Annotated in this window: 57 protein-coding genes (1 of these 57 running past the window's edge); 28 read left to right on the top strand and 29 right to left on the bottom strand. The window is 34.4% G+C overall.

What is annotated here, in order from left to right:
• The 3 genes in view from H3T54_RS08595 to H3T54_RS08585 are tightly spaced (at most 16 nt apart) and all read left to right on the top strand, a layout consistent with a single transcriptional unit that may run on beyond the window.
• Window positions 1-1,051 carry the 3' portion of an ABC transporter ATP-binding protein gene (locus H3T54_RS08595; protein WP_198222097.1) on the top strand. The gene continues 590 nt to the left of window position 1, outside the view, so the window shows 1,051 of its 1,641 coding nt (coding positions 591-1,641); its start codon lies beyond the left edge, outside the window; it ends in the stop codon at window positions 1,049-1,051.
• Window positions 1,052-1,063: 12 nt separating this feature from the next.
• Complete coding sequence (locus tag H3T54_RS08590; RefSeq protein ID WP_198201431.1) at window positions 1,064-1,915, top strand: VOC family protein; 852 nt, start codon at window positions 1,064-1,066, stop codon at window positions 1,913-1,915.
• 16 nt (window positions 1,916-1,931) lie between these two features.
• Complete coding sequence (locus tag H3T54_RS08585) at window positions 1,932-2,732, top strand: pyrroline-5-carboxylate reductase (RefSeq protein ID WP_198222095.1); 801 nt, start codon at window positions 1,932-1,934, stop codon at window positions 2,730-2,732.
• 71 nt (window positions 2,733-2,803) lie between these two features.
• Here H3T54_RS08585 and H3T54_RS08580 read toward each other — a convergent pair whose 3' ends face one another.
• The gene (locus H3T54_RS08580; protein WP_198222093.1) at window positions 2,804-4,123 is read right to left on the bottom strand and encodes an MFS transporter; all 1,320 of its coding nucleotides are present in this window, start codon (window positions 4,121-4,123) and stop codon (window positions 2,804-2,806) included.
• A gap of 184 nt (window positions 4,124-4,307) precedes the next feature.
• Between H3T54_RS08580 and H3T54_RS08575 the strand changes: the two genes are divergently transcribed.
• Window positions 4,308-5,348 (top strand): tagatose 1,6-diphosphate aldolase, encoded by a 1,041-nt coding sequence (locus H3T54_RS08575; protein WP_198222091.1) that lies wholly within the window; start codon window positions 4,308-4,310, stop codon window positions 5,346-5,348.
• Window positions 5,349-5,494: 146 nt separating this feature from the next.
• Here the strand turns inward: H3T54_RS08575 and grxB are convergent, their stop codons facing one another.
• Window positions 5,495-6,145, bottom strand: a complete 651-nt coding sequence (grxB, locus tag H3T54_RS08570; protein ID WP_198201435.1) for a glutaredoxin 2 — start codon at window positions 6,143-6,145, stop codon at window positions 5,495-5,497.
• On the bottom strand, window positions 6,142-6,768 hold the full coding sequence (locus H3T54_RS08565; protein ID WP_198201436.1) for a Pr6Pr family membrane protein: 627 nt from the start codon (window positions 6,766-6,768) through the stop codon (window positions 6,142-6,144). Before H3T54_RS08565 ends, grxB begins: the two co-directional genes overlap by 4 nt.
• Window positions 6,769-6,977: 209 nt before the next feature.
• Here H3T54_RS08565 and xerD point away from each other — a divergent pair, with 209 nt between their 5' ends.
• The 6 genes from xerD (at window position 6,978) to H3T54_RS08535 (ending at window position 13,507) form a co-directional block, all read left to right on the top strand.
• Window positions 6,978-7,892, top strand: a complete 915-nt coding sequence (gene xerD / locus H3T54_RS08560; protein WP_198201437.1) for a site-specific tyrosine recombinase XerD — start codon at window positions 6,978-6,980, stop codon at window positions 7,890-7,892.
• Between the two features lie 26 nt (window positions 7,893-7,918).
• Window positions 7,919-8,623 carry a bifunctional protein-disulfide isomerase/oxidoreductase DsbC gene (gene dsbC / locus H3T54_RS08555; RefSeq protein WP_110448686.1) on the top strand — a complete coding sequence of 235 codons (705 nt, stop codon included), beginning with the start codon at window positions 7,919-7,921 and terminating at the stop codon, window positions 8,621-8,623.
• A gap of 80 nt (window positions 8,624-8,703) precedes the next feature.
• Window positions 8,704-10,437 carry a single-stranded-DNA-specific exonuclease RecJ gene (recJ, locus tag H3T54_RS08550; RefSeq protein ID WP_198222089.1) on the top strand — a complete coding sequence of 578 codons (1,734 nt, stop codon included), beginning with the start codon at window positions 8,704-8,706 and terminating at the stop codon, window positions 10,435-10,437.
• Window positions 10,438-10,558: 121 nt separating this feature from the next.
• Window positions 10,559-11,953, top strand: coding sequence for a UDP-N-acetylmuramate:L-alanyl-gamma-D-glutamyl-meso-diaminopimelate ligase (gene mpl, locus H3T54_RS08545; RefSeq protein ID WP_198222087.1), 1,395 nt, complete (start codon window positions 10,559-10,561; stop codon window positions 11,951-11,953).
• 70 nt (window positions 11,954-12,023) lie between these two features.
• Complete coding sequence (locus tag H3T54_RS08540) at window positions 12,024-12,749, top strand: NAD(P)H-hydrate epimerase (protein WP_198222085.1); 726 nt, start codon at window positions 12,024-12,026, stop codon at window positions 12,747-12,749.
• Window positions 12,695-13,507 (top strand): NAD(P)H-hydrate dehydratase, encoded by an 813-nt coding sequence (locus tag H3T54_RS08535; protein ID WP_198222279.1) that lies wholly within the window; start codon window positions 12,695-12,697, stop codon window positions 13,505-13,507. The genes H3T54_RS08540 and H3T54_RS08535 overlap by 55 nt, the downstream gene beginning before the upstream one ends.
• A 117-nt stretch (window positions 13,508-13,624) precedes the next feature.
• Here the strand turns inward: H3T54_RS08535 and H3T54_RS08530 are convergent, their stop codons facing one another.
• Window positions 13,625-14,983, bottom strand: a complete 1,359-nt coding sequence (locus H3T54_RS08530) for an L-serine ammonia-lyase (protein WP_198222083.1) — start codon at window positions 14,981-14,983, stop codon at window positions 13,625-13,627.
• Window positions 14,984-15,170: 187 nt separating this feature from the next.
• Window positions 15,171-15,611, bottom strand: a complete 441-nt coding sequence (locus tag H3T54_RS08525; protein ID WP_198222081.1) for a hypothetical protein — start codon at window positions 15,609-15,611, stop codon at window positions 15,171-15,173.
• Between the two features lie 108 nt (window positions 15,612-15,719).
• Between H3T54_RS08525 and proS the strand changes: the two genes are divergently transcribed.
• The 3 genes from proS to H3T54_RS08510 all read left to right on the top strand — a co-directional run bounded on the left by proS (window position 15,720) and on the right by H3T54_RS08510 (window position 19,634).
• Entirely contained in the window at window positions 15,720-17,435 is a 1,716-nt protein-coding gene (gene proS, locus H3T54_RS08520) for a proline--tRNA ligase (RefSeq protein ID WP_198222079.1), read from the top strand.
• 105 nt (window positions 17,436-17,540) lie between these two features.
• Complete coding sequence (locus H3T54_RS08515; RefSeq protein WP_198222077.1) at window positions 17,541-18,041, top strand: tyrosine-protein phosphatase; 501 nt, start codon at window positions 17,541-17,543, stop codon at window positions 18,039-18,041.
• Window positions 18,042-18,182: 141 nt separating this feature from the next.
• Window positions 18,183-19,634: a M48 family metalloprotease gene (locus tag H3T54_RS08510; RefSeq protein WP_198222075.1), complete on the top strand. Its 1,452-nt coding sequence runs from the start codon at window positions 18,183-18,185 to the stop codon at window positions 19,632-19,634.
• A 63-nt stretch (window positions 19,635-19,697) separates the two neighbouring features.
• Here H3T54_RS08510 and H3T54_RS08505 read toward each other — a convergent pair whose 3' ends face one another.
• Together H3T54_RS08505 and rluC are read right to left on the bottom strand one after the other, a co-directional pair.
• Entirely contained in the window at window positions 19,698-20,357 is a 660-nt protein-coding gene (locus H3T54_RS08505; RefSeq protein WP_198222073.1) for a histidine phosphatase family protein, read from the bottom strand.
• A gap of 26 nt (window positions 20,358-20,383) precedes the next feature.
• Window positions 20,384-21,364, bottom strand: coding sequence for a 23S rRNA pseudouridine(955/2504/2580) synthase RluC (gene rluC / locus H3T54_RS08500; protein WP_110448676.1), 981 nt, complete (start codon window positions 21,362-21,364; stop codon window positions 20,384-20,386).
• Window positions 21,365-21,514: 150 nt separating this feature from the next.
• Between rluC and dsbB the strand changes: the two genes are divergently transcribed.
• The 4 genes from dsbB to rapZ all read left to right on the top strand — a co-directional run bounded on the left by dsbB (window position 21,515) and on the right by rapZ (window position 24,403).
• Entirely contained in the window at window positions 21,515-22,048 is a 534-nt protein-coding gene (gene dsbB / locus H3T54_RS08495; RefSeq protein WP_110448675.1) for a disulfide bond formation protein DsbB, read from the top strand.
• A 74-nt stretch (window positions 22,049-22,122) separates the two neighbouring features.
• On the top strand, window positions 22,123-22,779 hold the full coding sequence (rluA, locus tag H3T54_RS08490) for a bifunctional tRNA pseudouridine(32) synthase/23S rRNA pseudouridine(746) synthase RluA (protein ID WP_110448674.1): 657 nt from the start codon (window positions 22,123-22,125) through the stop codon (window positions 22,777-22,779).
• A 77-nt stretch (window positions 22,780-22,856) separates the two neighbouring features.
• Complete coding sequence (locus tag H3T54_RS08485; RefSeq protein ID WP_198222071.1) at window positions 22,857-23,453, top strand: XTP/dITP diphosphatase; 597 nt, start codon at window positions 22,857-22,859, stop codon at window positions 23,451-23,453.
• 101 nt (window positions 23,454-23,554) lie between these two features.
• Window positions 23,555-24,403, top strand: coding sequence for an RNase adapter RapZ (rapZ, locus tag H3T54_RS08480; protein WP_110448672.1), 849 nt, complete (start codon window positions 23,555-23,557; stop codon window positions 24,401-24,403).
• 6 nt (window positions 24,404-24,409) lie between these two features.
• Here rapZ and H3T54_RS08475 read toward each other — a convergent pair whose 3' ends face one another.
• On the bottom strand, window positions 24,410-25,225 hold the full coding sequence (locus H3T54_RS08475) for a divergent polysaccharide deacetylase family protein (RefSeq protein WP_198222069.1): 816 nt from the start codon (window positions 25,223-25,225) through the stop codon (window positions 24,410-24,412).
• Window positions 25,222-26,433: a murein hydrolase activator EnvC gene (gene envC / locus H3T54_RS08470; protein ID WP_110448670.1), complete on the bottom strand. Its 1,212-nt coding sequence runs from the start codon at window positions 26,431-26,433 to the stop codon at window positions 25,222-25,224. Before envC ends, H3T54_RS08475 begins: the two co-directional genes overlap by 4 nt.
• Window positions 26,434-26,636: 203 nt before the next feature.
• Here envC and glyQ point away from each other — a divergent pair, with 203 nt between their 5' ends.
• The 4 genes from glyQ (at window position 26,637) to ybaK (ending at window position 31,099) form a co-directional block, all read left to right on the top strand.
• Window positions 26,637-27,569: a glycine--tRNA ligase subunit alpha gene (gene glyQ / locus H3T54_RS08465; RefSeq protein WP_110448669.1), complete on the top strand. Its 933-nt coding sequence runs from the start codon at window positions 26,637-26,639 to the stop codon at window positions 27,567-27,569.
• 10 nt (window positions 27,570-27,579) lie between these two features.
• Window positions 27,580-29,652, top strand: coding sequence for a glycine--tRNA ligase subunit beta (gene glyS, locus H3T54_RS08460; protein ID WP_370527375.1), 2,073 nt, complete (start codon window positions 27,580-27,582; stop codon window positions 29,650-29,652).
• 57 nt (window positions 29,653-29,709) lie between these two features.
• Complete coding sequence (locus H3T54_RS08455; RefSeq protein WP_198223317.1) at window positions 29,710-30,528, top strand: hypothetical protein; 819 nt, start codon at window positions 29,710-29,712, stop codon at window positions 30,526-30,528.
• Between the two features lie 85 nt (window positions 30,529-30,613).
• A complete protein-coding gene (gene ybaK / locus H3T54_RS08450; RefSeq protein WP_198222065.1) occupies window positions 30,614-31,099 on the top strand; it encodes a Cys-tRNA(Pro) deacylase in 486 nt (161 codons plus the stop codon).
• Between the two features lie 166 nt (window positions 31,100-31,265).
• Here ybaK and H3T54_RS08445 read toward each other — a convergent pair whose 3' ends face one another.
• The 4 genes from H3T54_RS08445 to H3T54_RS08430 all read right to left on the bottom strand — a co-directional run bounded on the left by H3T54_RS08445 (window position 31,266) and on the right by H3T54_RS08430 (window position 34,365).
• Complete coding sequence (locus H3T54_RS08445; RefSeq protein ID WP_065558407.1) at window positions 31,266-31,538, bottom strand: HU family DNA-binding protein; 273 nt, start codon at window positions 31,536-31,538, stop codon at window positions 31,266-31,268.
• 177 nt (window positions 31,539-31,715) lie between these two features.
• A complete protein-coding gene (locus H3T54_RS08440) occupies window positions 31,716-32,309 on the bottom strand; it encodes a YjaG family protein (RefSeq protein WP_110448665.1) in 594 nt (197 codons plus the stop codon).
• Window positions 32,306-33,376, bottom strand: a complete 1,071-nt coding sequence (gene hemE, locus H3T54_RS08435) for a uroporphyrinogen decarboxylase (RefSeq protein WP_198222063.1) — start codon at window positions 33,374-33,376, stop codon at window positions 32,306-32,308. Before hemE ends, H3T54_RS08440 begins: the two co-directional genes overlap by 4 nt.
• Window positions 33,377-33,459: 83 nt before the next feature.
• A complete protein-coding gene (locus H3T54_RS08430) occupies window positions 33,460-34,365 on the bottom strand; it encodes a LysR family transcriptional regulator ArgP (RefSeq protein ID WP_065578265.1) in 906 nt (301 codons plus the stop codon).
• 211 nt (window positions 34,366-34,576) lie between these two features.
• On the opposite strand from H3T54_RS08430, the gene rpiA reads away from it, so the two are divergent.
• From rpiA to mutH, 5 genes are all read left to right on the top strand, one after another.
• Window positions 34,577-35,236, top strand: a complete 660-nt coding sequence (gene rpiA / locus H3T54_RS08425; protein ID WP_198222061.1) for a ribose-5-phosphate isomerase RpiA — start codon at window positions 34,577-34,579, stop codon at window positions 35,234-35,236.
• Between the two features lie 69 nt (window positions 35,237-35,305).
• Window positions 35,306-36,547 carry a phosphoglycerate dehydrogenase gene (gene serA / locus H3T54_RS08420; RefSeq protein ID WP_110448662.1) on the top strand — a complete coding sequence of 414 codons (1,242 nt, stop codon included), beginning with the start codon at window positions 35,306-35,308 and terminating at the stop codon, window positions 36,545-36,547.
• A 594-nt stretch (window positions 36,548-37,141) separates the two neighbouring features.
• Window positions 37,142-37,678 (top strand): Dps family protein, encoded by a 537-nt coding sequence (locus tag H3T54_RS08415; RefSeq protein WP_065578262.1) that lies wholly within the window; start codon window positions 37,142-37,144, stop codon window positions 37,676-37,678.
• An 81-nt stretch (window positions 37,679-37,759) separates the two neighbouring features.
• Window positions 37,760-38,308 (top strand): NADPH-dependent FMN reductase, encoded by a 549-nt coding sequence (locus H3T54_RS08410; protein ID WP_198222059.1) that lies wholly within the window; start codon window positions 37,760-37,762, stop codon window positions 38,306-38,308.
• A gap of 74 nt (window positions 38,309-38,382) precedes the next feature.
• Entirely contained in the window at window positions 38,383-39,057 is a 675-nt protein-coding gene (gene mutH, locus H3T54_RS08405; protein ID WP_198222056.1) for a DNA mismatch repair endonuclease MutH, read from the top strand.
• 227 nt (window positions 39,058-39,284) lie between these two features.
• Here mutH and argA read toward each other — a convergent pair whose 3' ends face one another.
• The 5 genes from argA to aroE form a co-directional block, all read right to left on the bottom strand.
• Complete coding sequence (gene argA / locus H3T54_RS08400) at window positions 39,285-40,613, bottom strand: amino-acid N-acetyltransferase (RefSeq protein WP_110448659.1); 1,329 nt, start codon at window positions 40,611-40,613, stop codon at window positions 39,285-39,287.
• A gap of 237 nt (window positions 40,614-40,850) precedes the next feature.
• Window positions 40,851-42,053: an MFS transporter gene (locus tag H3T54_RS08395; RefSeq protein ID WP_198222054.1), complete on the bottom strand. Its 1,203-nt coding sequence runs from the start codon at window positions 42,051-42,053 to the stop codon at window positions 40,851-40,853.
• Window positions 42,054-42,310: 257 nt separating this feature from the next.
• Entirely contained in the window at window positions 42,311-42,826 is a 516-nt protein-coding gene (gene aroL / locus H3T54_RS08390) for a shikimate kinase AroL (RefSeq protein ID WP_198222052.1), read from the bottom strand.
• A gap of 198 nt (window positions 42,827-43,024) precedes the next feature.
• Complete coding sequence (locus H3T54_RS08385; RefSeq protein WP_110448656.1) at window positions 43,025-43,378, bottom strand: DUF1870 family protein; 354 nt, start codon at window positions 43,376-43,378, stop codon at window positions 43,025-43,027.
• Between the two features lie 138 nt (window positions 43,379-43,516).
• On the bottom strand, window positions 43,517-44,347 hold the full coding sequence (aroE, locus tag H3T54_RS08380; RefSeq protein WP_110448655.1) for a shikimate dehydrogenase: 831 nt from the start codon (window positions 44,345-44,347) through the stop codon (window positions 43,517-43,519).
• 381 nt (window positions 44,348-44,728) lie between these two features.
• Here aroE and rpmB point away from each other — a divergent pair, with 381 nt between their 5' ends.
• Together rpmB and rpmG are read left to right on the top strand one after the other, a co-directional pair.
• Window positions 44,729-44,965 carry a 50S ribosomal protein L28 gene (rpmB, locus tag H3T54_RS08375; RefSeq protein WP_034884345.1) on the top strand — a complete coding sequence of 79 codons (237 nt, stop codon included), beginning with the start codon at window positions 44,729-44,731 and terminating at the stop codon, window positions 44,963-44,965.
• 15 nt (window positions 44,966-44,980) lie between these two features.
• A complete protein-coding gene (gene rpmG, locus H3T54_RS08370; protein ID WP_034884348.1) occupies window positions 44,981-45,148 on the top strand; it encodes a 50S ribosomal protein L33 in 168 nt (55 codons plus the stop codon).
• Between the two features lie 129 nt (window positions 45,149-45,277).
• On the opposite strand, the gene gltP is transcribed toward rpmG, so the two are convergent.
• The 11 genes from gltP to H3T54_RS08315 all read right to left on the bottom strand — a co-directional run bounded on the left by gltP (window position 45,278) and on the right by H3T54_RS08315 (window position 57,489).
• A complete protein-coding gene (gene gltP / locus H3T54_RS08365; RefSeq protein WP_181414705.1) occupies window positions 45,278-46,588 on the bottom strand; it encodes a glutamate/aspartate:proton symporter GltP in 1,311 nt (436 codons plus the stop codon).
• A 90-nt stretch (window positions 46,589-46,678) separates the two neighbouring features.
• Window positions 46,679-49,372: a DNA topoisomerase (ATP-hydrolyzing) subunit A gene (gene gyrA, locus H3T54_RS08360; RefSeq protein WP_198222050.1), complete on the bottom strand. Its 2,694-nt coding sequence runs from the start codon at window positions 49,370-49,372 to the stop codon at window positions 46,679-46,681.
• A gap of 97 nt (window positions 49,373-49,469) precedes the next feature.
• A complete protein-coding gene (locus tag H3T54_RS08355) occupies window positions 49,470-50,048 on the bottom strand; it encodes an SIS domain-containing protein (RefSeq protein WP_086359253.1) in 579 nt (192 codons plus the stop codon).
• Window positions 50,049-50,064: 16 nt separating this feature from the next.
• Window positions 50,065-50,445, bottom strand: coding sequence for a YraN family protein (locus H3T54_RS08350; protein WP_198222048.1), 381 nt, complete (start codon window positions 50,443-50,445; stop codon window positions 50,065-50,067).
• Window positions 50,399-52,267, bottom strand: coding sequence for a penicillin-binding protein activator (locus tag H3T54_RS08345; RefSeq protein WP_198222046.1), 1,869 nt, complete (start codon window positions 52,265-52,267; stop codon window positions 50,399-50,401). The genes H3T54_RS08350 and H3T54_RS08345 overlap by 47 nt, the downstream gene beginning before the upstream one ends.
• A gap of 20 nt (window positions 52,268-52,287) precedes the next feature.
• A complete protein-coding gene (gene rlmM / locus H3T54_RS08340) occupies window positions 52,288-53,361 on the bottom strand; it encodes a 23S rRNA (cytidine(2498)-2'-O)-methyltransferase RlmM (protein ID WP_198222277.1) in 1,074 nt (357 codons plus the stop codon).
• A 52-nt stretch (window positions 53,362-53,413) separates the two neighbouring features.
• Window positions 53,414-54,364: a Kdo(2)-lipid IV(A) acyltransferase gene (locus tag H3T54_RS08335; protein WP_198222044.1), complete on the bottom strand. Its 951-nt coding sequence runs from the start codon at window positions 54,362-54,364 to the stop codon at window positions 53,414-53,416.
• A gap of 237 nt (window positions 54,365-54,601) precedes the next feature.
• On the bottom strand, window positions 54,602-55,396 hold the full coding sequence (gene thyA, locus H3T54_RS08330; RefSeq protein WP_198222042.1) for a thymidylate synthase: 795 nt from the start codon (window positions 55,394-55,396) through the stop codon (window positions 54,602-54,604).
• On the bottom strand, window positions 55,393-56,262 hold the full coding sequence (gene lgt, locus H3T54_RS08325; protein ID WP_198201462.1) for a prolipoprotein diacylglyceryl transferase: 870 nt from the start codon (window positions 56,260-56,262) through the stop codon (window positions 55,393-55,395). The genes thyA and lgt overlap by 4 nt, the downstream gene beginning before the upstream one ends.
• Window positions 56,259-56,831, bottom strand: coding sequence for an RNA pyrophosphohydrolase (gene rppH / locus H3T54_RS08320; RefSeq protein ID WP_198201463.1), 573 nt, complete (start codon window positions 56,829-56,831; stop codon window positions 56,259-56,261). The genes lgt and rppH overlap by 4 nt, the downstream gene beginning before the upstream one ends.
• A gap of 97 nt (window positions 56,832-56,928) precedes the next feature.
• Window positions 56,929-57,489: a YgjV family protein gene (locus H3T54_RS08315; protein ID WP_198222040.1), complete on the bottom strand. Its 561-nt coding sequence runs from the start codon at window positions 57,487-57,489 to the stop codon at window positions 56,929-56,931.
• Between the last annotated feature and the right edge of the window lie 182 nt (window positions 57,490-57,671).

Below are 57,671 nucleotides of genomic sequence, written 5' to 3'. Positions count from 1 at the left end.
GATTAGCGAATTACAATCACGTAAAGGAACAGCGGTCTTATTTATTACTCATGATTTTGGTGTAGTCGCCGATATTGCAACTCGCGTTGCGGTTATGCAACAAGGACAGATTGTTGAGCAAGGCGTTGCGGAGGAACTATTAAATCATCCCAACCATCATTATACACAAGGATTAATTGCTGCAGTTCCACCACTTACGCCAGGAGATGTTCGTCTTATTAACAAGGAAATTATTCTAGAAGTAAATAATCTTTCAAAGGTTTATCACAAAAGTAGTTTTTTCAAAAAAAATCGGCGCACAACCTATGCTGTGAATGATGTGAGTTTTAAGTTACATAAAGGTAGTACGTTGGGAATTGTTGGCGAGAGTGGTTCAGGTAAATCAACATTAGCCAGATGTATCATTAAATTATTGGAAATAGATAGTGGTCAAATCCACTTTGAAAAAGAAGATATTAGTAACTTAAAAGGTAATAAACTTAAACACTATGCACGTCATATCCAGATGGTATTTCAAGATCCTTATGCATCATTAAATCCTCGTCGAAAAGTCGGTGACCAAGTTACTATTGGGCCAATACTGCACGGAATAACCAAACAAGACGCAATAAAGAAAGCAAAAGAGTTATTCAACATGGTTGGCTTAGAAAGTGAAGCGTTAAACCGTTACCCTCATGAGTTTTCAGGAGGACAACGACAACGAATAGGACTTGCTCGAGCACTCGCATTGGAACCTAAAATATTGATTGCCGATGAACCTGTGTCAGCACTTGATGTTTCAGTACAAGCACAAGTACTGGAACTATTAAGCGAATTACGTAAAAAACTTGGCTTAACAGTGCTATTTATTACCCATGATCTGCGAGTTGCTGCACAAATTTGTGATCATATTCTGGTAATGAAATCAGGCAAAATTGTTGAGCAAGGTATCGCATCACAAGTCTTTTTAAATCCATCGCAACCTTACACCAAAAATTTATTGGCTGCGGTACCAGGAAAAGGTTGGAATCCACCTCGACTAATTGATATGTCCCCTGCTATTCATATTTAAGGAGTGAATATAATGACAACACTTACCCCACAAATTGATCATGTTGTAATCACCGTATCAGATCAGCTTAATAAAGCAAATTTTCAATATCAAAAGCTGGGTTTTACCATCACCCCACGAGGACACCATTCGTTAGGCACCAGTAACAATTTAGCCATTTTTTCGACTACCTATCTTGAACTTTTAGGTTTTGAACCGCAAAATGCCAATAAAGTTGATAAAAGTTGGCGGTTTGCTAATGGACTAACTGGCTTGGTCTTTAAAACCTCAAATGCCGATGAGCTTTATCAACAACTCGTTAATAATGGTATAAAAGTTGAGGGTGAAGAACCGCGATCCTTTTATAGACCAGTCGAATTAAATGATGGCACATTAGCTGATGCTTGTTTCAAAACTGTCAGACTTGATCCTACTTATACACCAAATGGACAAATCTTTTTTTGTGACCAATTAACACCAGAATTAGTGTGGCGTAAAGAATGGCAAAACCATCCAAATGGGGTAATCAATATTAATCAAGTTATCATTGAAGCTCAAAATCCCCTTTCCTCAATTAAGTTACTTGAAAAAACATTTCCGTCGGCAAAAATTATCGATGTCGACGGAGGCGTTCGGCTAAAAGCGGATGACAAATATATCGATTACCTTACACCAAGCGCAACACAGCGTCTTTTTGGCTCATCCTTAAGCAAAGCGAACAATGACCAAGATCGTAAAGTTGCTTTAGGTTTTACAACCAAATCATTATCACAAACTCAACAAGCCCTTGAGAGTGGGAAAATAAAATTTGATTTACAAAATAATACTATTGTCGTACCAGCTAGTGAAACATATGGTGTTGTTATGATTTTTAGCCAATTATAAACAGGAACCGATAAATATGAGTAAAATTTTATTTATAGGCAGTGGCCATATGTCGGAAGCGATTATTAGAGCATTAATAAAAAATAAAGCGTATGAGCCAGAAAATATCTTAGTGAACGATATTGTTAAATCTCGTTTAGACTATTTACAATTAACTTATGGAGTTACACCTACTAGCAAAATAGTCAATACAGATATTATTGTGTTAGGGGTGCGACCTCAAGATTCGTGGAGTGACATTGTTCAACAATTTGGCACTAATAACAGAAATACCATTATCATTTCAATTATTGCTGGAGTCACAATTGCGCAAATAAAAGCATCATTAAAAGTCGATATCCCTGTTATTAGAACGATTCCCAACACACTCACCGATAGCGGTTTTGGTTATTCAGGTATTGCTACCGATGTTAATGAGCAGGAAGTTGCAAAACAGAAATCTGTTACTCAATTTTTCAATAGCTTTGGGAAACTAGAATATATTGATGAATCACTACTAGATATTTTTACTGGTTATGCGGTTGCAGGACCTAATTATATATATTATTTTTACGAATCTCTTGTTGATGCAGGTGTTTTAGTGGGCTTACCCCGAGACATGGCCAAACGAATTGCTCTTGAAAATTTGCACGGTGCAGCCTCAATGCTGCAATTGAGTCAAAAACATCCAAGACAATTACTCGATATAAATAATTCACCTGCTGGGGTGGGTATACACAGTTTGTATGAACTTAATAACAGTGACTTCGCAGCAGGATTACAGCGCAGTGTTAAAGCTGGTGTAATACGAACAGTTGAGCTTGGCAAAAATCAGTGAAATAGTCTAAATATGATTTTTGAGGAACATAAAAAAACTGTTCCTCAAAATTTTTCTTTACCTATCAGAAGTTAAGCAATATCTTTTGCCACATATTTTTGGCTATTGTTATTAACTAATAAGAACAGTCCGATTAATGCGCCTAATACAAATAATCCAACCACATAAATGGCCGGTGCCATTTTACTAACAAAATCACTAAAAAATGAGATCAGTAATGGGGTTAAACCACCAGCAATAGCGTAAGCCATATTAAATGAAAAAGATACACCACTATAGCGAACCTGAGTTGGGAATACCTTAACCATAAAATAAGCAAAAGAGCCAACAATTCCGACACTAAAACCGGCTAAGAAATAAGTAATAAAGAGAAGATTTGCGTTTTCTAATGATAAATAAAATATAGCAATCATGATAGCAGCAATACTACAACCAATAACCAGCACTTTGCCCATTGCAAATTTATCCATCATCATGCCATAAAACGTACAACTAATGATAAGTCCAATGATAGCTAATATATTACCTTGTAAAGCGTCAATTGCCGAAAAACCAAATTGCTTTTGTAATAAAATTGGAGTCATTAACATTATCACCATAATACCGGCAGATAACACCCAAGTTAGTAACATTGATAAAATAGTTTGTGGTAAATACTGAGTTAAAACGGTTATCACAGGTAATTTTTTAGATAATTCTTCATTCTTACGTTTTTGAATTTCTAGAAAAATAGGTGTCTCTTTTAACCAACGGCGAAGATACATGGCAATTAAACCAAAGATACCACCAATAATGAATGGAATTCGCCAGCCCCAATCATTCATTTGTTCTATTGATACACTTTTACTCATTATGGTTGATACTAATGAACCCAGCAAAATACCTAAACTTAAACCACTAGTTAAAATACCACAGGCTAGGCCAATTTTGTTTTTAGGTACATGTTCAGCAACAAATGTCCACGCCCCAGGCACTTCACCACCTACTGCGAGCCCCTGGCATAATCGCATCATTAAGAGTAATAATGGTGCAAAAATACCGATATTGGCATAAGTAGGCAAACAACCAATAAATAATGTTGGTAACGCCATTAATAGAATACTAAGTGTAAACATTCTTTTGCGACCAAACATATCACCAAAGTGAGCCATCACAATACCACCAAAAGGACGAATCAAATAACCAGCAGCAAATATGCCAAAAGTTTGAACTTGACTTAACCATGCAGGCATATCATCCGGAAAAAATAGATGGCTTATCGTAATTGAAAAAAAGACAAATATAATAAAATCATAAAATTCTAATGCACCACCTAATGCTGATAGGGCTAACGTTTTATAATCTTGATTATTTAATGTTCGCATATTTGTAACTATTGCTGAATCTGGCATAATCATCCCTGTAAATATTTTTTTACACACAGTCTATTAATCTGTACCAATATACCGTAACAAATTGCCATTTAAAAGAAAATATCAAAAAGTTCACACAAAATTAAAACTAGCACTAAATGATTAATAATTGGCCAAATAAAAACCTACAATGAAAAAATCTTATTAAATGGAGAGTTTTAAAATGGCAACAAAACGCATTTCTCGTGGAAAATTCAACCGTATGCAACAATTATCTAACCAGGATGGCGTAATTGCAGCATTAGCAATCGATCAACGTGGTTCAATGGTAAAAATGATGCAAAATGCTGTAGGTCAAGAACGTTATAATATTGATATGGTGTATGAATTTAAAGAGCTTGTTTCTCAGGAATTAACCAAATATGTTAGTGCCATTTTACTGGATGAAGAACTCGGTTTTAAAGGCATGGCAGCAAAAAATAAAAATGCTGGTTTAATTATGTCTTATGAAAAAACTGGATACGATGCCAATACACCAGGACGTTTACCAGATATTTTACCGGAAGATTCACTTCAACGCCTAATTCAAAAAGGTGCTGATGCAGCGAAAGTACTGGTCTATTATAATCCTGACGATCCGCAAGATATTTTAGATAAAAAACACGCCTTTTTAGAACGTTTAGGCAATGAAGCGAGGGCGGCCGATATTCCGGTATTTGTTGAACCTATTGTTTATGATAACGTGGTAACTGATGATAAAAGCCCTGAATTCGCAAAAATAAAACCACAAAAAGTTATCAAGACAATTGAAGAATTTACTAAAGATCACTATTACATTGATATACTTAAAGTTGAAGTGCCAGTATTATTCAAAAACGTTGCAGGATTTAACGATAGTAATCCAGTAGTTTATTCACAACAAGAAGCTGCCGATTATTTCAAACAAGCAAGTGATGTTGCTACTCGTCCTTTCATCTATTTAAGTGCAGGCGTACCAACCAAAACTTTCCATGAAGAACTCATTTTTGCCGGTGAACATGGTGCCAAATATAGCGGTATTCTGGGTGGTCGAGCCACTTGGTTTGAAGGGATTGAGGCATATGCAAAAAATGGTAAAGACGGTTTAAAACATTGGCTTGATACCATCGGACGTGAAAATGTTGAACAACTTAATAAGATTTTAAAACAATATGCAACCCCTTGGTACGATGTATATGGTGGAAAAAACAAGCTTGAAATTATTGATCTTAAATTAAGTAATTAATCGTTTTTGTAGAGATTTATATAAATAACTTTAATAACAGATAAGAGTACAAGTTTTATCCTATTTTTCTTGTACTCTTCTTATTAATGAACAATTTGCATATCAGCTAATCATCAGCCCCACATGCAATTGAATTCTATTTTTTATTAAACCGCCTGATCAAAAAACAGATTTACCTTACTTAGCTCAGACATTGACTCTAAATAGGCTTTAATTTTAGTAGGAAAAATAAGACCCTTAACACAGGTTAGATTACGTAATATCGGGAATAAACATATATCATCCCAAGATAATGTGCCATTACATGCATTCGACGTCACAATTAATGGTTCAAGCTGATTTAATAAATCAGATATCTTAGCAATTAATGTTTCAGTTTCTGCAAGACAATCAGCAAACGAACCCAATTTTTTACTCTTATTAGTAATAAAATTATCAATAGCAGCTTGAGTGGCAAATTCAGCCAAGCCTAATTTTACATATCGAGGACACTCTAACTTATAATCATATTGTTGAAATTGTTTAATTAATGCTTCTATTTCTGGATTTTTAGCTCCAATTAAGACAGGGCTTTCACCGTAATTACTATCAACATAAGCAACAATATCAAGACTTTCTGGCATATAGCTGCCATCTTCCTTTTGTAAGATCGGCACCATTTTTTCACCAATCATACTTGTTGGTGATTTAACGTCATCACTGAGAAAGACATGCTGTTCAACTGAAATATTTTTTAAACCAAAAATCATTCTTGCCCGTACACAAAAAGGACAATGTTCATAAATATACAATTTCATATTCTTCTCCTAAAACAATCAATGGCCCATAACAAAAGAGCCAGCCCTAAAAACAGCACAAAAACCGATCCTGCAGCATATAGCGCTTTAATATATCCAACCCTAACCACATTAATAAAAGGATATGGATATTGATTAGTAAGATAACCTCGTATAAAAATATAAATACCATAAATTAACATCGACAAAAACGAGCCAACAATGACATTAAATTGAATACGTCGAAATGGTCCCCAAACTAACCAACTTAATACGCCAATAATCGGTAGAATCACATGTAAACTTTCATTGGCAAATTGTAATAACGTATTAGGTGGTTTATGTATTCCCCTTAAAATTAAGTTATAAACTATCGCGGTTATAATCACCCCGACTAAACCATTCAAGCGTATCACCTTGAAACTATATCGATTACAGTTAGGATTGAAAGTTAAGCATAGGCAACTAAATGCCAACATTAGATTAGAAAGTACTGTAAAAAAACTGTAGTAAAATATTATTCGCCCAGTTGGAGTACTTGGTTGCCACGGTCTCAGCTTTGTATGCCAATAAATATAAGTTTCAAGACCAATAATAAAAAAAGCATATAACGCAATAAAAAGATTAATATTTCGTTTTAACATAACTTATTATAAAAAATAACAGATAATTCAGTATATAGTAGGCTATAGAAAAGATACAAAATATTATTTCAATATCAACTAAAGTTAATTTTTTCATTAATTAAACGTTTCGTTTTTATGCATTCCAAACACAATAATAATGTGACAACTTCAAGTTATTGACAGTTAGTATATAATGTTAACAACTATTAAAAATGAGTTGGCTTTTAATGTCTGATAAAGATATATCATCACAAAATAAAATATTAATTGAACAATTTCTAGACTCAATTTGGTTAGAACGAAATCTTGCTGAAAACACGATTGAATCTTACAAACTTGATCTTCTTGCACTAAGCCAATCACTACAATTACAACAAGTTAATTTTCTCACAGCACAATCCATTAACTTACAAGAATTTTTACTACAACGAGTTAAAGATGGTTATAAAGCGAGTAGTTCGGCACGTTTATTGAGTGCGACTAAACGTTTCTTCCAATATCTATATCAAGAAAACTATCGTACCGATGATCCATCAGCTATATTGTCATCACCCAAATTACCCAAAAAGTTACCTAAAGACTTAACTGAATTACAGGTTGATGCCCTACTAGAATCACCAAGTATTGATGATCCAATTGAGCTGAGAGATAAAGCTATGTTAGAGGTGCTTTATGCTACAGGATTACGAGTTTCAGAATTAGTTAACTTAGAAATTAGTGACGTCAGCCTAAGGCAAGGAGTAGTACGAGTTGTAGGCAAAGGCAATAAAGAACGTTTAGTTCCTTTAGGTGAAGAAGCAATCTATTGGCTTGAATACTATTTCAAATATGCGCGCAATGATCTACTAAAAAATGGCCCAGTTGATGTGCTTTTTCCAAGTCGTTTAGGCAAGAAAATGACACGACAGACATTCTGGCATAGAATCAAATATTATGCCATACTAACCGGCATTAATATCGAAGCCCTTTCACCTCATGTACTTAGGCACGCCTTTGCAACGCATCTGCTTAATCATGGCGCCGATTTACGAGTAGTACAAATGTTACTAGGGCACAGTAGTTTATCAACTACACAAATTTATACACATGTTGCAACAGAAAGATTAAAACAATTGCACAGCAAACATCATCCTCGTGCATAACAGTTTAGATAACTAAGGATAACTGAATGAAAAAATTAGTCATAAGTTTAGGTTTAGCATTAATCTCAACTTCAGTATTAGCCAATAACGCCGATATAACCAAATCGATGGAAAAATTAGGTTTTTCTAATAAAGAAATTACTATCGAAAATAACCCAGTACAAGGTTTAAAAAGTGTTATAACTCCTGAGGGCATTTTCTATGTAACAGATGATGGTAAATTTTTAACTCAAGGACCAATCTATAGTCTTGAAGGCGGTGAACCAGTAAATATTGCTAACAGTAATAACTTAAAATTAATGAAATCAATTGAAAAAGATGCCATTGTTTATAAAGCACCAAAAGAAAAATATATTATTTCGGTTTTCACCGATTACACTTGTCACTATTGTAAATTACTTCATGAAAATATAAATCAATACTTAGATGCGGGTATCTCTGTGCACTATTTTGCCTTTCCTCGAGCCGGTGCTAATAGTGATGTAGGTAAAAATATGCAATCTATTTGGAGTGTTGCCGATCGTAAAGCTGCTTTTGATAATGCCTATAAGGGTAATTCAATTTCTCCAGCAAATAGCATGGTACCTTATGTAACACAACAATTTAACGTTGGTAAAAAATTAGGTATCAGTGGTACTCCTGCATTAGTACTACCTGATGGACAATTAGTTTCAGGCTATGTCCCTGCTGATAAATTAATCGAAATTTTAAAAAAGAAAGCAAAAAATTAATAAGTTATAATTTATAGCAATTAAAATTTAAATATAAAATAAGAAAAGTATGTTAGCGCACGTGCGCTAACATTTAAAATATGAAAAATAAATTAACACACCGCCAATTACCTGAAGCGTTACCTGAATTGTCACCGGATATCCCACTCTTATTGCAACGAGTCTATGCATTACGTGGAATAACATCTATGCAAGAGTTAGATTATACAACGCGTAACTTATGTAATTATGACAACTTAGATGGTACCCAAACCGCTGTCGAAATTGTTTATTCAGCTATGCAGAATAACAAGCGGATTATGATTGTCGGTGATTTTGATACTGATGGTGCAACCAGTACTGCACTAACGGTAAAAGCGTTAAAAAAGATGGGATGCCAACATGTCGATTATATCATTCCTAATCGATTTGATGATGGATATGGTTTAAGTATAAGTGTTATAAAAAGAGCACTGTTAAAAAAAGCCGATCTAATTATTACTGTTGATAATGGTGTTTCCGCTATTGAAGCGGTTGAATTTGCAAAACAATCAAACTTAACTGTAATCATTACTGACCATCACTTATGTCCTGAGCAATTACCAGCAGCTGATGCAATCATTAATCCTAATTTACCAAACTGCTCTTTTCCATCTAAGCACTTAGCTGGTGTCGGTGTTGCATTTTATTTTATGTCAGCTTTACGAGCAAAATTACGCCAAGAAAACTGGTTCAGAACACATAATTTAGAAGAATACAACCTCGCTAGTTTATTAGATTTAGTCGCGTTAGGAACTATTGCTGATGTGGTAAAACTCGATCACAATAACCGAATATTGGTTCACCAAGGTATTAATCGAATCCGATCTGGTTATTGTTGTGCAGGAATAAAAGCACTATTACATATTGCTCGAAAAGATCCCGTATCCTTTACCTCAACCGATCTAGCTTATTATATTGCCCCACGGCTTAATGCAGCAGGGCGAATGGATAACATGTCTCTTAGCGTTGAATTATTGTTATGTGACGACTACGATAGTGCTCTCAAACAAGCTAGTGATTTAGATATGCTAAATAATGATCGTAAGTTAATTGAACAGACGATGTATAAAGAAGCATTATCCTATATCCAAGAGTTAGAGCAACAACAATCTTCTTTCCCAAACTTATTAGTTGTCTATCATCCTGAATGGCACCAAGGTATCATTGGCATCTTATCAGCTCGTTTAAAAGATAAACATTATCGGCCAGTTATTTGCTTTGCATCTACTGAAGAAGGGATACTAAAAGGTTCAGGACGATCAATAGCCGGTATTCACTTACGAGATTTACTTGATGAACTGGATCAAAACCATCCCGATCTTCTGGTGAGTTTTGGTGGACATGCAATGGCGGTCGGATTAAGCATTCGCGAAAACGATTTAGAACGATTTCGAAAACATTTTGAAACACTAATAGATAAACGTTTAAATGCCAATACGCTTGAACAAATAATAGAAACCGATGGTGAGATAGACAGCCAAGATTTTAATTATGCGATGGCTAAACAATTAAAAGAATCGGGTCCATGGGGCGAAGGATTTACAGAACCGACATTCGATGGCGATTTTATTGTCCATCAACAACGTTTATTTGCTGAAAAACACCTTAGATTAGTATTAGAACCGAAAAACAGTGGCCCAATTATTGAAGGCATATGTTTCAATGTAAATTTAACGCAATGGCCAGATAATACAATAAAAAATGTAAAAATTGTCTATCAATTAGATGTTGATGACTTTCGAGGAAATCAGACGGCAAAATTGATGATTAGACATATTTGGCCTATCGCATAAGCGATTAAAATCGACTATAATTATAATTTTCTACAAAAATCAAATCAGTTAACTAAAAATACTGGCAACAGATAAGTTTTATCATCAGTACAATATTTTATACAACATTAAGGACCAAAAAATGCATATTCATATTCTTGGGATTTGTGGCACATTCATGGGAGGCATTGCATTAATCGCTCGCTCATTGGGTCATAAAGTCACGGGTTCAGACAAAAATGTTTACCCACCAATGAGTACGCTGCTACAAAAAGAACATATTGATATTATTGAAGGAGATGACCCTTCACAATTAAACCCTACTCCTGATCTGGTGATTATTGGTAATGCGTTATCAAGAGGAAATCCTTGTGTTGAATATATTTTAGACAAAAATATTCCTTATGTTTCTGCACCTCAATGGCTACATGACAACGTTTTACGCGAACGCTGGGTGATTGCGGTTGCTGGAACGCATGGTAAAACAACCACTGCCGGTATGGTTAACTGGATTTTAGAAAAACAAGGTTATAACCAAGGTTTTGTCATTGGTGGCGTACCTGGTAATTTTGAAGTATCAGCAAGACTAGGTGAAGGTAACTTTTTCGTTATTGAAGCCGATGAATATGATTGTTCGTTTTTTGATAAGCGTTCTAAATTTATGCATTATTGCCCAAAAACATTAATTATGAATAATTTGGAATTTGATCATGCAGATATTTTTGATGACCTTAGTTCAATTCAAAAACAATTCCATCATTTAGTTCGTTTAGTGCCAAGTAAAGGGTTGATAATTTCACCGCAAGAAGATGTCAATTTAAAACAAGTTTTAGCAAAAGGTTGTTGGAGTGAACAATCATTCACCGAATCAGAAAATGGTTGGATGGCGAAAAAAATCGCTAATGATGCTAGCCAGTTTGCCGTTTACTTTAACAATGAACAGGTTGGTGAAGTTAACTATTCTCTTGTTGGTGAACACAATATGCATAATGCCTTAATGGCTATTGCCGCGGCACATAATGTAGGTATTAAACCAGCTGATGCTTGTTTAGCACTGGGATCGTTTTTGAATGCCAAAAGACGTTTAGAGTTATACGGCGAAGTTAATGATATAGAGATTTATGATGATTTTGCCCATCACCCAACTGCAATATTAGCGACTTTAGAAGCGTTACGCAGCAAAATTGGTGCAAATCGACGAATATTGGCAGTATTAGAGCCTCGTTCGAATACCATGAAACTAGGCATATCGAAAGATGAACTGGCGCCATCATTAGGTCGTGCAGATGAAATATATATGTTTCAACCAGAACAACTACCTTGGTTAGTTGCCGATGTGGTTGATGCTTGTATTCAACCGGCTTATTGGTCTGGTGATATTGATTTATTAGTTGAGATGATTACTAAATCAGCTAAACCAACTGATGCAATTTTGATTATGAGTAATGGTGGTTTTAATGGTATTCATAATAAAATTTTAGAAAACTTAAAAAAACAACAATTAAAAGATCAATTAGATGAGCAAACATTAATCTAATAATTGATTAATCTACCAATATGATTTTGCCACGCAATGTGGCATATCATATACAGAGAGAGGTAATCTCATGCAATACTTAGTCACCTCATCTGAAATGAAGCATTATGATGCTTATACCGCAAATAAAATTGGCTTACCTTCACTAGTATTAATGGAACGAGCAGCATTAGCCGTTGTAAATCAACTTAATGAAAACGGCTATAATTTAAATAAAGTTGCGGTAGTGTGTGGATATGGTAATAATGGCGGTGACGGTATTGCTGTAGCTCGCTTACTCAAATTACAACATATTGATGTTGATGTGTATTTAATTGGTCAAGTAGAACATGCATCGAAGGAAACACTACAACAAATTAAAATAGCACAGCATTATAATATCAATTTTATCACTTCACTCCCCAAATGCTTTACTGAATATACCACTATCATTGATGCTATTTTTGGTATAGGACTTAATCGTATAGTGAGCGGCGATTTTGTTCATGCCATTGAGCAGATAAATCAGTGCGATACCGATGTTCTTGCTATTGATATTCCGTCGGGACTTTGTAGCAATACAGGTAAAATACTTGGTGTTGCGGTCAAAGCAAAACAAACTGTCACTTTTGCCTACGCAAAAGTTGGTTTATCGCTTCATCCGGGGGCTGAATTAGCAGGTGAAATCACTATTGCCGATATCGGCATCTATGCAGATACTCCAGCCAGTCATTATACTTATCAATCTAATGAGTTGAGTAAATTATTCCGCAAAGATCAAACAATAGTCATAAAGGTAGTTATGGCAAAGTATTAGTTATCGCTGGTTCCGAAAATATGTCTGGAGCCGCCTACTTTTCAGCTAAAGCAGCATATAAAACTGGAGCTGGATTAGTACATATTTACACCCCTATGTGCAATCGTGATATTTTATTAACCCAAATTCCCGAAGTTCTATTAACCCCATTTATTACCAATAAAATTGATATAAAAAAACTTGATGAACTAATAAATTGGGCTTCAGTCGTTGTTATTGGACCTGGCATGGGGGTATCCGATGATACTCATAAAATCTTATCGTATGTATTACAGCATGCAAGGATTCCAGTAATCATTGATGCTGATGGGCTTAATACGTTAGTACCTAATTTAAGATTATTGAAACAAGCACAGTCAACTATTATTGTTACCCCTCATTTGGGAGAAATGGCAAGGCTAGTTAAACAACCAATTGAAGCTATTAAAAATAATTTAGTCGACACGGCTAAAAAATTTGCGCAAGACTATAACGTAGTCTGCGTATTAAAAGATGCAAAAACCATCGTCACAATACCTGAACAAACCACTTATATTAACCAATCTGGTAATTGTGGTATGGCTACTGGCGGTGCTGGTGATGTTTTAACAGGAATAATGGCTGGACTTATAGCTCAACATCTACCGCCATCCAAAGCTGCTCCAGTAAGTGTTTACTTACATGGTTTAGCTGGCGATGTTGCTTCTAAAAAACTAAATAAATACAGTTTATTAGCTAGTGATATAATTGATAGTCTAAACGAGGTACTATCCGTTTAGCTATAAAAATATGGACAATTTTAGTACTCTGCAAAAATATTTCATAAATGAAATCACAGCTATGATTTAATCATAATATTACTGATGATAAATCGTCACATCTCATACGATTCACTATTAACTACAATGAACCGTAATAGCTAGCCCGCCACGAGAAGTCTCTCGATATTTAGCATTCATGTCTTTGCCTGTTTCGTACATAGTTTCAATCACTTTATCAAGCGAAACAATCGCCGCGGTCGTACGTCTTAATGCCATCCGAGTGGCATTAATGGCTTTCACTGCTGCAATCGCATTACGTTCAATACAAGGAACTTGTACTTGACCATCAACGGGATCACAAGTCAAACCTAAGTTATGCTCCATACCAATTTCGGCAGCCATACACACCTGTTGAGGATTACCCCCTAACAATTCAGCTAATCCTGCCGCCGCCATAGAACAAGCCACGCCAACCTCACCTTGACAGCCTACTTCAGCACCAGAAATGGAGGCATTTTTTTGATAGAGTAATCCAATAGCTCCACAGGTTAAAAAGTAACGAATAAAAATATCTGGTGAGACAGGATCAATAAACTTATCGTAATATGCAAGTACAGCAGGAATAATACCGCAAGCTCCATTAGTTGGTGCTGTCACTACCCTACCACCAGCGGCATTCTCTTCACTAACAGCCAGTGCAAACATATTTACCCAATCGATAATAATCATTGGATCATTATTACTTTTACTTGTTAATAATTGACGATACAACGCATTTGCTCGACGAGAAACCTTAAGAGCACCAGGTAATAATCCTTCGGCATTCATGCCTCGCTTAATACAATCAAGCATTGTTTGTCCAACTAAAGAAAAATAATTTACGATTTCCTCATAAGTGTGATGTTGTAACTCATTTTTTAAAACAATACTAGATACCGACAATGAGTTATCATCACAATGCTGCAATAATTGTGCCGCGGTTGCAAAAGGGTAAGGTACATCTATTGCATTCTGATCTTGTAGACCGAACAATTCCTCTTCAACAATTTTACCACCACCCACTGAATAATAAGTCTTTTGCACAATTAGTTCGTCATGATGATAAGCACTTAACGTCATTCCATTTTCGTGTAATGGTAGAAAAGTAGAATGAAATATAATGCTTTGACTGGAAAAATCGACTTGGTATTGACCATTATATATTGGTAGCCGACAGTATTGATTCATAGTTTGAATAATGTGGGGGATCTGATCAATATTAACAGTATCAGGTTTTTCACCTGATAATCCGAGAATAATTGCCACATCAGTATGGTGACCTTTACCTGTCAGTGACAAAGAGCCATAAATATCAGCAACAATTTTAGTCACTAACGGCATTTGCTCATTATTAATAAGTAGATCAATAAATGCCTTACCTGCTCTCATTGGACCAACGGTATGTGAACTAGAAGGACCTATACCAATTTTGAATATATCAAAAACCGAACCCATTTTATCCCTTTTTGTAATCAATGACTTGCTCGTAATTATAGTTAAAAATGACTTATATTTAGTGCTATATTATGGTGATAACAATTGTCGAATCAAGCCATTAATTAAGATTAAATTATTAGCATAAAAAATTTTTGAGGAACGGGGTTTTTGACAGCTAATTTTAGCTAAATAATTCCCAAAATTTTTATATCGAATCATAGTAGCAAATAACACCTGAATCCGACCGTATAATTTCCATGAAGCCACCAGACAATATTTCAGAGTGGTCATGAAAAAAACTAGGTTTGTCTTTTAATATCAATTTACCATAAAGTATATTTTCAAAATATAAATCGCCATCATCAGTAATTGTGAAATGATCATCTGGCTCAATGAAACTAGGGCATGGGCATACCTCTGGATATGACAATTGACAACCATCAGTTCGCCAAGAAAACTCTAATACCTCTTGATAACTTAAATCAAACAAATGATATTTAGCAAATTTAATCGGCCAATATAAAATAAGACCGATTAAAAAGAGAAAGAATAAACGCTCTATTAATTTATGTATGTTCAATGTCCATTTGTCCATATTGATTAGTAACTTATTCTCAATAAACGATAATTTATCATTAATAAACATTTATAACCATAATTATTAATAAAATTACTTTTGTGTTGCGCTTGGTACTGCTAAACTAGCTAACATTTTTATTATATTTATATATAAATTATTTTTCGGGATAAATGTATGCGAACCAGTAAATATCTTCTATCTACATTAAAAGAAACGCCAGCAGATGCTGAAGTAATTAGCCATCAACTAATGTTACGTGCCGGCATGATCCGTAAAGTTGCTGCCGGATTATATACATGGCTACCCACAGGTTATCGTGTACTAAAAAAAGTCGAAAATATTGTTCGTGAAGAGATGAATAAAGCAGGTGCAATTGAAGTATTAATGCCTGTGGTACAACCTGCCGATATATGGCAAGAAAGTGGTCGTTGGGAACAATATGGTCCCGAATTATTACGCATTAAAGATCGTGGTGATCGTGATTTCGTCTTAGGCCCAACTCATGAAGAAGTGATCACTGACTTACTTCGTAATGAAGTGAGCTCTTATAAGCAATTACCACTTAATGTATATCAAATTCAAACCAAATTCCGCGATGAAGTACGCCCTCGTTTTGGTGTTATGCGTTCGCGTGAATTTATTATGAAAGATGCATACTCATTCCACACATCGCAAGAATCATTACAAGAAACTTATGATGATATGTATAAAGCTTACAGTGCAGTATTTACTCGTGCAGGCTTAAATTTTAGAGCTGTACGAGCTGATACTGGCTCAATTGGTGGTAACTGGTCACATGAATTCCAAGTATTAGCGGATAGTGGCGAAGATGATATTGTTTTTTCAACTGAGTCTGACTATGCGGCAAATATCGAAATGGCACAAGCACAAGCTCCAACTCAAACTCGCCAATCTCCAACCAAGGAGATGCAATTAGTTGATACTCCAGATGCCAAAACGATTGATGAATTAGTAGCACAATTCAATTTACCAATTGAAAAAACCGTTAAAACATTAATGGTTAAAGCCACTAAAGAGAGTGGTCACCAACTAGTAGCTTTATTAGTTCGAGGTGATCATACCTTAAACGAAATCAAAGCAGAAAAAATCGATATTGTGGCGTCTCCACTTGAATTTGCAACCGAAGATGAAATTCGCGCATTAGTCAATGCAGGACCAGGCTCTTTAGGACCAATAAACCTAAATATGCCAATGATTATTGACCGTGATGTTGCTGTAATGAGTGATTTTGGTGCTGGTGCCAATATTGACCATAAACATTATTTCAATATCAATTGGGAACGCGATGTTGCTTTACCTCGCATCGAAGATATCCGCAATGTAGTTGAAGGCGATGTTAGCCCTGACGGCAAAGGTACATTGCAAATTAAACGTGGTATTGAAGTTGGACATATTTTCCAACTTGGTACTAAATATTCAGAAGCAATGAAAGCAACAGTGCAAGGTGAAGATGGACAAAATCATGTGATGATCATGGGTTGTTATGGTATCGGCGTTAGCCGAATAGTTGCCGCTGCAATCGAACAATGCCATGACGAACGTGGAATTATTTGGCCAGAAGCCATAGCACCATTTAGCGTTGTTATTATTCCAATGAATATGCACAAATCAGAAAGAGTACAGGCGACTGCAGAAAAACTCTATGCCGATCTACAAGCTGCCGGTATTGAAGTACTATTTGACGACCGTAAAGAACGCCCTGGTGTAATGTTTGCTGATGCTGAATTAATTGGTATTCCACACACTATTGTTATTGGCGATCGTAACCTTGATAATGGTGATGTAGAATATAAACATCGTGCTGGTGGGGATAAAGAATTGGTAAAAGTAGATCAAATCCTTGAATTTATTAAAAGCCGTCAACAATAAACATAACAATAGACAATTGTAGTAATGATAAATAGAACACAACAAATAATAGCTCACATTGGTTTGCAAATCGCCAAAAGAGTGAACATTATATTGTTGTGTTGCTTGATTTTTTTTATTAGCAGTTGCCAGTCAAATATTAATTCCAACCTCATTCCAAATAACTTTTATCAAGTATCTAACGATATATATCGTTCTGAACAACCCTCGTTAAAACAGATAAAACAGCTTGATAAACTCGGCATTAAAACCATAATTAATCTGCGATTATGGCATAGTGATCGAGATAAAGTTGTCAATACAGGCATCACTGAGGTTTGGATCAATATGCGAGCAGGAAATATTTCTGATAAAAAAATAATTCAAATCCTTAAAACAATCAAAAATTCACCTAAACCGATATTGATTCATTGTTGGCATGGCAGTGACCGCACAGGCGTAGTTGTTGCTATGTATCGCTTAATTTTTCAAAACTGGAGTAAACATCAAGTTATTGATGAATTAATGCAACCTGAGTTTGGACATCATTATAATATTTATCCCAATATCAAAAACTATATTGAAAATGTTGATGTAGAACAAATTCGCCACGCAGTATTTGAATAACATTCATTATTTAAGATTATTAAATCGAGTAAATAAAATAATATAGAAGTAATAGCTCAAATTGATAAAATATTCAAAGTGATATTGTCTTTTTTTTAAGCTAGAATACTTAATTATCAATCTTTTTTATGAGTTAAAAGTATGTTAAAAAAAGCAATCGCATTAATAGTATCTACGTCGTTATTATTGCAAAATGCATCGATCGTTTATGCAGATAACATTAAGCTACCCGATATGGGCACCGCAGCTGCAGCTACATTAAGCATCGGGCAAGAAAAAGAGATGGGCGATTATTATATGCGCTTGTTACGTGGTAGTGCTCCGATTATTAATGATCCGGTTTTAAATCAATATATCAATGATTTAGGGAAAAAATTAGTTTCCAAATCTGAATCAGTACAGACGCCTTTTCACTTTTATGTTATGAGAAGTAATGTACTTAATGCCTTTGCTTTTTTTGGTGGCAATGTCGTCGTTCATTCAAGATTAATATTAGATACCGATAATGAAAGTCAATTAGCATCGGTAATGGCTCATGAAATCGGGCACGTGACACAACGCCATTTGGCTCGAGCAATGGAGGCTCAAAATAGTAATAGTCCATACGTTTGGGGGGCAACACTTGGCTCGTTATTACTAACATTAGCCAATCCAGAAGCGGGTATGGCGGCAATGACAACTACTATGGCTAGTTCAACACAAAGTATGATTAGTTTTACCCAATCAAATGAACAAGAAGCGGATAGAGTTGGGCTTAGAACATTAACTAAAGCTGGATTTGATCCTTATGCTTCTTCTGAGTTTCTACAAAAACTTGCCGATCAAAGTCGCTTTAGCAGTAAGCCACCTGAAATCTTAATGACTCACCCTTTACCTAATAGCCGTTTATCAGATATTCGTAATCGTTCATTACAATACTCAAAAAAGAATGTTACGCCATCTTTAAATTATTATTTAGCCAAAGCTAGAATAGCAATATTGATGAGTAACAAAACTAATGCAAGATTATTGATTGAAGGTTATCGTAAACTGAATAATGAACAAAGTAAAATAGCGGTAATTTATGCTAATGCTTTAGTTGATTACAATAATAATAATTACCCAAAAGCCAAACAACAATTACAACCATTATTAGATAATGATCCAAATAATATTTGGTATATTGATCTAATGACGGATATTGACTTAGCGCTTAATAATAGTAGTGCTGCGATTAGTCGTCTTCAATCAGCATTAAAAAAATCACCTAATAGTTCCGCATTGCAATTAAATTTAGCTAATGCCTATGTAAAAGCACGCAATTACCAACAAGCAGTAAGTTTATTACATCGTTATACTTTTGATCATAATGATGATACTAACGGTTGGGATTTGCTAATAACCGCTTATGGTGGATTAAAGTCAAGAGCTCAAGAGATGAGCGCACGGGCTGAGTCAATCGCTCTAGAAGGAAATTTTCCTGACGCGATTCGATTATTAACTAATGCTAAAACTCAAGCAAAAGGCAATCAAACCTTAATTGCAAAAATTGATGCCAGAATTAGTCAATTAAAACAGTTACAAAAACGTTATGCTGTTTATAGTAGAAGGTAGACTCACATTTCAGGCTAATGTTACTAATAGCATTAGCCTGAAAATGTCAAAGAATAATAGTAATTAATCGTCTAAATGATCAACATTATTATAAAATTTAACTGAATATTCGCCATCTTGTTGATCGTTGTTCTGTTTATAATTAACCACGCTAATACTGGTATTTAACATTCGAGGGAAATAGTTTTCATCACGATGTTGACGCCAATCACCACCATTTAAAACACAAAGTAATATTCGTAACACCGTACCATGCGATACAACTAAAATATTACCCTTATCTTGTGGCGCATTTTTGACAATTTCATTTAAAGCATTTTTCATACGAGAAAGGACATCAAGATAATTTTCACCTTGATTGACAGATGCATCAAACTTTTCTGGTTCAGTTAAATAGGTATTAAATTCTGGGAATTCTTCTTTTAATGAAGGTACATGTCTACCCTCCCAAAGCCCAAAATCCATTTCTCGCAAACCTTCCAGTTCAAAAGTAGGAATTACATTATCATTTTCATTAATAATATAGTCCCGAGTTTCCATTGCACGCTGTTGAGGGCTAGAATAGGCTTGTATAAATGGCGTATTTTTTAGATGCTTTCCGGTTATTTTGGCACCTAAAATGCCATTTTCAGTAAGAGGTGAATTTTGTGACCCCTGCATCTGATCTTTAATATTCCATTCTGTTTGACCATGTCTAATTAAGTATAAATTAAGATCTTTCATGCTTATTAATTACCTTCTCATTTTAATCATTCTGTTTGTTGATATTTGTCATCTCTAATCTTTGTCAAACAATTTTGCAATACATCATCCAACGGAGCATTTAATTGCATCTCTTGTAAAGTTTTCGGATGAATAAATTTTACATTAGCGGCATGTAAAAATAATCGATTAAGTTTACTATCAGTTAATAATGCATCAAATTGACTATCACCATAGCGATCATCAAATGCAATTGGATGATTAGCATATTGAGTATGCACACGAATTTGGTGCGTACGACCAGTTACTGGGCTTGCCTTAACTAAGGTTGCAAAACCGAAACGTTCTTCTACTTTAAATCTCGTTTCTGAAGGTTTACCTTCGGCATTGACCTTAACCACTCGTTCACCACTTTTAAGAACATTTTTTAGTAATGGTGCTTGTACAACTTTACATTCAGAAGGCCAATTACCTTTCACTAAAGCTAAATAATTTTTTTGCATCTGTTTCAAACGTAATTGTTCGTGCAGTGACTTTAACGCAGAACGTTTTTTCGCAATCAATAAAATACCTGATGTTTCGCGGTCAATTCGATGCACTAATTCTAAAAATTTTGCTTCTGGTCGTAAGGCTCTTAGGCCTTCAATAACACCAAAACTTAGACCACTACCGCCATGTACGGCAATTCCAGATGGTTTATTAATGGCTAAAATAACATCATCTTCATAAATGATTGCCTTCTCCAAATCAGCAACTTTATTTAGCTTTGTGGAAATCTCAGGCACTGTTTTTTCAGAAACGCGTATAGGAGGGATACGCACTTGGTCACCAATAGCTAACTTGTATTCTGGTTTTATTCTTTTTTTGTTAACACGGACTTCACCTTTTCTAAGTATGCGATAAATCATACTTTTAGGCACACCTTTAAGATATGTAATGAGAAAATTATCAATGCGTTGAGCCTCATTTTCTTCACTAATTGTGACAAATGAGACTTGTTGTTTTGTTTGTTGAACTTTTGAGTCCATAAGAAAAGATTAATCCACCGTTTATAAATAAAAGTCGTTTCACATTATTAAAAAATAAACTACACTACTACTGGCTAAAAATTAATATCGATTAATTTCAATAAAATGAATTTAACACGATTATAACGGAATCCGGAGGAATAAAACAGTATGTTATCTCTGCTCAATCAATACTCTCGCGGTAGAGTTGCTTGGTTTTTATTATTTCTTTCCACCTTTATTTTTGAAATAACCGCTCTCTATTTTCAACATGGCTTAGGTCTAGCCCCTTGTACATTATGTATTTATCAACGTTGTGCAATTTACGGCATTATGCTTGGTAGCTTAATTGGGCTGATTGCGCCTAGCAAACTAATTTTTCGTTTAGCGGGTATTTTGGTGTGGTTATTTAGTGCCATTAAAGGTTTTAACTTAGCAATGTTTCATGCCCATTTACAGTTTGAACCAAATTTAGGTGATACCTGTGCTATTAATGTGCAATTTCCTTCTTGGTTAGCGTTAAATGAATGGTTGCCAAGCATGTTTAATGCTTATGGCTCATGTGCAGACAAAATTTGGTCTTTTTTAACTATTGAAATGTCGCAATGGATGATCATTATTTTTGCTTGTTACCTTTTGGTGAGTTTGGTGATACTCTTTTCTCAACTCTTTTCACCGAATAAAAAGTCAATCTGGAGTAAATAAACTTTTCGACTAGCACTTTTTGCTGAGTTTGTTAGAATGTGTGGCAATTTAATTTTACAAATTATCACACATTCATGCTTTTGGAATATCATCCCCCCATTGATCCGTGGCTAACTATTTTATATCAAGATGATCATATTGTTGTTGTTAATAAACAACCCGGTATATTATCTGTTTCAGGCAATAAGCCACAATTTATAGATAGCATTATTCATCGTTTACAACAAAAATATAGTTATGTTGAATCAGTCCATCGTCTCGATATGGCAACCAGTGGTATCATGGTTGCAGCTTTATCAAAATTGGCTGATAGAGAAATTAAAAAACAATTCCGCGAACGAATACCCAAAAAAAATTATATTGCCGTAGTTCATGGCCATCTTGAAAATGATATTGGCCAAGTCGAATTACCATTAATTTGTGATTGGCCTAATCGCCCACGGCAAATGGTTGACCACGAAAATGGCAAATATGCATTAACCCATTATCAAGTTATTGCTCGTAATGATGATAATACCACTAGAGTTGCACTATTTCCGTTCACAGGACGCTCCCATCAATTACGAGTTCATATGCAAGCAATCGGACATCCAATATTAGGGGATAAATTTTATGCTCATCCTGAAGCATTTTCGATGTCAAAACGATTATTGTTACATGCACAACTACTCACAATAAATCACCCTAAAACTGGGGAGAGTATGACATTTTGCTGTGAGCCTGATTTTTAAATTTTAAGCAATATTTCTATCAGTAATATTCAATTTACTAATAGCGATATAACACAAATTAGTTATGGAGTCATAAAATGCAAAAAATTGTTTTAGCTACCAACAATCAAGGAAAAGTCAACGAATTACAACAGCTTTTAGCCAATGCAGGCTTTGATGTTGTAGCCCAAAGTGCATTCAATGTTCCTGATGCTGAAGAAACCGGTTTAACATTTATTGAAAATGCTATCTTAAAAGCTAGACATACTGCTAAGCTGACACAATTACCGGCGATTGCTGATGATTCTGGCTTAGTTGTTGATGCGCTCAATGGTCAACCAGGCATATATTCAGCTCGTTATGCTGGAGAACATGGCAATGATAAAAGTAATAATGAGAAATTATTACTTGCATTAAAAGATGTAGCAAAAGAAAAAAGAACCGCATACTTTTATTGTGCACTTGCTTTTATGCGACACGAAAATGATCCAACGCCTATTATTTGTTTAGGAAAATGGAACGGATTAATTTTGAATGAACCACATGGCAATGGTGGATTTGGTTATGATCCATTATTTTTTATTCCAGAACTTAATTGTAGTGCAGCAGAACTCACCAAAGAGCATAAAAGCCAAATTTCTCATCGTGGACAAGCACTTAAACAATTAATTGCCAAAATAAAAACTGAGTACTAGCCAGATAATCTGGCTTTTCAGATCGCTGTTTATTTTCAATAATTGAACATTTTGAACTAAACAGTATATACTAGAACACCAATTATTTTGGAGTTGATATTGTGATATTATTGATAGTTAGTGGCCGTTCAGGTTCGGGTAAATCAATTGCATTACGTGCACTAGAAGATATGGGATTTTATTGTGTTGATAATATTCCTATTGCATTATTGCCCCAACTGGCTGAATCATTAAAAGATAATAATACCCCTGTTGCGGTCAGTCTAGATATTCGAAATTTGCCTGATCATTTTGATTTTAATCATGATATTCTCCAACGTTTACCTTCTTCTGTCACACCTGAAATAATCTTTTTTGATTGTAGTCGTAATACACTGATTCGACGTTATAGCGAAACCAGACGAATACATCCACTTACCAATCAAAAATATTCATTAGAAGAAGCCATCGATCGAGAAGAAACCTATTTAGAGCCTTTAAAATCACATGCGAGTTTGATGATAAATACCGACAACCTTTCTGTTCATGAGTTATCAACTATTCTTAGAACCAGAGTTTTAGGTAAAAAAGAACGAGAATTAACCATGATCTTTGAATCATTTGGATTTAAACATGGTTTACCCGTCGATGCTGATTTTGTGTTTGACGTTAGATTTTTACCGAATCCCCATTGGGATATCAATTTACGTCCATTAACCGGCTTAGATGAACCAGTTAAAAACTATTTATTAAAACATGATGAGGTAGCGAATTTCATTTATCAAACCGCCAATTATCTACAACAATGGTTGCCAATGTTAGAAAAAAATAACCGTAGCTACCTGACTATTGCCATTGGTTGTACTGGTGGACAACACCGCTCTGTATTTATCGCTGAACAATTAGCCGAGTTTTTTAAAGCGCAAAATAAACAAGTTCAAATTCGTCATCGTACGCTTGAAAAGCAATAACTGTTGTTATTCGAGAGAATTAAGATTTGATATATCTGTAAATCGTTTTTTATATTTTTCAAATATATCTTTAATTGTCGGTTTGAGTTTAGATTTAGTTCGTGGTGTTGTGATCAACTGACTAACTTTTACTAGTTCAATATCGTCAGATAAATTAGCTAATTTTGTACGTAAGACATTCACAGTTTGTGGATGAGGGTGACCAATAGCAATGGCATGTCCATTTTTTTGAGCTATTTTTATTGCCAAATCAAACTGCCGAGCAATAGCATATTCTTTTTGTTGATCATCTAAAAATACATCACGTCCAATAACCGCTATATTGTATTCACTTGCAGCATTTTTAACTTGAGTCTTACCTATCGTTTTACTATCTAAAAAAAACATTGAATAGTGGCTTAATGCCTTCATGACGTTATGCATACCATTTAAATTTGCAGTCATTAAACTGCCCATATGATTATTCACACCAATGGCATACGGTACACGCGAGACCGCATCATCAACGATTCTTTTTACTTCTAACTCACTCATATAGGGAAATAGAGTATCTTTCTCTAAAGGCTGTTTCCCCAAAGGAGCCATGGGTAAGTGAATAATAACATCATTACCATGTTCATGAGCAATGGTCGCAATCCGTCTAGCATTAGGTGAATGAGGAAGAACGGCAATTGTGATGTTGTTGGAGAATGAAATAATCTGTTCTTCATTGTGCTGGCGATAACCAAAATCATCTATAACTAATGCTAATTTTGCTGCTAATACATTATTAGCATTAAATAATAAAAATAATACTCCTACTTTTAATAGATGTTTTATCATTTTAACCAACCATTTGGATCTAATGCTTTACCATCTCGACGAATTTCAAAATAAAGGCCAGAGATATTTTGACCACCACTGGAGCCAACAATAGCAATTGGCTGTTGAGCTCGAACTTTTTCACCTACTTCAACTAACACTCGTTGGTTATAACCATATAAACTCATATCGCCTTTACCATGTTCAAGTGCAACAACAAATCCATATCCTTGTAACCAACTGGCTAAGATAACTCGTCCATCAGCAATGGCTTTAACTTGAGTGCCATCTCTAGCATCGATGACCATCCCTTTCCAACGGAGTTCACCTTGTAATGCTTCGCCAAATCGATGAATAATATTACCATTTACAGGCCAATTAAATTGGTGTTGCGGTTTACCAATACCACTGACTCGAGCCATTAATGCCCGCTCATTAGCATTAAGTGTGTAATTGGTATTCTTTTGTTGTTTTTCTTCTATATTTTTTGCTTGCCTAGCCTCTTCTTCGGCTATTTTTCTGCTTTCTCGTTCCGCCTGGGCAATTCTAGCCTGTAATTTTGCTTCATTATCTTTTAGCTCGTCTAATTTCTGTTGATTTTTCTGCATTGAGGATTCAAGCAGATTGATAGTTTTTTTACGATTTTGGTGATTTTTTTCTAGCGCTAACTGTTCTTGTTTCTGTTTAGTATTCAATGTTTTTTGCGTGCTCTGTGTCTTTTTCAAAGCCGTTTTCTTTTCACTAAGTTGTACTTGTGTTTCGCGAAGCATATTTATTTGCTGTTGTCGTGCTTCATTAATATAACGAAAATAAGTAATAAGACGCTCATTACGCTCACTTTGTTCGCTAGCAAAAATGAGTTTAAAGTTGGTGTTTTTTCCTAGCTTGAATGCACTTTCTAACTGTTTTGCTAATTCATTACGTTGTTGTTGTTGTTTAATTTTTAAATCATCGATTTGCTTAATTAAAGAAATGATTTCACTATCTAGCTTTTTTAGTGTAAGACTATTTTTCTCAATTGATGTTAATAATTTTGCTATTTCTGTCTCTTGTTCTTTAAGATCACTCATTAATTGAGTTCGCTCTTTTTTTTGTTCTGCTAAACGTTTCTCTTGTTCTTCAATTGAACGACGTAATGATTGTAATTGTTGATTATCATCAGCATACACAAAATGTGTATTTATTAATCCAATAAAAAATATAATCAACAGTTTATGATAAATAGACATGGCCTTCTTATTTTTGATTTTTTACCAAAAAATATAGATGACTTCACTATACCGACAAATAGCTAAAGATGCAAAATGAAAACTATCTTGTGTAGCTTAATCAATATAAAGTAATTAGGCATTTCACAAGCACTAATAAAAAGTATAAAATGTAGGACTATTTAATTTGTAGAAAAAATTAATTCAACCATAAAGATAACATCATGCAAAAGTTTAATGTCAAAACCTTTCAAGGTTTAATACTTACGTTACAAGATTACTGGGCTAATCAAGGTTGTACAGTGATTCAGCCATTAGATATGGAAGTAGGTGCCGGTACTTCTCATCCAATGACCTGTTTAAGAGCACTTGGTCCGGAACCAATTAATGCAGCTTATGTTCAACCATCTCGCCGCCCAACTGATGGTCGTTATGGTGAAAATCCGAATAGGTTACAGCATTATTATCAATTTCAAGTTATCTTAAAACCATCACCAGACAATATTCAAGAACTCTATCTAGGATCGTTAAAGGAACTTGGTCTTGATCCAACTATCAACGATATTCGTTTTGTAGAAGATAACTGGGAAAACCCAACATTAGGTGCATGGGGATTAGGTTGGGAAGTATGGCTAAATGGCATGGAAGTAACTCAATTTACCTACTTCCAACAAGTCGGTGGGCTTGAATGTAAACCAGTCACCGGTGAAATTACCTATGGATTAGAACGACTAGCAATGTATATCCAAGGTGTAGATAGTGTTTACGACTTAGTTTGGAGCGATGGAGCATTCGGTAAAACTACTTATGGTGATGTTTTTCATCAAAATGAAGTCGAACAATCAACCTATAATTTCGAATACGCTAATACTGATTTCTTATTTTATTGTTTTGAACAACATGAAAAAGAAGCAAAATTATTACTTGAATTAGAAAAACCGCTGCCATTACCAGCTTACGAACGTATTTTAAAAGCGGCGCACTGTTTTAATTTATTAGATGCTCGTAAAGCGATTTCGGTAACTGAACGCCAACGTTATATATTACGAATCAGGACATTAACCAAAATGGTGGCTGAAGCATATTACGCATCTCGTGAAGCACTAGGATTTCCAATGTGCCAAAATTCAAGTTCTAACCAAAATGCAGCAAAGTAGGAGTTGATATATTATGCAAAAAACATTTTTAGTGGAAATCGGTACTGAAGAGTTACCACCAAAATCGCTCCGTTCTTTAGCTGAAAACTTTGCAGCTAATTTTATTGAACAACTTGATAATGCTAATTTAGAACACGGTGAGGTACTTTGGTATGCATCACCACGCCGTTTAGCGTTAAAAGTTTTGAATTTAAATGATACTCAACCAGATAGCCAAATCGTTAAAAGAGGCCCCGCAGTCAGTGCAGCATTTGATGCAAATGGTAACCCGACAAAAGCAGCCGAAGGTTGGGCTCGTGGTTGTGGAATTGATATATCACAAGCAGAACGAATTCAAACCGATAAAGGCGAATGGCTATCTTATACTCACAATCAAAAAGGTCAACCAGTTGTCAATTTACTTTGTGATATGGTTAAAAATGCCCTAAATAAATTGCCGATTCCTAAACCGATGCGCTGGGCAGCTCGTCAAGTTGAATTTATTCGACCTAGTCATACAGTCACTATGTTATATGGCGATGAACTAGTACCTGGTATCATTTTAGATATTGAATCAAACCGAATCATTCGTGGTCACCGCTTTATGGGCGAGCAACAATTTACTATTGATAATGCTGACCAATATCCAGAAATTCTTGAGCAACGCGGAAAAGTTGTCGCTGACTATGACAAGCGAAAATCAATCATTAAACAGCAAGCTGAAGCAGCAGCAGCTAAACTTAATGGTAAAGCAGACTTAACAGAAAGCTTACTTGAAGAAGTTTCATCATTAGTTGAATGGCCAGTGGTATTGACTGCTAAATTTGAAGAAAGATTTTTAGAGGTTCCAGCTGAATCATTGGTATACACTATGAAAGGTGATCAAAAATATTTCCCTGTTTATGACAAACAAGGAAAATTGTTACCAAATTTCATTTTTGTTGCCAATATTGAATCCAAAGACCCGCAAGTTGTTATTTCTGGGAATGAAAAAGTCGTTCGTCCACGTTTAGCAGATGCTGAATTCTTTTATAAAACAGACTTGAAACAAAGCCTAGAAGATCGTCTTCCTCGCCTTGAAACGGTTTTGTTCCAACAACAACTAGGTACAGTTAAAGATAAAGCACTCCGTATTGAAGCCTTATCTGGTTTTATTGCTGAAAAAACTGGAGCTAATGTTGAACAAGCCAAACGAGCAGGAAAATTAACTAAATGTGATTTAGTCACCAATACTGTATTTGAATTTCCTGAAACTCAAGGCATTATGGGACGATACTTAGCGATTAAAGATGGTGAAAGTATCGAAGTTGCCACAGCTATTGAAGAACAATACAAACCACGTTTTTCTGGAGATGAGTTACCAGGTACAGCAGTTGCTAGCGCTGTCTCAATTGCTGAGAAAATGGATACACTAGCGGGTATTTTTGGTATTGGACAACATCCAAAAGGAGATAAAGATCCTTTTGCGCTTCGTCGTGCAGCTATTGGTGTATTACGCATTATTGTTGAAAAAGATTTACCTATTGATTTAGTTGAATTAGCTAATTTTGCCACATCATTATATGGCGATAAATTAACTAACCAAAATGTTGTTGATGACATTGTCAACTTTATGCAAGGTCGATTCCGAGCTTGGTATCAAGAAAAAGGATTTGCTATCGATACGATTCAAGCAGTACTCGCCATCAATCCAACCAGACCAGCTGATTTTGATGCCCGTGTCAATGCTGTAACACATTTTAGAACGTTGCCAGAAGCGTCTTCATTAGCTGAGGCTAATAAGCGAGTATCAAATATTTTATCGAAGACCGCAGATACTATTCCTGAAAATATTAACGCTTCATTGCTTGAAGCTGGCGCTGAAGGCGAATTAGCGATGCAAATAGCGGTATTAACAGATAAGTTAGCTCCTTATTTTACTAAGGGACAATATCAAGAGGCTTTAGTTGAATTAGCATCACTTAAAGCACCTATAGATACCTTTTTTGAAAAAGTTATGGTAATGGTTGATGATGAAAAAATTAAACTAAACCGATTGGCTCTTTTAAAGAAATTACAAAATTTATTTTTAAAAGTTGCCGATATTTCATTATTACAATCATAATTATTAAATTGAATTTATACTCCGTGGTAATACTTGTATTACCACATAGAAGGAAACATGATGGATTCACAAAGAGACCTTTCATTTACTGCTATTTTTCAACAAACGATTAACTTTATACGTAATCGATTTTCTCTAATAGCGATATCAAGTATTGTACTTGGGTTAATTAATACCCTAATTATAAATTGTGTAATTGATCTCGAACGCCTATTGGTAGATTTAGAATTATTTAATCAATTCGGTATGGTCACCAATTATGTTATGCAATCCCTCCTAGTTCTATATTTGGTGAATGTAGTTTTGGTTTCAATCATATTGAGCATTATCAGTAATTTATCAATGAGTAACAAACTTAATCCAAGCTTAATATTCTCGCGAATACTATCAATATGCCTGAATATACTTGGTTTTTCTGTTTTATATATGTTAATTTGTATTCCTATCGTTATTGTATTCTTACTGGTCCTTAGCATAATAGGATTGCTTCTACCCCAAATGGTATCATTACTATTAATATTGATGATAGGTTGCACCGCTTTAGTAATTTATAAGTCGATTTTTAATTATTTTCTCGTTTCAGCAGCACAACCTAACTCGATGCCTTTTTTTCAAAGATTTAGTGCCTGCCACAAGTTTTTCTTCCAAAATTGGAAAGCGCCTGTTTTAATGATTTTAATCAGCGTTATTTTTACTGGAATACTGAGTGGTATAAGTTCTTTATTAGGAAAAAATATTGTTATTGATGTTATATCTACCTCACTAGCTGTGTTTGCTGATTTCTTTATATTTAGCTTCTTTTATCGTTTATACAGCGTAAATAATAGTATTGAATCGACAAAATTAGACGATAATGACAAACTAATAATTTCTTAATTATCATTAATCCCTATTAATAAAATTTAATAGGGATTATTAATTTCTAATTCTCACCGAAAATCTTTATGTTACGGTTATTATTATGACGCCAGCCATTAGATTACTAAAAAATCAGAAAATAAAATTTAATATTCATCAATATCAGCACGATGCCGATCAGACTCGTTATGGTCAAGAAGCTGCCAATAAACTTGGATTAGAACTTAATATTGTTACCGGTCAAATATTTAAAACCTTAATCGTGAGCATCAATGGTGATAATAAGACATTGGCAGTTTGTGTTCTGCCTGTTGATTGTTCTTTAGATCTAAAACAAGTTGCTAAAATACTAGATTGTAAAAAAATTGAGTTGGCTGATCCACATTTAGCACAAAAAACGACTGGTTATGTAGTGGGTGGAATCAGTCCTTTGGGTCAAAAAAAATTATTACCGACACTGATTGATATTAGTGCTAAACAGTACCAGACAATGTTAGTTTCAGGTGGCAAACGAGGATTAGAAATCGAAATATCCCCATGTGATTTAGCCAATCTATTGAATGCCAAATTTAGCAAATTAACCACTTAAATAACAATTGATATTGATAAAGATTGATAATAATTATGAAAAATTAATAGACTGAAGAATAAAAAAGAAGAGAATTTGATATATTAACAACAAGGCCATAACTTATCCATGTATGGCCTTTGATGCTACCCTATCAATAATGATAGGAAAAAAGCAAACAATAATATTATTTGATTGCTTCTTTTAAGCTTTTACCAGAAACAAATGCTGGTACTTTGCTTGCTGCAATTTTAATTTCTTTACCAGTTTTTGGATTACGACCAGTACGAGCTTTACGAGCATTAACTTTAAATGTACCAAAACCAACTAGTTGAACCGGCTCACCAGCTTTTAGTGATTCAGTGATAGCAGCAAGAGTTGCTTCTAACGCTGTTTTAGCGGCAACTTTAGTAATATCAGCTTTACTAGCGATAGCATCTACAAGTTCTGTTTTATTCATGGAGATATCCTTACATATTTATTTTATTGTTAAAGTTAACATTTTTAGCAAAATTTAATCACTTAATTTTGCTTCTGTAAACATCATTCAGATTACATTGCTGTTAAATGTAGTCTATATTTGTGTAATGTTAAAGAAAAATTTAATAAAAATTAAAAAAATCACTCCGTAAGCGATTTAATCGCTCAAAAAAACACCAATATTACTCGTTTTAGTAGATCTTATATCCTCCTTTAAGCCTTTAATTAGATCAATCATTTCATTGTTTTCATTACTTAATAATCGAAAAATATCCCATTGTAAGTCAAATTCTTCAATAACACTAGGTAATTGCGATTGTTCTTGCTCCGAAAGTTCAATATTGTCCCTTGTCATTTCAAATTCAGCTACCGTTGTTGCCGAGATACTACTCACTTTAGCCGAATGTTCGACTATTTCACCACTGATATAAGAATGTAAAATCTCACTCAGCGCCTGACAAGCATCAATAGCTGGATAAACCATATACGGACTATCTTCATTGAGGATTGGAATTATCAATTCCAGTTTTTCGAGTTGTAAATCGAAATTGATTTTAACATTTTCTACTAATAATGACTCCCAAATTAAATCAAGAATTTTTTTAAAACCAACAGCTGATTGTTCATCTTGTTGTAAATGGCAATAATAAACAAAGTTTGGATACATTCGTTCACATAAGCAAACCATGAATAAACGCTGTTGCCAAACAGCTAACTTTGCTATTCTTAATTGAACTGGATTTTTAATCATAAGTGGAACCTTTTGGACTGTTGATGTACTGCTTTTACTAAATATTGTACATGTTCAATGGGTGTATCTTGATGAATACCATGCCCCAAATTAAAAATATGGCCATTATAGTGACCAAAATCAGTCAGTACCGATTCAACTTGAGACTCTATAGTTTCTTCATTAGCGTACAATATTGAAGGATCTAAATTACCTTGTATAGCAATATTACCCTTTTGAGCAATTAGATTCAAATCCACAGTCCAATCAACACCTATTGCATCACTTCCTGATTTACAAATTGCATCCAAGCATAACCCCCCCCCTTTGGTAAATAGCGTAACAGGGACATAAGAAGTAATATTGTCACTTTTCTTACCACGCTTTAATTGGGAAAGAATTAATTGCATATAATGCAAAGAAAATTCACGATAACTCTGATGGCTAAGTACTCCACCCCAAGTATCAAATATCATAATCGCTTGCGCACCGGCATCAATTTGTGCATTTAGATACAGTGCCACACTATTAGCCAATTTTTCTAATAATAGATGTAACGCTTTTGGTTCGCAATAAAGCATTTTCTTTATTTTAGTAAAAGCTTTACTACTGCCACCTTCAATCATATAAGTGGCTAATGTCCATGGACTACCTGAAAAGCCGATTAAGGGTACTTTACCGGCCAACTCTTGCTTAGTTAAACGAATGGCATCCATCACATATTTAAGTGATTGTTCTGGATCGGGTATTGGCAATTGTTCTATATCTACCAAACTAGAAATTGTTTTTTCGAATTTAGGGCCTTCACCAGCTTCAAAATATAATCCAAGTCCCATAGCATCGGGAATGGTTAAGATATCAGAAAAGATAATTGCGGCATCAAGTTCAAAGCGTCGCAACGGTTGTAAAGTCACTTCACATGCGAGTTCTGGCGTTTGACACATTGTCATAAAATCGCCGGCTTTTGCTCTAAGCTGTCGATATTCAGGCAAATAGCGACCAGCTTGACGCATCATCCAAACTGGCGTGTAATCTACCGGCAAACACTGTAATGCGCGTAAGTAACGATCGTTTTTCAATTGGCTCATCTTTTAGTTCTATAAATTTGCTAGTTGGTAATAAAATAGTTAAAGCGACATTTTAGTTAGCTAAAAAATAGTTTATGCGACAGTTATTTTCGTTCCGCAGGCTGAGATAATATACGCTGCGCATAACGAATTAACGTTTCGGAAATATTTTGCATTACACTACTTTCAGGAGCAAAGCGATGCCAATATAGCATCCGTCTTTGGAATAAACCTTCAGTTAAATTAACTAATTCCCCTGTTTTTAACTCTTGCTCTACTTGTAACATAGGAATCATACAACATGCAGAACCTTGTTTAGCTAACTGAACAAAAGCTTCTGACGAACTAGTGATATGGCAAATTACACTGCCTGGTGTCAAATTAAAATTTTCCTGTAAAAATGCTTGATGCATATCGTCTAAGTGATCAAAAGCGACCGCTGGTGCTTTTAAAAGTGATGAACGGGTTACCCCATTCGGAAAATATTTTTTTGCAAATTCAGGCGAAGCAACAAAGATATAATCTAATGCGCCTAATAAATCTGATAAACATCCTGGTAAAGGATTTGGTTGAATACTAATTGCCGCTACAACAGTACCTAAACGTAAAAGTTCTAAGGTATGCTCTTCATCTTTAACTTGAATATCAAAACGTAAAATATTTTTATCAAGAACTGGTTTTAATGCTGGTAAAAACCATGTTGCTAACGAATCAGCATTAATAGCAATTGATAGTGACAATGGCGTAGTATTTTGTTCATTATCCCCTAACCATTGCTGTTCTAATAATTCGACTTGATGTAATAATCCGAGAAGATGTTCGCCTTGTTTGGTCGCTTTTGGAGGAATAGTTCGTACTAATAGTTGCTGACCAAAAAAGCTTTCCAATTGCTTAATACGTTGCGAAACCGCTGGTTGTGTTATACACAATTTATCGGCCGCTCGTTCAAATCCTCGTTCTTTTATCACTGCATCTAATGCTTGTAGTGCTCTATAATCTGGACGCTTCATAATCTCTTTACTAATGATTTGATCTTTGCTTGGTCATTCAAGCTATTTTTATTTTGCAAAAAATTTGAAATCGATCTAAAACTTTATAGATTTTCTTAAAATACTAATGATTTTTGCTTTCCAATTGGTTACTATGCCATATATTGAACAATTTTGCTTTTAAAATTTTAAAATTTTTTTGATCAAAATCATATTTACATACGGTGATATCATGACACAAGATGAACTAAAAAAGGCTGTAGGCTGGTCAGCGCTAAAATATGTTAAGCCTGATTCATTGGTTGGCGTAGGAACTGGGTCTACTGCGGCGCACTTTATTGATGCACTTGCGACAATAAAAGATCAGATAAAAGGAACTGTCTCTAGCTCAGAAGCATCAACTAAAAAATTAAAAAGCTATGGAATTCCCGTATTAGACTGTAATGAAGTAGATAGCTTAGATATTTATGTCGATGGTGCCGACGAAATTAATCATCATATGCAAATGATTAAAGGTGGTGGAGCAGCTCTAACTCGTGAAAAAATCGTATCAGCTTTAGCTAAGCAGTTTATTTGTATCGTTGATGAATCTAAAGTTGTCGATGTCCTTGGCAAATTCCCTTTACCAGTAGAAGTCATTCCTATGGCTCGTTCTTATGTTGCTAGAGAATTATTCAAACTTGGTGGCAAACCAATTTATCGCCAAGGTGTTATTACCGATAATGGTAATGTCATTTTAGACGTTCATGATCTCATTGTAGCCAAACCAATGGAATTGGAAAATCGTATTAACAGCATTGCTGGAGTAGTTACTGTTGGATTATTTGCCAATAAAGGGGCTGATATTGCCTTAGTCGGTACTAGTTCTGGTGTAAAAGAATTAACAAAATAAAAGATTGCATTTTTAATGGATAATTTTGTGTTTACAATTAATTAAAATATTAAGCATAGAGAGGAATAAATGGCTGTTCAGGCATTAACGAAAGACGAAAACAAGTTTCTATTACTTGAAGGTATCCACCCTAGCGCAGTTGAAACACTTAAATCGGCGGGCTTTAATAACATTGAGTATCATAAGGGGGCACTATCGAAATCTGAGCTTGAAACAGCTTTAAAAGATGCCAGATTTATTGGTATTCGTTCCAGAACCCATTTAACTAAAGAGATCATCGATGCAGCGCCAAAATTAGCCGGTATTGGTTGTTTTTGTATTGGCACTAATCAAGTTGAACTTGACGCAGCGACGGTTAAAGGTATTCCGGTTTTTAATGCGCCATTTTCAAATACTCGCTCTGTAGCAGAGCTGGTTTTAGCTGAAGCAATATTATTACTTCGCCGAGTACCTGAAGCTAACGCTAAAGCCCATCAGGGTAAATGGAATAAACTAGCCACAGGTTCGCACGAAGCTCGAGGTAAAAATTTAGGTATCATTGGTTATGGCCATATTGGTAGCCAGTTGAGTGTATTAGCTGAATCATTAGGAATGAATGTCTTTTTTTATGATATTGAAACCAAATTATCACTAGGAAATGCCAAACAAATTCCAACAATGCGAGAATTACTTGCTATCAGTGATATTGTCAGTATGCATGTTCCAGAAAATCCAACCACAATTAAAATGATTAGCCAGCCTGAAATTGATATGATGAAAACAGGTGCAATATTGCTCAATGCATCACGTGGTAGCGTGATTGATATCGAAGCGCTAACACAAGCTTTAGAAACCAATAAACTAAGCGGTGCTGCAATTGACGTTTTCCCAACGGAACCTGCTACCAATAATGATCCTTTTGAATCACCTTTATGTAAATTTGATAATGTTATTATTACTCCTCATATTGGCGGTTCAACCAGTGAAGCACAAGAAAATATCGGTATTGAGGTTGCAACTAAATTAGCGAAATATTCCGATACTGGTGCAACCCTTTCAGCGGTTAACTTCCCTGAAGCTTCATTACCGATTCCAGCAAAAGGTTCAAGCCGTTTTATCAATATTCACCATAATCAACCTGGGGTATTAACGGCTATCAATACATTATTTGCTGAACAAGGTCTAAATATTTCTGCCCAATATCTACAAACTGATGCTAAAATAGGTTATGTCGTTATTGATATTGATAGAGTTGAACAAAATAAAGCCGAAGAGTTATTAATTAAGCTGAAAAGTGTTACAGGTACAATTCGAGCAAGATTATTGTTTTAATTTTTATCATTAAAAATGATTTGGGTCGTTATTATTTAAGAGATTAAATAATAACGACTTTCCCAAAAACATATACTCGAAAATTCCATAACGCTATTTAGTAAAAAAACTGGTAACAATTTAGAATAATTTTAATATAATAATTAAAAATGTAGCGTTCGTTACCAAATTTAACCAATAATTTCAGGCTAAAAACCCCTTTCCTCAATTTTTTTGATTTATATATTTATAATTATTTTGCTTATCTCATGATTTTAGATTTTTAAAAATAGTAAATAGCATCAGTCAAGGTTGTCATTCAGAGTTAAAGTAAGTCAACAAATATTAGTTTAACAAATAAATTTAATTATCTAATTGATAAAAATATTGATGCTATAAATGATTTAAAATGGCTTTAATTTGATCATAATTTGCAAAATTAATTATTATTTTGGAATTTATTTTTAAAGATTTGGTAAATATTTTTTTTGGTTAATTTATCCATAGACTATTGATATAACAGCAATAGTTAATAATGACTGTTTTTTACTGATGAGTTGGCGTAATTTGATATTACAAAGTTATTTTACTTTTCAATTAACAGGAGAATCTAATATGGCTAAAAGTACGACTTCGGCAAAAAAGCTACAACAAGCAGCTATTTTGTTTCCAACTGATTTAGGTCAAAAGGCATCAAAAGATATTTCCGGTGCCATGAACTCTGTATTAGCAGATGTATTTGCTTTATATTTAAAAACCAAAAACTTTCATTGGCATGTAAGTGGTCCTCATTTTCGTGATTATCATTTAATGTTAGATGATCATGGAGAAGAGTTATTTGCAATGACTGATCCAATTGCTGAACGTGTCCGGAAATTAGGCGGTACAACTCTACGTTCAATTGGTCATATTTCAAAATTACAGAGTATCTCTGATAACGATGCTGATTTTGTTGAACCATCGGATATGATAGCTGAACTCTGCCAAGATAATATTAAACTTACTACTCGTATGCGTGTAGCCCATGATATTTGTGATAAATATAATGACTCGGCAACAGCAAGTTTAATTGAAGAATGGATAGATCAAACTGAAAAACGCGCATGGTTCTTATTTGAAACAGGCCGTAAATTGGACTCTTCTGGTCACTAAAATCTAGTGGCGAGGAGTGATCATCCCGAATAAGAGACACATATTGTGTCTCTTTATCTTTTGAATAAGGGAGAATTACAAATGAGTAAAAAAATTGCTGTACTTGTTGGTAGTTTACGTAAAGATTCCTACAATTTAAAAGTCGCAAAAGTATTACAACAGATAGCGCCACAATCACTTTCTTTAAATATTATTGAGATTGGTGATTTACCGTTTTATAACGAAGATATTGATGTAGATTCACCACCCAAATCTTATGAACGTTTTCGTCAACAAATTGCCAATTGTGATGGTGTTATATTTGTGACACCAGAGTATAATCGAGGCTTGCCGGCAGTGATTAAAAATGCTTTAGATGTGGGTTCTCGCCCTTATGGTAAAAGTGTTTGGTCGCAAAAACCAGCTGCGGTAGTTTCTGTCTCTCAAGGTGCTATTGGTGGTTTTGGTGCAAACCATCAATTACGACAATCATTCGTTTTTCTTGATATGCCAACACTACAACAACCAGAAGCTTATATTGGTAATATTAACAGTGCTTTTGATGAAAATGATAATATTAGTGAAAAAACTAAAGCATTTCTTTCATTGATCATTAATAGTTATACTAATTGGGTTGAAAAACTAAGTTAATAATGATTTATTTTAATATCCACAGCCAATATAATGAGTTGTGGATATGATTAAAGTTATTTAAAACAGATTAAATGAAAAATTTCCAACCTTGCAATGAACAAGAATTATTAAACCGAGCCAGACTCGCTGCAGGTTATAGTTTCGGTGAAATAGCTAACTATTTAAATATTGCTATTCCAGCTAATCTTAATAAACAAAAAGGATGGGTAGGTAATTTAATTGAAACTTTTTTAGGCGCTAATGCTGGTAGTAAAGCCGAACGTGATTTTGCTAATTTAGGTATCGAATTAAAAACCATTCCTGTTAATAAACAAGGTAAACCACTCGAAACCACTTTTGTCAGTGTCCTCCCTTTAATGGCTAATCATGGTGTAATTTGGGAAACAAGCCATGTGAAATATAAACTAAGTAAAGTTCTGTGGATCCCTATTGAAGGTGAACGAAGTATACCACTAGCCCAGAGAAAAGTTGGCCACCCCATATTATGGACACCAACTGAACAACAAGAGCAACAACTTAAACAAGATTGGCAAGAGTTGATGGATATGATTGTACTTGGTCAGGTTGAAAAGATTACTGCCCGTTATGGTACTTATTTACAGATCCGTCCTAAAGCAGCTAATGGAAAAGCTTTGACTGAAGCTATTGGTGAAAACGGCCAAATTATATTAACGCGTCCACGAGGATTTTATTTAAAAAAATCATTTACGTTACAAGTTCTGCAAAATGCGAATTGTTATATTTAAAGTGGGTCAACAATAGTATTCATCCCCCTTTAATCTTGCTTATCTTTTCTATTTTCAATAATGCTATTTCTTCCATAAACAATAAGCAATTTTTTATCTTCTGCATATAATCATATTGATATTGATATAGCTATCGTTTATCTCAAATTAATAATTAGGCCATCTTATATTTAGTCAAAATAAAAAAGTCCAACTTGAATAAATTGGACTTTTTAAACTTGATATAGTTAAACTAAATCAAACATTAAAATTTTCGAATTTCTTTGATAATTATAAAGTTGTTTCTTTTTAATAGGCAGGTCATCGACTTCAGCTGGATTAAAGCCTTTTTCACGAAACCAGTGAATACTACGAGTAGTCAACACAAAGATCTTTTCTAACCCCAAATTGTGAGCCGTTTCTGCAATTTTTTCTAATAATAGATCACCGCGTGACGAGTTTCGGTATTGAGGATGAATAGCTACACAAGCCATTTCGCCCATTTTTTCTTCCGGATATGGATAAAGAGCTGCACAGCCAATCGTCATATTATCACGCTCAATAATGGTAAATTTATCAATTTCAATTTCTAACTGTTCTCTTGAGCGTTTAACCAAAATACCTTGTTCTTCAAGTGGACGGATTAATTCTAAAATACCACCGATATCATTTATCGTTGCGGTACGGACTTGTTCTGAATGTTCCATTGACACTTGAGTTCCAATACCATCACGAGAAAATAGTTCTTGCAGAATAGAACCATCCACTAGATAACTGACTAAATGGCTACGACGCACACCATTGCGACATGCTTTTGATGCAGCACGTAAAAAACGCGCTTCACTAGATAAATGCTTACCACTTTGCTCTTTGTTATTAACGTAATTATCGGCATCAATCGGAAACAGATCGGTAATAACATGATTGTTTTCATCAAGCACACCTTGCTCAGCACAAAAGCTTACTAATTTCTCAGCTTTAAGGCGAATAGCAACTTCAGCGGCAACATCTTCGGACGATAAGTTAAAACTTTCACCAGTAACTGATACCCCTACAGGCCCTAATAATACAATTGATCCTCGGTTCAATTGTTCATCAATTGCCTCATTGTTAATTCGCCGAATTTTCCCAGTGTGACAATAATCCACTCCGTCATCAACACCTAATGGCTGTGCAATAACAAAATTACCGCTAACAACATTGATATGTGCACCTTGTAAGGGCGTATTATTTAAGCTCATTGATAAACTTGCTGTTATATTGAGCTGTAATAATCCGGTCACCTGTTTAACAATGTCTAAAGTAGCAGCATCAGTAATTCGAGTATTTTTATGATATCTAGGTTGGATATTATGACTTTTGAGTGATTCATCTATTTGGTTACGAGCACCATTCACAATAACCAATTTAATGCCTAAACTATGCAATAAACCAATGTCACTAATAATACTTGCATAATTATGACTCTTTAGCACTGCACCTGTTAATAAAATAACGAAAGTTTTTCCTTGATGAGCATTAATATAAGGTACCGAATGCCTTAAACCATCAACCAATTCAGTTGTTCTTTCTTTCATCTTATCACCACCAAAATGAATATTTATTCATATTTTTTGTATTTTTATTTATTTTTTAGTTAATAGCAAGTCTTTTTTGATAAGTTCAACAAGCTAAAGTTCGATACTGACGTAGGAAAAAACTTTTGTTAAATTCGCTAGGAATTGACAAAACATTAATTTATTAACAATGCTTATAGACAAGAGCCGTCATTAAGACGGCTCAGTAATTATTTTAGTTATTCGAGTGATTCACATTTAAATCTTCTTCATATCAATAACTTTAATAAATCTGCAGTAAACAATTAGTCCTAGTAAGGTACTCATTACGGCCATTATCAAATCAGCTAAGATAGCATAACTAACATTAATTTCGGCCAATTCAGGGATAACTCTCGGGATAATAAAGAAAGACAGGCCACTGAAAGTATACATACAACCCACAGCAAGCCCTTTGCGAGTTGGAAACATTTGTTGCATCACAACTAAGGTTAATTGTAAAACACCTCCAGCAGCAAAAAATCCCATCCCGATTGCGGTGATTAAACACATTAATGGCGATAGGTCAAAATAAAATAATAGTAAAACCAATGATGACATTGCAGGTAAGATAAAAATACAATAAATTGGTTTCAAGAATTTTTTCACTATAAAAGCAGTGATAAAGACAGAAACGATTGAAGCAGAACTATAAAAGCTAATAAGCTGTTTAGCTTCAATTGATGGCATATTAACCGCCTTAATTGCAATCGCAGGTAGCCATTGCCAAATAATCACAAAGGTTGCGGTGGTTGTGAATCCCATAATTATCAATAAAATGCCTTCAAAAGCAAAATTTGGTTTATGAATAAAGTAATCATCAGAACCTTGATTACCTTTAATTCTGGTATCTTTAGGTGGAAATTTTTTAGGAAGTAAATTGATTGCATTAATAATTAGATAGGCAGTAAAGCCAAAAAATGCCCATCCATACCAAATATCGTATTTATAAAATAATCCAACAATTAGTGGCAGAATAAAACTTCCCATTGAGATAAAAGCTTTAATCAAAACACTAGCCGAACCAGATGAGCGAGGAAAACATTCAGTTAATGCAGGCATAGACCCTGTATCTAAGAAAGAGTTACCTATACCGATGGCAATAGCTAAACAAAACGCAATATCTATATTATGACAAAATGGCATACTGACGAAAAAGACAATATAACAAGTCATACCTAAATAGATAAATAATTTTCGTCCAAATTTATCAGATAGCATTCCACCGACAAACATTAATAAAATTTTTCCAATACCGATTCCTGATGCAACATAGCCAAGACCGACATTTACATCGGTATTAAGCTGTTTTGAAATGCTTTCTGCGAACTGCATAATAACAATTAAAGCAATACTTTGTATTATGTAATTAGCATATATAGAGCCAGCAATCCCATAAGAATTGACTCTTTGATTATCCATGTGTAAAACTCCAATATTAATTTAACTAGTTTAGCGACTTAAGAAACGTAATCGCAATTAATATACAAGTGTTCACTACTATCTGAAAGTAATATATATCAATTACTTACTATTAATAGACTATTTTATTTGCTGTAATTCAAGAATCTTCAAAATTATTAAATTTATGATATGTAGATTGTTTAAATTACAAATTGATGTACTAACATTATGCCGAGGTAAATAATTTATATTTAAATAAAAAAATGGCTATTTAATTAATTATTTTGCAATTTTTCTAATATTTCAGTAAGAATTAAATTTTCGTCTTGGTCAACATTAACAACATGATGAGCGGCATCGTGATATAGAGGTAAGCGTTCAGCAAGCACTTTCTCCATCTCATCGGATATCGACATACCCGTCAATGATGGTCTCTGCGCTACATTTGGATCTTTCATCAAACGTGCCGCTAATGTCGCTGCAGGAGCTGAAAGAAAAATAACTGTGCCGTGTTGTTTCATAAACTGACGATTTTGCTCAGCCAGTACCATACCACCACCAGTTGCAATAACTCTATTGGGTTTAGCTGTCTCAATAAGCACTTGGCTTTCTCTAGCTCGAAACCCTTCCCAGCCTTCTTTTTCAACAATTTCCGCTACAGTTTTTTGCGTTGTTTCGAGTAAATGACAATCTGTATCAATAAAAGAAAATGATAACTTATTGGCTAACATTTTACCCATTGTTGTTTTGCCAGCGGCTCTTGCACCAACTAAAAAAATTGTTTTCTTCATTGTGGGTCCTTTTAAATATACAGATCTGGAAATAAGTTATCTATGCTAGAGATTCATTTAACTTTTTGCAATATTTTTTTACAGTCTAATTTAACATCATCATAACAATATGATTTAAATAAATATAATAAAAAAATAACTGTAAATAATTTATTACACATTCAATTTTAATCATAGCCTATGTGTCAAATATAGTTATTAACACAATTTTTCTAACCCTCTAAAATAGAGTTCAGTGGCAATCGATTGATGTAATCGCCATTGCAAAACATCTAAGTCAGGGTTAACTTTTTTGAATTCTGGATAACTCATAAAATAACGAATGGTGTTACTACCTACACGGTCATTAATGCTGTTTATAATCAGTTTTATTTTCTCGTTGCGAAAAGATTTTAATTCTTTCATAGCTATTGCCACATTTTCAGGAATAGGCAATGAACCGTTTTCCCACTCACGCCATGTTTCGACATCAGTCTTACCAATGTATTCACTGGCTTCTGACACTTTTAACATTAAAAATCGGCGATACGCTTGTAATTCTAAATTAGTCATAACTACTCCTTTTTAATCAATTTTAAATTTATTAAACATGGTTACTTTATTGCTTCCATAAATATTTAAAATGATGATTAAATACCTAAAATCTTAAAATATCGCTCTCATCAAATGAGAGCGAGGCTATTTATAATTTTATTTTCCTGCTAAGGCATCAATTACAGCTTGTTTTGCTTTCTCAGAAAGATCTTTGCCGGTCCAAATTTTAAATTGGGCATTTGCTTGACCAATAAACATTTCTCGACCAGAAATCGATTCCCATCCGGCTTTTTCTGCTTCTTGTCTAAATTTGGTATTGTATGGTGTATATACTATATCGTATGCAATCCCTTTACCTTTAAACCAAGCTTGTTCGTAAGGTGTCTGATCTTCAAATTTGCCTTGCATACCTAATGGGGTAGAATTGATAATAATTTGCGCTTCAACTTTATCTCTATCTTCCCATGCAACCGTTTTAAGATTAAATTCTTTAGCCAATGCCTCTGGAAGATCAGTAACAATATCCGTTACTGTAATGTCATGATAACCAAGGTCTTGTAAACCAACAACCGCAGCCCTAGCCGCACCACCAGCGCCAAGTAGTAAAACCTTCTTATACTCAGCAGGTAGTTTTTTTTGTGCTAATGGTTGCATAAAACCAATAATATCAGTGTTATCACCGCAAAGTTTGTCACCATCCCAATAAACTAAGTTAGCTGCTCCCGCTTTTTTGACGTGTTCGGTAACTTCATCTAAATAAGGAATAATAGTTTGCTTATGTGGAATAGTGACACATAAACCACGAATATTAAGTAATCTTACTGATTTAAATAAAGTAGCAATATCTTCGGGTGGTGTAGGAAATGGTACCAATACGGCAGGAATACCATAATCTTGGAATGATGTTGTATGAATAAGTGGGCTCATACTATGCCCTAATGGATAACCGATAATGCCATAGATACTGTATGGCGTGAACTGACTCATACTATCTCCTTGAAAGTAAGAAAATTAGGCCTAACAGATAATATCTGAATTCAATAGTATTAAAACATATTTATTATAAAATTAAATAGTTTTATATTGCACAACTCAACATAAGCTACAATATAATAGTTTTACTACTAATAACAACTCTCGGTATATTTACTTTTTTCAATTAGAAACTTATTTTTAAGCATAAATAAGATAATGCTTGAGAATTTGCCTGTAAAAGCGTATACTTCGCTACCTCATTATTATGGGTGTAGTGTGAGAGGTGAGACTGCTTCTCAAAAGAACTGCAGCGAACTAAAAGCCTGACGAGGTTAATTCCATTAACATATTACGCCCTAGGCTTAAGCATAGAAATTTTGGAGAATTATTGACATGTCACGAGTATGCCAAGTAACAGGAAAAGGTCCTTTAGTGGGAAATAATCGTTCTCATGCGATGAATGCTACTAAACGTCGTTTTCTACCAAACCTTCAAACTCACCGTTTCTGGATTGAGAGTGAAAAACGTTTTGTAAAATTGCGTGTATCAGCTAAAGGTATGCGTACTATCGATAAAAAGGGTATTGATGCAGTTTTAGCTGAACTTCGTGCCCGTGGTGAAAAGTACTAATAAGGAAACCATATCATGGCTAAAGGTGTACGTGAAAAAATTAGATTAGTTTCTTCTGCTGGTACCGGTCATTTTTATACCACTAGCAAAAACAAAAGAACCATGCCTGAAAAAATGGAGATCAAAAAATATGATCCTGTTGTTCGTCAGCATGTTGTTTATAAAGAAGCTAAAATTAAATAGTTTTATCTAGCAATAAAAAACCCAGCTTAAGCTGGGTTTTTTTATATTTTGAATAATCTCACCATTAAATTTATTAAATTAGATGTATAAAAAAAGCTTCAGTTACCTGAAGCTTTTTAGAGTAAATTTCTATTTTAAATATTCTTGCTCATAGGCTCTTGCCTTTTTATCATCAAAGACATGTTCCCAACGCGCAATAACAATTGCCGCTAATGCGTTACCCACAACATTAACAACTGTTCTACCCATATCTAAAATTCGTTCAACACCCATAATATAACCGATACCTTCAAGTGGAATACCAACACTACCAAGTGTTGCTGATAATACTAAAATTGAAGCGCCTGGCACTCCAGCAATTCCTTTTGATGCAATCATTAATGTTATTACAATGATAATTTGATCTAAGATACTTAAATCCATACCAAATAGCTGTGCTAAGAAGATGACCGTGATACTTTGGTATAATGTTGAACCATCAAGATTAAATGAATATCCAGTAGGAATAACAAAGCTTGTGATCGCTTTTGGTGCTCCATAGGCCTCCATCTTTTCAATGATTTTTGGTAATGCTGTTTCTGAACTTGCTGTAGAAAAAGCAATAACTAATTCTTCCTTCAATATTTTTAATAAGGTAAAGATATTGAACTTACATAGTTTACAAACTGCACCTAATATCAATAATGTAAAAATGATCATTGCAGAATATACAGTTAAAATCAGTTTTAATAGCGGTAGTAAAGAAGCAAAGCCATATTTAGCAACGGTTACGGTAATTAATGCAAATACACCAATTGGAGCATAACGCATAATCATATTGGTCACTTTAAACATAGTATCTGAAACTACTTTCAAGAAGAACACAAATGGTTCGCGTTGTTTATCTGGTAAAGACATTAAACCTAAACCAAAAAATACACAGAAGAAAATAACCGGTAAAACTGCACCATCAGTCATTGCTTTAAATATATTTGCTGGAATCATATCTAAGATCATGACAATCAAACCGTGAGGTTTGCCACTTAACTCTTCGGCTGCTTTAGTATATTTACTAATATCAGTTGTAGCCAAAGTTGAAGAGTCAATACCTGCACCCGGTGCAAAAACATTACCCCATAAAAGGCCTAATAAAATAGCAATTGTTGTAATGATTTCGAAATAAAGAATGGTTTTAAATCCTAATGTTCCTAAACGTTTAGATCCACCAATTCCAGCAATACCTAATGTCAGTGTACTAAGAATAATTGGTAAAACAATCATCTTAATTAAACGAATAAAGATATCACCTGCTGGTTGAAAAATATTAACAATTGAAAATTGGTAATATGAATGTAACGCATGATTAGGATCCGCTAGTTCATATAGAAAAGCACCAACAGCTACACCTAAAATCAAGGCAATTAATATTTGCCATGCAAGATTAGTTAAGATTTTTTTTATTAAGAAAGACATGTAATTCTATTCCTTATCACTGTTTTAGAAAATAAAAAAGGATTAGTCTGTGTGGCTAATCCTTTTTTATAATTAAAATTATTGCTCGGATTCTTGGGTTGAATCATTATTATCCTCACTCTGTGGCGATAGTTCCGATTCAACATCATCCTCTGTTTCAGCAATTCGCTGTAATCCGACAACCTTCTCATTTTCAGCTGTTCGAATCAACGTAACCCCTTGCGTGTTTCGTCCAACAACACTAACTTCTGATACTCGAGTTCGTACTAAGGTTCCGGCATCAGTAATCAGCATGATTTGGTCGGTTTCTTCAACCTGTACTGCACCAACTACAGCACCATTTCGCTCACTCACTTTAATAGAGATTACGCCTTTCGTTGCTCGTGATTTTGTTGGATATAACTCTTGTTCAGTACGTTTACCATAACCATTTCGAGTTGCGGTTAAAATTGCCCCATTACCACGAGGGACAATAAGTGAGACAACTTTATCATCACCTTCTAATTTAATACCTCGAACACCTGTTGCTGTTCTACCCATACAACGGACTTTATTGGCCGGGAATCGTACAACTTTACCATTGGCTGAGAATAACATAATATCTTCAGTATTGGAAATTTGCGAGACCTCATCACCATCGTCAAGCTCATCAACAATAACATCATCATTGAGTTCTTCATCATCAACAGCATCTGCTGTTTCGTTACTAGTTAAATCAACACCAATTAACTCATCATCATCACGTAAGTTAATAGCAATAATGCCACCACTTCTCGGACGACTAAATTCAATTAATGAAGTTTTCTTAACCGTACCTTGAGCTGTCGCCATAAACACACAATGCTCATCATCAAATTCACGAACAGGTAGAATCGCTGTAATACGTTCATCTGCTTCCAATGGTAATAAATTAATAATTGGACGACCACGGGAGCCTCGACTGGCTTCAGGTAATTGATAAACTTTCATCCAATATAATCTGCCACGACTTGAGAAACAAAGAATCGTGTCATGAGTATTTGCAACCAGTAATTTTTCGACAAAATCTTCTTCTTTAATTTTCGTTGCCGACTTGCCCTTACCGCCCCGACGCTGAGCTTCATAATCAGATAACGGTTGGTATTTTACATAACCTTGATGAGAAAGCGTAACTACAACATCTTCTTGAGCAATAAGATCTTCAATATTGATATCCGCACTACTTGCTGTAATTTCAGTTCGTCTTGCATCTTGGAATTGATCGCGAACAGCTTCAAGCTCTTCGCGAATAACTTCCATTAGTCTTTCTGGACTCGCTAGAATATGTAACAAACCAGCAATTTGAACTAATAGTTCTTTATATTCATCAAGAATTTTTTCGTGTTCCAGTCCTGTTAAACGATGTAATCGAAGATCTAAAATTGCTTGGGCTTGAGCTTCAGAAAGATAATAATGGCCATCACGAATACCAAATTCAGGTGCTAAATCTTCAGGACGAGCGGCATCATTACCCGCTTTTTCAAGCATTGCCGCAACATTACCTAGTTGCCAAGCTTGCGATAATAATTTAGCTTTCGCTTCAGAAGGAGTCGCCGCAGCACGAATTAATTCAATAACAGGATCGATATTAGCCAATGCTATCGCTAAACCTTCCAACACATGCGCTCGTTCACGAGCTTTGCGAAGTTCATAGATAGTTCGACGCGTTACGACTTCACGGCGGTGAAGAACAAACGCCTCGATCATTTCTCGTAAGTTTAATAGTTTCGGTTGACCTTTATGTAAGGCAACCATATTAATCCCGAAAGAAACCTGTAGTTGAGTTAATGAGAAAAGATTATTTAAAACGACTTCGCCAACTGCATCACGTTTGATTTCAATAACAATGCGCATACCATCTTTATCTGATTCATCACGCAATGCTGAAATACCTTCAACTTTTTTGTCTTTAACTAGTTCAGCTATTTTTTCGATCAGTTTTTTCTTATTAACTTGATAAGGGATCTCATTAACAATGATCGTTTCACGACCACTATGATCATCTACTTCAATCGTCGCCTTTGAACGAATATAAATAATACCACGGCCAGTTCGATAAGCATTTTCAATACCTTTACGGCCATTAATTAAAGCAGCAGTAGGAAAATCTGGACCATGAATATATTCCATTAATCCATCAACAGAAATATTTTCATCCTCAATAAATGCTAAGCAACCATTGATAACTTCTGCTAGATTATGAGGAGGGATGTTGGTTGCCATACCAACAGCAATACCTGACGAACCATTAATTAATAAATTAGGAATGCGAGTTGGCAACACGTCAGGAATCATTTCTGATCCATCGTAGTTTGGTGAAAAATCTACTGTTTCTTTATCTAAATCAGTTAATAATGCACCGGCAAACTTTTGCATGCGAATTTCGGTATAACGCATTGCCGCCGCAGAGTCACCATCGACAGAACCAAAGTTTCCTTGGCCATCAACAAGCATATAACGTAATGAAAATGGTTGTGCCATACGAACAATGGTATCATAAACGGCTAAATCACCATGTGGATGATATTTACCGATTACGTCCCCAACAACACGAGCAGATTTTCGGTAAGGTTTATTCCAATCGTATCCAGCTTCATGCATTGCGAATAAAACCCGTCTGTGAACAGGTTTAAGTCCGTCGCGGACATCAGGTAAAGCTCGCCCAACAATAACAGACATCGCATAATCAAGATAAGAGGATTTTAATTCGTCTTCAATATTGACGGGGGTTATTTCTTTGGCTAGTTCGGTCATAACACCAGGTTCTCTTATTAACTTAAATCTTAAAATAGTTCATAATTATAGCATAAAAATCGCTATTAATGCAGAACAAAACTGTTTTTATTTCAACTTATTCTGTATGAATAAACAATGTATTTTCAATTAATTGGCTTAAGCAGTTTAAAATCATTGCATGCATTTCATAAGCCATCACCTTTTTATAAGATGGAATTCTAATTTCAATATCATTTTGCCCAAGTAATCCGATCACTTCTCCACCATCAAATGCAGTTAAGGCAACAATTTTCATATCTTTAATTACGGCTTCTTGAACAGCACGAATAATCGAACGGCTATTCCCTTCACAAGTTGAAATAACTAAGATATCACCTTGTTGACCTAAAGCTTGAATTTGTCGAGCATAAATTTCTTCGTGATTAGATATCGCACTTAACAATACATTATCAGAAACTAATGCAATAGCCGGAATACTCGGTCTTTCAATATCAAGACTGGTAATTAACCGAGAGGTAAAACTTTGTATATTTGCAGCAGCTGAGCCATTACCACATCCCATAATTTTATTACCATTAAGTAATCCTCCAACGATAATATTAGCCGCTTTTTCAATTGAAGAGCCTAGAGATTCAGCCATAACAATTTGAGTTTGAATACTTTCAGTAAAATAATTTTTTATTAAATCTTGCACGTTTTTCACCTGATCATTAAAACGCATTAATTATCCATTTTTGACTTTTTCCCGTTATGGCAAAAACATCAAACCTAAACTCTGTATCTTCAATATTTAAGTTATTATTTAACATCCAAAGTTGAGCTGCCTGTTTAATTTTGTTTTGCTTAGTGAGCGAAATAGTCATTTCAGCCTCGCCAAAGTTAGCATTTTTGCGATATCTAACTTCAACAAAAACCAAACAACTCTTATCTCGCATGACTAAATCAATTTCACCAATTTGATATAGGCTATTTTTATCAAGCAACACCAGCCCTTGATTGGCTAAGAATTGGCAAGCAATATATTCATAATGCTTGCCAATATCTTTATTTTTCGTTCTGTTCTGAGGACGATTGGGATGTAACATAGGCATATTGTTGCCATGCAAGAGATCGAGTCACTTCACATTGATTACTGGTTGATAATTTACCAGTCATTCCAGCTAAAAAATTAGGCTGATAAGAGTCTAATTGATTAAAGCGATTAGCCAATCGCCAAGCATCAATTCCCATAGCGTATAATCGAGTTAAAGAATAGTCTTTTTGAATATTGCTAGGAATCATTGCCGTTGTTTTTTCTGATGAATTAATAATCAACGGAATGTCAGAATATTCAGTTTGATTCATATCATAATTAAAGTCATTCGAAGCATTTGCCACATGACTTTTAGAACTTGAATAAAGCGCTATGGATGAAGAGCCATTACCGATTGTCTTTCCTGCTCCCATATCTAGCATTGGTTTTATCAAGGTTAATTCATCATAAGATGCATAAACATAAATTGCATCAAATCCAGAAGAAGAACCATTTGAGGACATTGAAGCCGAGCCATCATCATTATTAAATGCAATCGGACTACCGGTTAAACTTATACCGCTACTATGATTAATATTGGCACGTAGCGTATTTAAATTACCAACATATTGCACATAAGCTTGTGAACCATTAGAAATTTGCGACCATTGTTTAGCAAAACTTTGAGCTACTCTTCTGCCCAACTCATTTTGTGGTATAACTAACAATGGCTTTTGTTTGTTTTGTGCAAAAATATGATCAGCAGCATCCTTTGCTTCATCTTCAGGAGATAACGCAAAAAAGCACATTTTGTTAGCGGAAACAGTTCCATCATCAACTTTATTTAATGCTAACACAGGAATAGATGGCGCTAACTGCTTTATTTGGCTCACTTCAGACTTCAATAATGGACCAACGATTAAATCAACATTTTGCTCTTGTGCTTGCTGTATTAAATTATCCATTGGTACTGATGTTGTATCTAAAACAATAACATTTTGTTGTGGCTCTTGTGGATAAAACTTAGCCGCATCAACATATCCTTGACGAATAGTGTTACCAAATATTCGAGAAGACCCACTCAGTGGTAATAATAAAGCTACTTTTTTGGAATTTACATTATCAACAGCAAGCGTTTGTTCACCAGTTATAATCGCAACAATATCTTGTGCAGGATGATTAGGATATTTTGTAGCCCAATCCAAAATAGCTCGTTTTAGTTGATTTTTGCGGTTTGTATTTTTTGCTTCAAGGACTTCTGGGCTATCACCATCTTGAACAGGTGCTTTTATATTATTACGTTGATATGTATAACTTAAATCAATCCACCCTTTCAATGTTAAGTCATTTTCAGGTACAGAAATTTTACTTAGTTGATTTGTCGATAATTTGCTAAAAAAATTCCAGGTATTATTTAAGATTTGTTTTTTTAATTTTTCTGGTGCAAATTTTTGTAAAGATAAGTAATCATACGCTTGCTCATTAAGTTTTTTAGATTTTCTATCTAAGGCTAATTTGATTGAATAATAACGATATGCTTGTGAATCATTTAGTTTTTCGATAGTTAATTGACTAAGATTAAATGGTTGTCCTTTTCTAATTGCTATTTCACCTTGAGATAACAATTGGTCTTTTTGTTGTTCTGCATTAAGATTAGCCGGTAGTTGAGATAATAATTTATTTGCTTGAGAAAGTTTATTCTCATTTATTAATGCTCTTATCGCCAATAACTGCCAATCTATTTTAGCACTTCCAGAGCTAGTATCTACCTGCGACAAATAATAATTGGAATCTTTAGTTTCATCATATTTAGCACTCTTTGATGAGTTAAGATGACATCCAACTAAAAGTGAAAATAATGCTAAAATAACAATAGCATAAAAGGATTGTTTTAATTTCATACACATTCTCTTATAATTTCTCATCCCCAAATTCGCTGTACATGTACAGTGACTTCTTCACGATCATGAAAAAGTTGCTTAGCCTGAATTTGTACATTTATTTGGTTGTTATTTAGTTCTTCTATTAGTAATTGTAAATTTTGTTTTACTTCTTCATAACGTTTTTTCATTGGTAGTTTGAGATTAAAAATTGCCTCTCGACACCAACCATTAATTAGCCATTTAGCTATTAACTCTGTTACTTTGGCTGGTTTTTCAACCATATCACACACCAGCCAATAAATATTATGCTTTTTAGGCATAAATTTAAAGCCATCTTCACGATAATGTTTAACTTGTCCTGTTTCCATTAATTTTTCATTCATAGGACCATTATCTATAGCATATACCATCATACTTCTTTTGACTAATTGATAAGTCCAACCGCCTGGACAAGCCCCTAAGTCAACAGCATTTAAACCACCTTTAAGTCGTTCATCCCATTCTTCATAAGGAATAAAAATATGAAAAGCTTCTTCCAATTTTAATGTTGAACGACTTGGTGCATCAGCTGGAAATTTTAACCTTGGTATTCCCATATAAAAAGGAGAGTTATTTTGACTCAGGGAATAGCCAACATAACAACTATTATTATTGATAAATAATAAATGAATAACTGGTCGTGATGGATTTTGTACTTTTAACAAAATACGTTTGTTGCGTAATGCCTGACGAAGTGGAACAGTAAACTTGCGACAAAATCCTGCTAATTGCTTACCATCATTAGTATCTGCAACTTCAACACGTAAATCGCCAGCTTTATCAACAGTAGCCGATAAAACATTAATTATTGGCGTAATACGATCTTCAGTTGATAAATTAGCTAATAAATCACCAGCAACAAACATTTGTCTTGCAAAAATTAACGTTCGAAATGAAATTTGTTTAATTAATAATTCAGCTTGATCGTCTTGGTAACACTCAAATATTACATAACCATTATTTTCTTTAACCTTGGCAAAACCAAATATTTCTTTTTGTGCTGCTCTATCCGTTATTTCTGCTGCACATTCTTTTTCAAACCCTGGTCGACAATACAAAATTATTTTGTTCAGTTTTTGCATATTCTTTCTTTCAATTATTTGAAAATATTATAAAGTCATCAAACTAATCTGATTGGACTTTATTTGTATATAAAGGCGCCTCACCTTTAGGACGAGTTTTAAAGCGTCGATGTAACCACATATATTGTTCTGGTGCTTTTAATATTTCGTGTTCAATCGCTTTGTTCATAAAAGTAGCCGCTAGCACATCATCATCTATAGGATAGCCTTTAAGCTCAGGTGTAACGTAAACAGTATAGTGCCCATTCTTTTCTCGTTTAGGCGTGAAAGGAATAATTGCAGGCTGACTTAATTTGACTAAAATTCGAGTTCCAATGGTCGTCGCTGCTTTTTCTACCGCAAAGAGTGGTGCAAAAACACTATTTTTAGGACCATAATCATGATCTGGCGCATACCAAAGCAGTTCACCATTCTTTAAGGCTCTTATCATACCTTTAGTATTATAGCGATCTAACATATATTTATTCGATTTTAAACGCCCTTTTAATTGTACATAATCCATCACAGGGTTGTCGTTTGGTCGATAAACACCTACACCTGGATGACTCATACCTAAAATACGTGCACCGAGTTCTAGCGTTAAAAAGTGAATACCAATTAACAAAACACCTTGTCCAGACTGTTGTATCTGAGTGATATGTGAATCACCTTCAATTGAAGAGTGTTTTTTAAGTCTTTTGTCAGACCAGAACCATGCCATACCAGTTTCAAATATAGCAAGCCCTGTGGAAATAAAATTATCTCTTAATATTTTATCTCGTTCTTGTTCAGATTTTTCAGGAAAGCATAATTTTAAGTTTTGCCTTGCGGTCTCTTTACGCTTACCAATTAATTTCATCGAAAGTAATCCTAAACCTTTTCCTAATTGATAAATAACCGGATATGGCAGTAAAACGATCAAATATAAAATAGAAATGCCAAACCAGGTTAACCAATAGCGAGGATGTAATAATCGTTTTGTAAAAATAGGATGAATTTCTTGATTTTGACTCATATTAAGATTAAATAACCATTTAAACAAAGTTAGTCATTATATACCAATATCTTCTGTTATGCGGCAGAAAAATAAAATAATCAAAGATAACTAAAGTGCTTATCATGAAGTTGTTTGAAAAGATTACATAAAAAACACATATTAAGGATTAAATTAATTAATCCCTAATAATCAATTTCTACTTATAATTTAGAAAAAATATACCCTAAAATAGCGTTCCTCAAAATTTGTTAAGCTTTAAATTGCTACTGGCGCTTTTATTGCTGGATAAGGATCGTAATCAACAATTTCAAAATCTTCAAATTCATAATCAAAAATTGTAGGTGGTCTGCGTTTAATAACAAGCTTAGGCAATGGTTTTGGCTCACGACTTAATTGTAAATGTGTTTGTTCCATATGATTAGAATACAAATGGGTATCGCCACCTGTCCAGACAAAATCACCAACTTCTAAATCGCATTGTTGAGCAATCATATAAACTAATAACGAATAACTAGCAATATTAAATGGTAATCCTAAGAATACGTCACATGAACGTTGATAAAGTTGACATGACAGCTTACCTTGAGCTACATAAAATTGAAATAGAGCATGACATGGTGCTAACGCCATTTGATCAAGCTCTCCAACATTCCATGCCGAAACTATCATTCTTCTAGAGTCTGGATCATTTTTAATTTGTTCGATTAGTTGCGAAATTTGATCTATTTGTCGACCATCCGCAGCTCCCCAAGCGCGCCATTGTTTGCCATAAACAGGACCAAGATCACCATTTTCATTGGCCCATTCATCCCAAATTGTTACTTTATTATCTTTTAAATAATTAATATTAGTATCACCTTTAAGAAACCAAAGTAACTCATAGATGATTGAACGTAAATGACATTTTTTGGTGGTCACTAATGGAAAACCATCTTGCAAATTAAATCGCATTTGATGACCAAAGATCGATAAAGTCCCTGTACCAGTTCTATCCGATTTAGCCGTTCCTTCGTTTAAAATTTTTTGCATTAGTGATAAATACTGTTTCATTTTTTAATAGCCTTATTGTTAAATCTATATGCATATAAAAGCATCAAGATACCACCAATGATCATAGGGAGACAGAGAATTTGTCCCATACTGATTATATTTAAAAATAATCCTAATTGTTCATCGGGTTGTCTAAAGAACTCAATTATAAACCTAAATATGCCATAACAAACTAAAAACAGTCCTGAGGCTGCACCAACTGGACGAGGTTTGCGAATAAATAAATTTAAAATAATAAATAATACTATACCTTCAAATACCATCTCATAAAGTTGTGAAGGGTGACGTGGCAAAACGCCGTTTAATTGGCTGTATAAAGAAAACCATTCTGGATTTGCTTGGACAAACATAAAATCAGCATGTGATGAAGTAGGAAATAACATACCGATTGAAGAGTTAGTTACTCGGCCCCACAATTCACCGTTAATAAAATTACCAAATCGGCCAAACATTAAACCGAGTGGTACTAATGGAGCCACAAAATCAGCTACTTGCATAAAGGTCTTTTGTGTTTTTTTAGCAAAGATAGCAATAACACAAATGGCACCAATCAAACCGCCATGGAAAGACATCCCCCCTTCCCAAACTCTGAATAGAATAGTAGGCTCTTCAAGAAATGCATCAAAATTATAAAATAATACATAACCTAAACGTCCGCCAATAAAGAGGCCCAAAAACCCCCAGAATAATAAGTTTTCAACTTGTTGTGATGTCCAATTGCTATTGGGTTTATTAGCACGACGTTTAGCTAAAAACAAGGCGCCAAGCACACCAAATAGGTACATGGCACCATACCAATGTAATGAAATAGGGCCGATTGAGAAAGCTATTGGATTAAAATTGGGAAATTGTAAAAATTGATTCATTTTTTAACACGCTGTTTATTTTTTCGTTTGTGAGCAAAGAAGTTAAACCGTTTTTTCTTAGAAAGATTTGTTACAGGTTCTTCTACTTCAGATTGTATAGTAAATGCAGGCAAAGAAAACTCCTTCATTGCTTTGCGATATACATCACGCTTAAAAGCAATAACCTGCCGTATAGGATACCAATAACTTACCCACTTCCAATCATCAAACTCAGGAGTTGAAGACATATTCAAATTAATCACTGAAGTATCAGAAATCAATTCTAATAAAAACCACTTTTGTTTTTGACCAATACATACCGGCTGATTATCCCAACGAATCATGCGTTTTGGTAATTTATACCTTAGCCAACCATTGGTCACCGATAATATTTTAACATCTTTAGGTAGTAATCCTACTTCTTCATTTAGTTCACGAAACATTGCCTGTTCTGGCGTTTCATTAAGTTTTATTCCGCCCTGAGGAAATTGCCAAGAGTTTTGTCCATAACGCCGAGCCCAAAGCACTTGACCATACCTGTTACAAATAACTATTCCTACATTTGGACGGTAGCCATCATTATCAATCACTGACTACCTCAAAAATTTATTTTTTATATTGTTAAATTGTTTCACACATATAACAATAAATAAATAGGAAAATGATACTAATAGAGTAAATATAATATTATACAGCCGATTTTGGTGATAATTTAATAATCGTTATAATATTAATTATCGCAAAGGTAACCTCTATAGCTAAACTACCTAAAGAGCCTATCCATAAGCTATATATTATCCATAAAATACTACTTAACAATATTAGTAATCGCATCTTTTGTTGTTCAAATCTAAATAATGCAATTGTTACTAATGTAGTACCAATAACCGAGAAATAATGTATAAATTGTCGCCAATCAGGCGTTGTGAAAAAGTAAAATATCCACATCAATCCTATAAAAAACATCATGGCTAAAACATTCTTGGTATAAGTTGATGTAATGTTTCTAAAAATATTTACTATATTAAGTATAGCAGCAGGATAGGATTCTGGTCCTAATAAATAAAAATGCACAGTCATAATAATATTAACAATGGTTAATTGCCATCGAAAAGCATTATCATTACGTTGTAAAAAAGCACTAACTCCAACAAGATAACCTAAAATACCAATTAATTGCGGAATTGTTGTGTATTTTTCAATAAAATCAGAGCCAAAAAACTGGTATAAAAAGTTTAGATTATCCACTATTTACTCCTTAGACAAATGGCTTTGATAAATAACTAACAAAAAATACATGAATCCTAAAACGCAAAAAAGCCCAGCATCGCTGCTGGGCTCGTATATTTAAAAGTCTGGCGGCACCCTACTCTCACATGGGTAATACCCACACTACCATCGGCACTACGGCGTTTCACTTCTGAGTTCGG

It is taken from the genome of Gilliamella sp. B14384G10 (assembly GCF_016101685.1).
Taxonomy (GTDB): Bacteria; Pseudomonadota; Gammaproteobacteria; order Enterobacterales; family Orbaceae; genus Gilliamella; species Gilliamella apis_A.
Note: the sequence above shows the minus strand (reverse complement) of the source record. Positions and strands in the feature narration are given on the sequence as shown.

Bases quoted from the DNA above. Each gene is read 5' to 3' on its own strand.
- H3T54_RS08505 (WP_198222073.1), bottom strand. From the start codon at position 20,357: ATGAAAGATCTTAATTTATACTTAATTAGACATGGTCAAACAGAATGG.
- grxB (WP_198201435.1), bottom strand. From the start codon at position 6,145: ATGAAATTGTATATTTATGAACATTGTCCTTTTTGTGTACGGGCAAGA.
- xerD (WP_198201437.1), top strand. From the start codon at position 6,978: ATGTCTGATAAAGATATATCATCACAAAATAAAATATTAATTGAACAA.
- ybaK (WP_198222065.1), top strand. From the start codon at position 30,614: ATGACGCCAGCCATTAGATTACTAAAAAATCAGAAAATAAAATTTAAT.
- argA (WP_110448659.1), bottom strand. From the start codon at position 40,613: ATGAAAGAAAGAACAACTGAATTGGTTGATGGTTTAAGGCATTCGGTA.
- H3T54_RS08445 (WP_065558407.1), bottom strand. From the start codon at position 31,538: ATGAATAAAACAGAACTTGTAGATGCTATCGCTAGTAAAGCTGATATT.
- rpmB (WP_034884345.1), top strand. From the start codon at position 44,729: ATGTCACGAGTATGCCAAGTAACAGGAAAAGGTCCTTTAGTGGGAAAT.
- H3T54_RS08350 (WP_198222048.1), bottom strand. From the start codon at position 50,445: ATGCCTATGTTACATCCCAATCGTCCTCAGAACAGAACGAAAAATAAA.
- H3T54_RS08540 (WP_198222085.1), top strand. From the start codon at position 12,024: ATGCAATACTTAGTCACCTCATCTGAAATGAAGCATTATGATGCTTAT.
- thyA (WP_198222042.1), bottom strand. From the start codon at position 55,396: ATGAAACAGTATTTATCACTAATGCAAAAAATTTTAAACGAAGGAACG.
- H3T54_RS08525 (WP_198222081.1), bottom strand. From the start codon at position 15,611: ATGTTTATTAATGATAAATTATCGTTTATTGAGAATAAGTTACTAATC.
- mutH (WP_198222056.1), top strand. From the start codon at position 38,383: ATGAAAAATTTCCAACCTTGCAATGAACAAGAATTATTAAACCGAGCC.
- H3T54_RS08345 (WP_198222046.1), bottom strand. From the start codon at position 52,267: ATGAAATTAAAACAATCCTTTTATGCTATTGTTATTTTAGCATTATTT.
- mpl (WP_198222087.1), top strand. From the start codon at position 10,559: ATGCATATTCATATTCTTGGGATTTGTGGCACATTCATGGGAGGCATT.
- aroE (WP_110448655.1), bottom strand. From the start codon at position 44,347: ATGAGTCAGTTCACGCCATACAGTATCTATGGCATTATCGGTTATCCA.
- H3T54_RS08410 (WP_198222059.1), top strand. From the start codon at position 37,760: ATGAGTAAAAAAATTGCTGTACTTGTTGGTAGTTTACGTAAAGATTCC.
- envC (WP_110448670.1), bottom strand. From the start codon at position 26,433: ATGTCTATTTATCATAAACTGTTGATTATATTTTTTATTGGATTAATA.
- H3T54_RS08590 (WP_198201431.1), top strand. From the start codon at position 1,064: ATGACAACACTTACCCCACAAATTGATCATGTTGTAATCACCGTATCA.
- H3T54_RS08455 (WP_198223317.1), top strand. From the start codon at position 29,710: ATGATGGATTCACAAAGAGACCTTTCATTTACTGCTATTTTTCAACAA.
- H3T54_RS08415 (WP_065578262.1), top strand. From the start codon at position 37,142: ATGGCTAAAAGTACGACTTCGGCAAAAAAGCTACAACAAGCAGCTATT.
- recJ (WP_198222089.1), top strand. From the start codon at position 8,704: ATGAAAAATAAATTAACACACCGCCAATTACCTGAAGCGTTACCTGAA.
- H3T54_RS08335 (WP_198222044.1), bottom strand. From the start codon at position 54,364: ATGAGTCAAAATCAAGAAATTCATCCTATTTTTACAAAACGATTATTA.
- H3T54_RS08430 (WP_065578265.1), bottom strand. From the start codon at position 34,365: ATGAAGCGTCCAGATTATAGAGCACTACAAGCATTAGATGCAGTGATA.
- H3T54_RS08485 (WP_198222071.1), top strand. From the start codon at position 22,857: ATGCAAAAAATTGTTTTAGCTACCAACAATCAAGGAAAAGTCAACGAA.
- H3T54_RS08475 (WP_198222069.1), bottom strand. From the start codon at position 25,225: ATGATAAAACATCTATTAAAAGTAGGAGTATTATTTTTATTATTTAAT.
- H3T54_RS08585 (WP_198222095.1), top strand. From the start codon at position 1,932: ATGAGTAAAATTTTATTTATAGGCAGTGGCCATATGTCGGAAGCGATT.
- H3T54_RS08575 (WP_198222091.1), top strand. From the start codon at position 4,308: ATGGCAACAAAACGCATTTCTCGTGGAAAATTCAACCGTATGCAACAA.
- H3T54_RS08565 (WP_198201436.1), bottom strand. From the start codon at position 6,768: ATGTTAAAACGAAATATTAATCTTTTTATTGCGTTATATGCTTTTTTT.
- H3T54_RS08440 (WP_110448665.1), bottom strand. From the start codon at position 32,309: ATGATTAAAAATCCAGTTCAATTAAGAATAGCAAAGTTAGCTGTTTGG.
- H3T54_RS08510 (WP_198222075.1), top strand. From the start codon at position 18,183: ATGTTAAAAAAAGCAATCGCATTAATAGTATCTACGTCGTTATTATTG.
- glyQ (WP_110448669.1), top strand. From the start codon at position 26,637: ATGCAAAAGTTTAATGTCAAAACCTTTCAAGGTTTAATACTTACGTTA.
- H3T54_RS08530 (WP_198222083.1), bottom strand. From the start codon at position 14,983: ATGGGTTCGGTTTTTGATATATTCAAAATTGGTATAGGTCCTTCTAGT.
- H3T54_RS08580 (WP_198222093.1), bottom strand. From the start codon at position 4,123: ATGCCAGATTCAGCAATAGTTACAAATATGCGAACATTAAATAATCAA.
- H3T54_RS08385 (WP_110448656.1), bottom strand. From the start codon at position 43,378: ATGACTAATTTAGAATTACAAGCGTATCGCCGATTTTTAATGTTAAAA.
- dsbB (WP_110448675.1), top strand. From the start codon at position 21,515: ATGTTATCTCTGCTCAATCAATACTCTCGCGGTAGAGTTGCTTGGTTT.
- gyrA (WP_198222050.1), bottom strand. From the start codon at position 49,372: ATGACCGAACTAGCCAAAGAAATAACCCCCGTCAATATTGAAGACGAA.
- rpmG (WP_034884348.1), top strand. From the start codon at position 44,981: ATGGCTAAAGGTGTACGTGAAAAAATTAGATTAGTTTCTTCTGCTGGT.
- aroL (WP_198222052.1), bottom strand. From the start codon at position 42,826: ATGAAGAAAACAATTTTTTTAGTTGGTGCAAGAGCCGCTGGCAAAACA.
- proS (WP_198222079.1), top strand. From the start codon at position 15,720: ATGCGAACCAGTAAATATCTTCTATCTACATTAAAAGAAACGCCAGCA.
- rluC (WP_110448676.1), bottom strand. From the start codon at position 21,364: ATGGACTCAAAAGTTCAACAAACAAAACAACAAGTCTCATTTGTCACA.
- dsbC (WP_110448686.1), top strand. From the start codon at position 7,919: ATGAAAAAATTAGTCATAAGTTTAGGTTTAGCATTAATCTCAACTTCA.
- hemE (WP_198222063.1), bottom strand. From the start codon at position 33,376: ATGAGCCAATTGAAAAACGATCGTTACTTACGCGCATTACAGTGTTTG.
- serA (WP_110448662.1), top strand. From the start codon at position 35,306: ATGGCTGTTCAGGCATTAACGAAAGACGAAAACAAGTTTCTATTACTT.
- lgt (WP_198201462.1), bottom strand. From the start codon at position 56,262: ATGAATCAATTTTTACAATTTCCCAATTTTAATCCAATAGCTTTCTCA.
- H3T54_RS08395 (WP_198222054.1), bottom strand. From the start codon at position 42,053: ATGGATAATCAAAGAGTCAATTCTTATGGGATTGCTGGCTCTATATAT.
- rpiA (WP_198222061.1), top strand. From the start codon at position 34,577: ATGACACAAGATGAACTAAAAAAGGCTGTAGGCTGGTCAGCGCTAAAA.
- rluA (WP_110448674.1), top strand. From the start codon at position 22,123: ATGCTTTTGGAATATCATCCCCCCATTGATCCGTGGCTAACTATTTTA.